Below are 57,671 nucleotides of genomic sequence, written 5' to 3'. Positions count from 1 at the left end.
CTAGCAGTCGAATTTTTAAGTCGATTTTACCTTCAAGAATGGCAGCAACCAATTGATTTACCAGCTCAATTGGTCCAGTTTCATTGCCGTGAATACCAACAGACAACACCAGACTTATTGCACTTTCATTCTTCGGCTCAAGGCGCAAAATACCAGTCTCTTCAACAAAAGCGTCACCGCTTGAAAAGGTGAAATGAAACGGATCAATAGCATCTGGATTTGCGAGCGTTAAGGCCAAAAAATCATTGTTCAATATAGACATCTTTCCTACCTTTCAAAGCTCAAAATCACACATTAATAACATTACTCAGCTAAAAATAGTGCCAATCCATTCATAATACGCAAGAACAGGTCGCTTTTTCGACATCCAACTCTATCTTATGGCTCTATTATCTTCAGTCATCCTGCCTTCATTAATGACTAAGAAGGCTTTTCTTTCAAGACAAATGCCGATACCCTTTTGCCTTCCACAGCTTCACTATCAGATTGAGTAATTTATGCCCGAAAATGACGAAGTCATTATCTTAGTCGACAAAAATAATAAGATAATTGGCGATGTGCCACGACGCTTAATGAATTTTGGCAGAGACTACCATCGTGTCACTTATATTTTGGTATTTAACACCGCAGGCAATTTACTCATTCAAAAAAGAACCGATGATAAAGCCTTTTGCCCTGGCTTCTATGGCGTAACCACTGGTGGAGTGGTTGAAAAAGGCGAAACCTATATAGATTCGGCGCACCGAGAGCTGCAAGAAGAACTCGGATTTGATGCTCCCCTTGAAAGCCAAGGCGTATTTTTCACTGAAGGTGAAGGCTTTAAAATCTGGGGGAAAATTTATACCTGCCACTACAACGAATCCATACACGGCAAATTAACACTACAACCAAAAGAAGTCGCTTCCATCCATGACATGAGCGTCGATAGCATACTCAATAATGTTGATAACCTTGCCTTTACACCAGACTCACTCAGTGCGTTACAGCATTATGCTAACAAACTTACACGACCTCAGCCTGATGATCCGCTTTAGTATTTTTTATTTGCTAAGCTTTCTTATTTCCTCATTCGCCTTGAGTGAGGAACGCTGGCAAAACGACGCTTACATACAAGACAGCTTCATAAAAATTGCCTTAGAACGTGAATACAAAGAAACCAAATACCCTAAATTAATCCGCTGGAACAAACCCATAAAATTGTTCTTTGAAAGTGATAGTGGTGATGCCAACCTGCAAAAAGAATTGCTGAGTGTCCATGCCCAACATTTGGCTCATATTACTGGACTATCCATCGACTTTACCCAGGATCCTAAACAAGCCAATATTTTTGTCATCTTCACCACTTACAACAACATCGAAAACAAAGTCAGACAATATATTGGCAATCCAGACAAGATTCGAGCCGCTCTGAACGAAGCGATCTGCTTAGGGAATTTTAGTCGTAATAAAAAATATGAAATCACCAAAGGGAGCATCATTATCCCAGTTGATTATGCTCGTAGAAAAGCGCGCTTCTTAGATTGTATTGTTGAGGAAATCACCCAGCTACTAGGGCTCCCTAACGATTCGAACGATGTTTTCCCCTCGGTATTTAATGATGTCAGCATAGACACTTATCTTAGTCCGTTGGACTATTTGCTGCTTAAAGCCCTCTATTCTTCTCATCTCAAATCTGGCATGGATGTCACTCAAACTAAAGCAGCATTCCCAAAAGTGTTAGCCGAGCTTCATGCCAATAAAGACATAGAAAACGCCGCTCAACGAGTACAGAAATATAGCCTAAAAACCTATCTAGGCGATTGACCTTAAAGACAAAAACCTGAAACCAAACGTTTGGATAAAAACCACTCAATAACAATATCTTCGCTTTTGACACAAAAATAGCCTGCGACAAACCCTGCCACAGATCAATAATATTCGCCTTTTCAAAATCCTACTCATAAATTGTGCTTATTCTCTCTGCTTTTCCTGTCCAACTTAGGTAAAATGCGCCAACTGAAAATTTATATCGGAGAGTCCTAATGTTTCCAGAGCTCAAAAATGATCGCCTCTTGCGCGCATTACTCAAACAACCAGTCGATACAACACCTGTATGGATGATGAGACAAGCCGGACGCTACTTACCTGAGTATCGTGCTAGCCGCGCCACTGCTGGGGACTTTTTGAGTCTTTGCAAAAACGATGCATTTGCTTGCGAAGTAACCCTTCAACCTCTTAAAAGATACGACTTGGACGCTGCTATCTTATTCTCAGATATCTTAACCATTCCAGATGCAATGGGTTTGGGTTTATATTTTGAAGCAGGAGAAGGCCCAAAATTCAAACACACGATCCGCAGCAAAGCCGATGTCGATGCCATTCCCGTTACCAAAGCAAATGATCTCGATTATGTCATGAAAGCCGTAACCACCATTCGACACGCTTTAAATGGAGAAGTACCGCTAATAGGTTTTTCCGGTAGCCCTTGGACTTTAGCCACCTACATGGTTGAAGGCGGCTCAAGTAAAGACTTCCGCCATATAAAAGCCATGATGTACAGCGCTCCAAAAACCCTACATGCCTTGTTAGATAAATTAGCGAAGTCTGTTACTGAGTATTTAAATGGGCAAATTTTAGCCGGAGCACAAGCCCTGCAAATCTTTGATACTTGGGGTGGTGTGTTAAGTGGCCCAATGTACCAACAATTCTCTTTGCTTTATATGAAACAGATTCTTGATGGTCTTATTCGCGAACACGAAGGCAAAAAAATTCCTGTTATCTTATTCACTAAAAATGGCGGCCAATGGCTAGAAAACATGGCAGCAACAGGACCCGATGCTCTTGGCCTAGATTGGACAACAGATATTGCAGAGGCTCGTGCTCGTGTTGGAGATAAAGTAGCTTTACAAGGCAATATAGACCCTTGCGTACTTTATGCTGGTAAAGAAGTGATTGAGCGTGAAGTTGAAAGCGTCTTATCTGGCTTTGGATCAGGCAGTGGACATGTGTTTAACCTTGGTCACGGCATTCATCAATTCGTAAACCCAGACCACCCAAAATACTTAATCGATGCGGTTCACGAACTTGGTAAAAAGTATCACGAGCCAAAATACGATGATCTAGATGAGTTAAATGGCCTTTAAGATCAAACATCAATTAGTATAGAGCTTGGTCACTGAGACCTTTGAACCTACAAAGGTCTCAGTGACATTATTTTTGCAAAGCCTCAAACTCCTGTAAACACAAGACTTCAGCACTTTTATTTTGTTTTTTCCACATACCATCCGATGTTAAAGCCAACACATCAAACATCTCATTCACGTAACAACACACGTGATCAACACCGCACCAATCTAGCCAAGACAAACGCCCTAGTAAATTCCCATTGGTAAGCGGTATCAACACAAGCCTTAACTGCAAATTATTCCCCGCCCCCTTTACCTGATAACAAGCGATACTTTGGGGGGATAAAACATAGGACAACTGCACACCATCTCGATCGAAAAGCAAGTTGGCGACCTCATTAAAAAAAGGCTCAGCTTTTGTGATAAATTGCTCGCTTGAAGTTATTTTTCTCATATCAAGCTCTCTAATTTTATGAAGATATATTCGCTAAATGTAGATCATAATCGACTAGCATGTAGAGACTTTTACAATAGAGTGGTATTTTTAGAGCAAATGATGCTTTATTTGTATGGAGAAAAGAAATGAAACTAATTACGGCCATTGTTAAGCCTTTTAAACTTGATGAGGTGCGTGAAGCACTTTCGGAAATTGGTATTAACGGCATTACCGTCACAGAAGTGAAAGGTTTTGGGCGCCAAAGAGGCCATACAGAACTTTATCGTGGTGCTGAATACGTTGTCGACTTCTTACCTAAAGTCAAATTGGAGCTTGCTGTGGAAGCTGATCAAGTTGAACGTGCCATTGAAGCCATCCAACATAGCGCCAACACAGGCAAAATCGGTGACGGAAAGATATTCGTTACAGCATTAGAACAAATCATCCGTATCCGTACTGGTGAGACAGGTGCCGAAGCCATTTAAGCCATTACACCGAATAAAATTGCTATTAAACAAACAAAGAGGCCTTGGCCTCTTTGTTTGTTTAAGTCAGATTTATAAACTAAAACCTCAGCCTTTATCTGGGACCTTAATCGACAAGGTACCCAAGTAACGGTTTTGACGGCGCTCAATTTGACGAAAAATGGCAATAATGACAATACTAATCGCCAAATAGATAACACCGGCGGCAATGAAAATCTCCATCGGAGTATAGGTTCTTGCAATAATAGTTCGCGCCATGCCAGTCAAATCCAAAATAGTGATGGTACTTGCCAATGCACTCCCCTTCAGCATCAAAATAATTTCGTTACCATACGCTGGCAATACAATACCAAATGCTCGTGGCAACAAGATGCGTCGATACATTTGAAACTTCGTCATACCAATGACTTTACAGGCTTCGACTTCCCCAGGAGGAATCGCTTGAATCGCGCCACGAAAAATCTCAGCGGTATAGGCTGAGGTATTCAGCGTAAAGGCTATAATAGCGCACCAAAACGGCTCCCTTAGTATTGGCCATAAGACACTTTCTCGTACGACATCAAATTGCGACGCACCGTAGTATACTAAAAAGATCTGCACCAAAAGGGGCGTACCACGAAAGAAAAAGATATAGGCAAAAGGAACAGCCCGAATCCAGCCAATAGGAGAAATTCGTGCCAAAGCAATCGGTAAAGCAAAAACACCACCTAACACAATAGAGATAAGTACCAACTGGATACTAACCCAAGCCCCTTCAAGCAAACGAGGGAAGTACTCAACAACAACTGAAAAATCCATACATTATCCCCTAGTTAAACCACGGCTTGCTCGCTTTTCCATGTAGGAAACGAACACCATAGAGATAATGGTTAAAGCCAAATACATGAATGCAGCAACTAAATAAAAAAGAAACGCTTCTTTTGTACTACTGACAGCAATATTTGCCTTGCGCATAATATCTTCTAGACCAACAACAGACACCAAAGCAGTATCTTTTAGCAAAACCAGAAATAAATTCCCTAACCCAGGCAAAGCAATTCGCCATACCTGTGGCAAAACAATGCGATAAAACTTTCGAATGGGCCCCATTCCTAAAGCGGTTGCCGCTTCATGCTGCCCCTTAGGAATAGATTGTAAAGCACCTCGAAACACTTCAGTCGCATAGGCGCCAAAAGTCAAACCAAGTGCCGTCACACCGGCTGCAAATGCGCCAACCTCAATATATTCATCGTAACCAAATAAACTGGCTATCGACATTAAAACACTGGTGGCACCAAAATAGATGATAAGTACAGTTAGTAATTCAGGAATACCACGGATAATAGTGGTGTAACCATTGGCGATCCAGCGAAAAACCGCGATGGAAGATAATTTAGCAGAGGCGCCCAATAATCCTAGAATCAAACCAACAAACAGTGAAGACAGCGCTAGCTCTAAGGTAACAACAGCACCTTGCAGCAGCTGATCACCGAATCCATGAAGATCAATCATAGTTTTTTTCTCAGAGTAAGCTTGAAGAGTTTCTCGGTGCTATTACACCGAGAAACTCTAAGAACTATCTACACTTAGTAGATAGAGAACGGGAAGTACTTAGCATTGATTTTCTGATAGATACCATCAGCTAAAATCTCATCTAGTGCTTTGTTCAATTTTGCTTTTAGCTTGTTATCACCCTTACGAACGGCAATACCAATGTTATCGGTTTTCATGAAAGCTTCGCCTTTAAATTCAAACTTAGAACCACTTTCTGATGTTTTTAACCAGTTATATGTAGGAAGCTCATCTGACAGCACAATGTCCAATCGACCAGCAACAAGGTCTAAATACACATTGTCTTGGTTATCATAAAACTTCAAATTAGCTTTGCCTGTGAAATTATCTTCAAGGTATTGCGCGCCTAATGTCGCACGCTGTGCTCCAATCGTTTTGCCTTCAAGATTATTAAGGTCAAATTTGTCACCCACGCGGCCCATGAAACGCAACCCACCTGAGTAATATTTATTAGTAAAATCAACTACTTTAAGACGGTCTTCAGTAATAGACATAGACGCAATAATCGCATCAAATTTTCGTACTTTAAGACCTGGAATCAAACCATCCCAATCCTGAGTTACAATCTCACAGTCCGCTTCCATTTTTGCACATAAAGCACGAGCAATATCAACATCAAAGCCCTGTGGCTTACCATTCGAATCAATAAAGTTAAATGGTGCCCAAGCGCCTTCTGTTGCAAAACGAATTTTATCTGCCGCTTGAACGGATACAGATGACAACGCAGCGGTTAACAACAACGTAGACCCGAAAACGATTTTTTTAAGATTCATTTTAATCCCCTTAATATATTATTTAGTTTTTTTAGCTTTTATGTTGTATTACTTTTAGCTTGAACTCACACTTTTGTACTTAAAACACACTTGAAATAAACGCCTTACAACGTTCAGATTTTGGCGCACCAAATACTTGATCGGGAGTCCCTTTTTCCTCTACCACACCTTGGTGCAGAAAAACGACTTCACTGGAAACTTCACGAGCAAAGTTCATTTCATGTGTCACTATAAGCATGGTACGACCTTCTTCCGCAAGTTTACGCATCACTCCTAATACTTCACCAACCAATTCCGGATCAAGCGCAGAGGTAGGTTCATCAAATAAGATAACCTGAGGGTCCATTGCTAAGGTTCTAGCAATAGCGACTCGCTGCTGTTGGCCACCGGATAACTGGTTTGGATACATATCTTTTTTCTCAGCAATGCCCACTTTATGCAACAAATGCTCAGCGTATTCCTTAACTTCATGCTTAGGACGTTTTAGAACGTGTAAAGGTCCTTCCATCACATTCTGTAGAATGGTCATATGAGGCCATAAATTGAAACTCTGAAAGACAAACCCTATTTGCTGGCGCATTTGAGTCAATTGCTTCATATTCCCAGCGATCAAATCCGGCTCACCTTGAATCAAATCAAGCTTATTACCATTAAAGATAATCTCGCCTCGAGTAGGGTTCTCTAGTAGATTTACACAACGTAAAAAAGTACTTTTACCAGAGCCGCTTGATCCTAAAATGGAAATAACATCGCCATCATAGGCCTTTAGAGAAATGCCTTTTAACACCTCAATATCGCCAAACGTCTTGTGAATATCTACGAGCTCTAACGCCGGGACTTTCGACATGCTTCAATACCTTCTTTATTTTATGAACTTATTATATTTAGCGAAAATAAACATCCGATGCTTAATCAACACAAAGCAGATAAACAATCTGTTTTCTGCCACCATACTTATCATCCTAATAAATACAAGAATCACGCCAAGAATAATGTAACCCGTATTTTAAGTTACTTTTTCCAAAGCCGCCTCTTTTTCTTGTCTATCTGGACAACTTCTTTGCTTTTATTTTGAATTTTATGACGCTCTTCCCTTGGAGTAATTCCAAAAAAGCCCTTGTAGGTGGTACTAAAATGGGGCGCCGAACCAAATCCACACGCCACCCCCACCTCGGTAATCGCTTTATCAGTTTGGATAATCAATTGCTTAGCATGTTGCAAACGTAATTCTAAATAGTAACGTGAAGGAACAATCCCTAAGTTACCTTTAAACAGTCGCTCTAGGTGTCGTCTAGAAACACCAACATGATAGGCAATATCATCCGATGACAAAGGCTCTTGAATATTCGCTTCCATGAGCTGAACAGCTTCGACAAGCTTAGGTTGACCTGTCCCTATACGAGCTTGAAGAGGAATTCTTTGTGGATCTTCATGAGTACGAATTCGTTCACAAACGAATTGCTCAGAAATACTACTGGCCAATGTCATACCATGCTGTTTACCAATCAAGAAAAGCATCATATCCATAGCCGCTGTCCCACCACTGCAGGTAAACCTATCTCGATCTACTTCAAAAAGATGGTCAGACACTATTGTCTGCAAAAACTCATCTCGTAAATTCGCCAAACTGCGCCAATGAATAGTCGCTCGATAGCCATCTAATAACCCAGCCTTGGCTAATAAATAACTTCCTGTGCAGACACCGCCAAGTGCAACCTGCTTTTTGGCCTGTTTCTTGATCCAATTTTCTAAATTTTGACTTTCGTTTTTTATCGCTGGCGATGCACCGCAGACAAAAATGGCGTCTAAATCGCTTGGAGCATCACCAGTAAGATAGTCTGATACGGTTGTAACCCCCGTACTTGAAGGGATTTCTTTTTCTTCATGACTAATAGTACAAAAAGAATATAGCTCTTTTCCTGCCACCCAGTTCGCCATATGCAATGTTTCAATGGCAGAAGAAAAACCCAACATAGAATAGTGTGGCAACAGCAAAAAACCGTATTTTTGAGGCTTTTTACTCGCCTGCATGATTTCTCTTGATGCGAATTCAGTCTTGTACAAAATATTATCCTGCGAACTATAGGCAAAAAAGGAGTTTATTTCGTTTAAAATGGATAACAAAGGTTTTTTTCGTATTGAGCAAGACTTTTTTAGACCAATTAACCAGACATCACAATAATATGTCGCTATTTGATAATTTCACAACTACCAAAGGAGTCGTTTTTCATAATATCCTAAAGCAGAGTCCAAAACCGATACTTTCGTAAAATTGCATTTACAACTAGTTTTATTAAGAACACCACTCATGAGGGATGAGTTCTAATGACTGATTACAAAAAAAACGAATTAATCGAACGCATTGAAGTTGAGATCAACGAACACTTTAAAGCGGAAGAAGCAAATAACCTTATTCAACTAACGCATCTTTATTTCCAGGACTCTTTAACAGAAGATTTGGTCAACGAATCGATTGAGAACCTGTATGGCACCATTCTTTGTCTATGGGATTTCTTACAACAGCGCCCTATTAACCAGCCAAAAGTGCGTGTATACAACCCGAACCACGAGGAGCACAGCTGGCAATCTACTCATACTGTTATCGAAATTTTAACGGATGACATGCCCTTCCTTGTATCATCTTTTAATATGGCACTGGTTCGCCTTGGCCACACTATCCACTTAACAGCACACCCAGTCGTTCCTGTTAACCGTAATAAAAAAGGTGAACTACAAGGCATTAATCCATCTTCCAAATCTTATGAAGCTTTAATGCGCTTTGAAATTGATCGCCTATCAGACATCAACTTATTAGATAAAATAAAAGAAGAACTGCTTAACAGTTTAGTTGATGTAAAGAAAACAGTTGCTGATTGGCCAACCATGAAGGCTAAATTGAGTGATGCCATCAATGAGTCAGAACAACTCGCACATTTAAAAAACAATGAAGAACACCAAGAAACCCTTGATTTCTTACGCTGGGTCGTCAACGACCACTTCACCTTTATCGGTTTCCGTGCCTATGACCTTTCTGTTGAAGGCAATGAAACACATCTTAAATTGGTTGAAGGCTCTGGACTTGGCACCTTCCGTGACATCAACGATAAAAAGGTTAAACGTGACATCGTTCTACAAGATAACTTAGCCAAGTTAGCGGTAGACCCAAGCAACATTCTTGTTTTAACCAAATCTACAGCAGTTTCCACTGTTCATAGACCCGTTCACCTTGATTACCTTGGCGTAAAACGTTTTGACAAAAAAGGTAACGTCATTGGTGAGTGGCGCTTCTTTGGTTTGTACTCATCTGCGGCTTACATTGCTCGTTTACAAGACATTCCTTTACTGCGAAAAAAACTGAACATCATTGTTGAAAAAGCCAATGTGGATCCAAATAGTCACAAAGGCAAAAATCTTAAGCACATTCTCAACAGCTATCCACGTGATGAAATGCTGCAGGCCCCAGCTGAAGAACTCTTCACAACTATCGAAAGCATTCTCGCAATTCAAGAGCGCCGCCAATTACGAGTTTTTCTGCGTAAAGATATTTATGGCCGTTTTTTAAATGCCTTAGTTTACGTACCAAGAGACCGTTACAACACTGAATTACGTATGAAGATGCAAGACATCTTAATGAATGCTTGCAATGGCACCAGTGCTGAATTCAATGTGCAATTCTCGCAACTCGTTTTGGCACGCGTAAATTTCACCATTCAAATCGCAGACCCTAAGCAAAGTCCAACCATCGACGCTGAAGATGTTCAACGTAAAATGCAAGATGCGATGAGCTCATGGGAAGACAAGTTATTATCAGCGCTGCATAAAAGTAATGGTGAAGAAAGCGGTAATCTTTTATTTAACGACTATGTGCCTTATTTACCCGCCGCTTACCGTGAAGACTTTTCGCCAAATGCCGCCGTCTTAGACATTGAACGTTTAGGCCAATTAGCTGGTGAGGGGGATATTTCAACTCATATCTATCGACAAGTTGGCCAAACCAAAAACAATTACTTCTTCAAAGTCTATGGGGCAGGCACAACTCTCGTTCTATCTGACGTTTTACCTATTTTAGAATATATGGGGCTGCGAGTATTAGAAGCTCGTCCATACGAATTAGATCAAAATGGGGATGGTGAAACGAACACTTGGGTCGTCGAGTTTGCCATCAGTGTGGATGCAGACATAAATCTTGATAAAAATTCTCAGCGTGAAGCTTTCCAAGATGCATTCAACCAAGTATTCAGCCGCCGCGTAGAAAACGATCGCTTCAACGCATTAGTACTAAGCGCCTCCTTAACTTGGCGCCAAGTCACTATGCTACGCGCATTGACTAAATACTTGATGCAATTGCAAGTACCTTTCTCATTGCAGTACATGCAACAAACACTTGAGAAAAATGCCCCCATTGCTCGCTTATTGGTTCAATTGTTCGAACAACGCTTTAACCCTAACCAAGAAACAAAGCGTGATGAAAAAATACAAAAACTGCTTGAAAAGATTGATCTTGAGTTGGATCAAGTCGCTAACTTGGATGAAGACCGCATCTTGAAACACTACTTATCTGTGATTCAAGCCATGTTACGAACTAACTTCTACCAAACTGATGCGGACGGTGAAGTCAAAGACTATGTCTCTTTTAAACTAGACCCAACCTTGATACCAGCAGTACCACTACCAAGACCAAAATTCGAAATATTCGTCTATGCACCTTGGGTTGAAGGTGTGCATATGCGTGGCGGCAAAGTAGCCCGTGGTGGTTTGCGCTGGTCAGACCGCATGGAAGATTTCCGTACCGAAGTACTCGGTCTTGTTAAAGCACAAATGGTGAAAAACGCCGTTATTGTACCCTCTGGTGCAAAAGGCGGCTTTGTTGCTAAACAACTGAAAAAGAATGCTTCCCGTGAAGAAGTGCAAGCCGAAGTTATCCATTGCTATACCACTTTCATCAGTGGCTTGTTGGACATTACAGATAACCTAGTACAAAACGAAATTGTTCCGCCATTATCTGTACTTCGATATGATGAAGATGACCCATACTTAGTAGTAGCAGCCGATAAAGGAACCGCCACTTTCTCCGACTTAGCCAACAGTATTTCTGCCAAATATGGTTTCTGGTTAGGCGACGCCTTTGCTTCTGGTGGCTCTAACGGCTATGACCACAAAAAAATGGGGATCACGGCACGAGGAGCTTGGGAGTCAGTTAAACGTCAATTCAAAGAAATTGGCATTAACTGCCAAACAACCGATTTTACAGCCGTCGGCGTTGGCGATATGGCAGGTGACGTATTTGGTAACGGCATGCTTCTTTCCGAGCATACTCGACTCATTGCGGCATTTAACCACATGCATATCTTTATTGACCCAACCCCAGATGCAGCCACATCATTCGCTGAACGTGAACGCATGTTCAAATTACCTCGCTCATCTTGGGAGGATTACAATAAAGAGCTTATTTCCAAAGGTGGCGGCATCTTCAACCGCTCTGCGAAATCCATTCCGATCAATGCAGATATTCGCAAAGCCTTAGGTATCGAAGGCAACATCAAGTCCATGGCACCAACAGATTTGATTAACGCCATCTTAAAAGCACCAGTAGACCTACTTTGGAACGGTGGAATCGGCACCTATGTTAAATCCGAAGGCGAATCCCATGCCGATGCAGGTGACAGTGCCAACAATGGATTACGTGTCAACGGCAAAGAACTACGCTGCAAAATCGTCGGTGAAGGCGGAAACCTTGGCTTAACACAGCTAGGTCGTATTGAATTCGCTCAGAAAGGCGGTTTAATCAGCACCGATGCCATTGATAACTCGGCCGGTGTAGACAGCTCCGACCATGAGGTCAACATTAAGATTTTGCTTAACCGCGTGGTTGAAAATGGCGACCTTACAGAGAAACAGCGCAACAACTTGCTTGCAGAAATGACGGACGAAGTGGGTAGCCTTGTCTTGCGCCATAACCGCGGTCAAAGTCATGTCTTGTCTTTGGCAAATGCGCAAGCTCAAGAACGCTTAACTGACCATTGGCGCTTAATTCAATCTCTTGTAAGAGAAGGTCGTTTGAATCGCGAAATCGAATACTTGCCAAGTGATTCACAAATTAAAAAGCGTCTTAACAAAGGTTTAGGTCTAACGCGCCCTGAAATTTCAGTGCTACTGGCTTATTCTAAGATCAAACTGTCTGAACAACTCGTTGAAGATGGCATTGGTGAAGATGCAGACTTAACGACGCAAATCAATGAATACTTCCCGACTCAGTTAACCAAACATTTTGGCAGCCAGATGGCGTCACACCCTTTGATTCAAGAAATCATCGCAGGACATGTGACGAATAACGTCGGCAACCGAATGGGGCCAACATTCAGCACATACATGCAAGAAGAAACGGGCGCATCTTCTTTAAACGTCGTTCGTGCTTACATGGCAGCAGAAGACATTTTTGATATCCCGACACTTTGGGATGCCATCAATGGACTAGACTTTGCCGTTGAAAACTCAGTATTAAATAGTTTACTAATCCGCATCCAAGGATTACTAGAACGTGCGACACTTTGGTTATTGCGCAATACCCGTGAAAGCTTGTCTATTCAAAAGCTGAAAGACACCTACAAACCGGGAGTGGAAGTCATTAGAGCCAATATGCAGGCTATTTTGACAGAATCGAGTCAAGCGCATTTAGCCGATATTGCCACCGGCCTAGAAGAGCAAAATATCCCTGCCGACATTGCGGAAAGACTATCGTCTCTTCATTATCTCTTCTTCGGATTAGATATTATTCGTGTTGCGGCAAACACAGAAACAGAAGTATTGGATGTAGCTCAAACCTACTTTGCTCTTGAAATGGACTTAGAGTTGCACTGGTTACGCCATAAAGTAAGCGAATTATCCGCGGACGATATGTGGCAACGCCGAGCAAAAACGGGTCTAGGTGACGAGGTAGATAATAGTTTAAGAACCCTCACCCAAGAGGTCATTCAGTCCAGTTCCGACATTAAGAAACTGGAACAACGTTTGACTCATTGGCGCGAATTAAATAATGACAGCATCAAGCATTACCGCGCGACTTTTAGTGAAATAAAAGCCGAAAGCGAATTAACACTTGCTATGGTAACTGTCGCTATTCGCGAGTTGAGAAATCTGATATAAAACCACTGGTGGCCGCCATTGCGGCCACCTATTTTTAAGAGGCCTTTTTTCGAGATGGATAGAGAAGTGACACAACAAGTAACGAGAGCAACCTTTGACGAAGTAATGGTTCCCAACTACGCACCTTCTGCGGTTATTCCAGTGCGTGGCGAAGGCTCTCGCGTATGGGACAAAGAAGGCAAAGAATACGTCGATTTTGCAGGTGGCATTGCCGTCACTGCATTGGGGCATTCTAATCCTACTCTAGTCAACGTCATGCGTGAGCAAGCTGGGCAAATTTGGCATTTATCAAATACTATGACCAACGAACCCGCTCTACGATTAGCTAAAAAGTTAACTGAGAAGACTTTTGCCGATCGAGTATTTTTTGCAAACAGTGGTGCAGAAGCTAATGAGGCCGCTTTCAAACTTGCTCGCCGTTACGCGTTTGATCATTTTGGTCCAGAAAAACACGAAATTATCGCTTTCTATAAGTCCTTCCACGGGCGTACTTTGTTTACCGTTTCTGTCGGCGGACAAGCAAAATACAAAGAAGGTTTCGAGCCAACACCAGGTGGGATCAAACATTGCGATTACAACGACATTGAGCAGCTTAAAGCCATTATTAGCGATAAAACCTGCGCTGTTGTCATGGAGCCAATTCAAGGCGAAGGCGGAATTATTCCGGCGGATATTGAATTTGCTAAGCAAGTACGTGAACTCTGCGATCAATACAACGCGCTGTTAGTGTATGACGAAGTGCAATCCGGTGTTGGTCGTACTGGTACTCTGTATGCCTATGAACAGCTTGGCGTAAAACCTGATGTGTTAACGACAGCCAAAGCGTTAGGTAATGGATTTCCTGTTAGTGCCATGTTAGCAACAGAAAAAGCGGCTAAGAGCCTGGCTTTTGGTACTCACGGCAGTACTTATGGCGGCAACCCAATGGCCTGTGCTATTGCTGAAGCCGTGATCGATATCATTGACACACCTGAAGTATTGAATGGTGTTAATAAACGCCATGATTTATTTGTTGAAGGTCTAAAAGCCATTAACGATAAGTACCATGTATTCAAAGATATCCGCGGCATGGGTCTTTTAATCGGTGCAGAAGTTATTGATGACTTAGCAGGTAAAGCGGGTGAAATCGTCAAAGCCGCCGCAGAAGAAGGTTTATTTGTGCTTGTTGCAGGTCCAAACGTATTACGTTTAGCACCATCCCTGATTATTACTGAACAAGACATTGCTGATGGTCTTGCTCGTCTGGATAAAGCTGTTGCAAAAGTGGTAGCAAATAACAAAGCAAATTAAGTTTTATTAATTGCTAATAACAGATTAAAAATCGGACTTAGGTCCGATTTTTTTATGGGCTAAACTTCAATGAAAACTTTTTTAACCAACGCACCCTCTCCACCTACTTTTACTTCAGTTACTTCTCCATTTTGCAGCCTTAATTCTGCTGTTATTTGTGATGTCATTTTCATTGCCCTCCCTTGCTGAAAAACCATCTTCTCATAACCAAAAAAACGATTTAAATAACATGCAAGCGCGCCGCTAGAACTACCCGTTGCAGACTCTTCTGGTATATCCACAGCAGGTGCAAAGTTTCGACAGCTTGCTGTGTACCCTGCTCCCACAGGAGCTAATTCAAAGACGTGAAAGCCTACGAACTCATGCTGCTTACAAAACGTACTTATCGCATCACTATCTACCACTAAGTCATCCAGCATACCAAAAGGAACAGGAACCATCACATCCACCAACCCTGTGGATAAGGCTTGAATCGGCAAACCTAATTGAATAATAAAGTCAGGCTGAATACCCAACATAGGTGCTATTTCGTCTGCGCTAAACTTTGTAGACCAAAGAGGTAAACTTTGATTCATTATAATGCGCCCATTCGATAACACTTCCACACCTAATACACCCGCTTTGGTTTCTTGCTGATAGAAACCTACAGATATATGCCCAAGGTGATGCAACAACCAAAACGCCCCTAGCGTTGCATGACCACAAAAATCCACTTCAATTGAAGGCGTGAAAAAAGATAACTGGAAGTCAGCTTTATCACTTCTACTGATAAATGCGGTTTCTGATACACCAACTTGTTTAGCAATAGATTGTTTTTGAGTATCCGTTAAACTATCCGCATGCAAAACCACACCTGCTAGATTTCCTCCTTGTTCTGATAACGAAAACGCGCTGATCAAATACACCTCAACCTGATCCATGGAGACTCCATCAATTTATCTAGATTATATAGGCCGCAATCATAGCAAAAGTAACTTTACTTGAATAAATTGTCGCCTTATTTGCTGATTCCTTAATCGCTTATTAATTGTGCTTATGACCTGAGTGGTTTAAGCTCCAATACAGCGCCATTCCCTTCTAGAACCGATGGCTATTGATGTATCCAACTAATAGAGAAACTAAACCGTGTTTCATTCTTTCTTTCCAAAACCCAAACTCTTCTTTCTAAGTTTCGCCCTCTGGGCTCTAATTTGCGTCATTGGTTGGTATAGCGTTATACAGGACTTAGGCTCCGCTTTAAGCCTTGGATCTTGGTTTGGCGTTCATTTTCCTGACGCCCTCGCAAGTGATGCCGACACTGCTGCACAAGCTGCTTTCCAAAGTGCACAAAGTACGGCATTAGATGTATGGTTATACCAATATATGTCACTTTGTTACGGCTTATTTGTTGGTTTCTGGATGATATATGGTGGGCAAAAATGGTCTAAATGGTCTGTACTTGGGTCGGCAGGAATTGTCTTCATTACATGGTTTCAAGTACAAGTAAGTGTAATGCTTAACGAATGGTATGGAAAATTTTATGACCTCATTCAAAATGCCTTAGCATCGCCAAACAGTATTCCTATTGCCACCTATTACTCAGAGCTATCTTCTGTCGCGATTATCATAATGGTAGCGATTACAGTTGCAGTCTTAAGTAATTTCTTTGTTAGCCACTTCGTTTTTCGTTGGCGAACGGCAATGACAAGTTATTACACTTCTAAATGGAGCCAAGTTCGCCATATTGAAGGTGCATCACAACGTATTCAAGAAGATACAATGCGTTTCGCATCTATTGTTGAAGGGCTTGGGGTGAGTCTTTTAAGATCCATTATGACTTTAATTGCTTTTTTGCCTATTTTATGGAGTCTGTCTGGATACGTTAAAACGCTCCCACTTATCGGCGAAGTCCCTCAAGCCTTGGTATTCACAGCAATTATGTGGTCAATTTTTGGAACGCTCTTGCTAGCATTGGCAGGTATAAAACTTCCTGGATTAGAGTTCAAAAATCAACGTGTAGAAGCTGCTTATCGAAAAGAATTAGTCTATGGTGAAGACCATCCTGAAAGAGCAACACCAATCAGCCTTGAGGAACTTTTTGCCAATGTACGAAAAAACTACTTCCGCCTCTATAAGAACTACTTATACTTTAACATTGTTCGCTTTGGTTATATAAACGTGGGGCAATTTGTACCACTGATAGTCCTAGCCCCTTCAATTATCGCTGGAGCCTTCACATTAGGTATCATGCAGCGTGTGTTAAATGCTTTCAATCAGGTGGAAAATTCTTTCCAATACCTAATCAATTCTTGGACAACCATCGTAGAATTGCTATCAATCTACAAACGTCTTAAGGCATTTGAAGCCGTAATAAATGACGGTAATTTACCCAAAGAAGACCAAACTTATATGGAAAAGTAAGTCTAGTTAAAAGGCTCTTACTTTGCTTCTCTCATAACAAAAAAAACCCAGCCGAATCACTTCACACGGCTGGGGATTTCTAATTGTTAAACCTATTTCAAGGGCAACCAAACACAATCATCAAACATTGATGTTAATATTCTGTCCAAGGTTATCCGTTGTTGTTTGCGGACCGTTACTTGCTACGGGTGTGACACTTTTAGCCGCTTCTTGCAACAACTCAAGATTTTGCTTCCCTTCTTGTTCCTGAGCTGCTTTGGCTAACTTGGCTCCATAAACTTCACTGGCATAATCCATTGCGGGATTACTTAAACCATTAATGCTTGGCATTTTGCCCCCTTAATTATCTTTCTTGGGTTCGTAATAATGATTTTAGACTAACACTTTCGAAACACTGCTGTCTAAAAAAACATCAATAAATAAAGTATAGTCGGCCTTTACTGAATTTACGAACATCTTTTTATTAAAAAACTGCACATCAAATACCAGTATCACTCACAAAATTTTCCCAATATTGACTCACCAAGTTTTGATTCTCAATTAACCCATCATTTTGAACAACACGACCTTGCTGCTGTAAACTCAACCGATGAGTAAGAGATCGATAAAGCGTATAAGTATCCGTCATTTTTTCTGCCTGTTCGGCACCAATAAGACCAACTTTTGCGGCGGCTTCAAGCTGACGTACATTATCAGAAAATCGCATCAACTCGGGGTACTTTCCTGACCAAGCTAAAACCAGATATTGCACCATAAATTCAATATCAATGATGCCACCAGCCCCCTGTTTCAGGTCAAAGCCTTTTTCTTTGCCACCCGTATCTAAATGAGCACGCATTTTTTCGCGCATCTTGATCACTTCTGCTTTCAGCTCATTACGATCTCGTACCGATGAAATAATGTCTTTTCGACAATTTTCAAATTTTGCGAGCAAATTCGATTCGCCAGCTAAGCCACGAGAACGAGTCAAAGCTTGGTGCTCCCAGACCCAAGCTTCTTTTTGCTGATAATCTCTAAAGGCGTCTAAACTTGAAACCAATAAGCCAGAGTTACCAGAAGGACGTAAGCGCATATCTACTTCGTACAAACGACCTGCCGCAGTAAAGCTAGTGATCACGTGAATTAAGCGCTGCCCAAGGCGGGTATAGAAAGTAAGGTTATCAATACTACGGTCACCGTCTGTATTGCCGTTTGATTGCGCATCGTGAATAAAGACAAGGTCCAAGTCTGAGTCGTAGCCTAATTCCCAACCGCCTGACTTACCGTAGCCAATAATGGCTAATTGCGGAGCAAAAGCCGTTTCTCCCTGACTAACGGGAAAGCCGTGTTTTTTGGTTAAATACTGCCAAGACTGCTGTAATACCTGTTCTAGCAGCACTTCTGCCAACCAAGTTAAGTGATCACTCACTTTCATTACAGGGAGTATACCGGTTATATCGCAGGCGGCGATACGCAAAATAATAGAACGCCTGAAGCGACGCAGAGCGTCCATTTGAGCTTCTTCATCGTCTTCAGGTAAACGCAATAATATCTGCTGCAACTCTTCTGCTAACATGGCTTTATCTGGTGGAGAAAATAAAGTGTTAGCATCAAGCAATTCATCCAGCAATGCTGGTGTGGTCGAAATGGCCTCAGTAAACCATACACTTTCTCGACATAACTGGATTAAATGCGTCAGTGCCGTTTGATTTTCACATAACAAAACCAAATAAGCCGTACGACGTAAAACTGCCTCTAGAATAGGAAAAACGCGCTCTAGCACTAAGTCTGGATTAGCTTCATCAATTAACTTTGACATCAAAGCCGCTAAAAATACCGCAAGCCTTTCATGCCCAATAGGTTGCATGAAGACAACCGTGCGTGAGCTAAGCAGCTGAGAAATACGCAAGATACTTGCTTCATGGTCTCGCCAAGCAATTAACTCAATGGCATCCTTTATAGCTTCTTTGTCTTCTGGATGTTTGATCAATAAACGCCATGTTTCTTGATTTTTTACCTCCTCACTACTTTCGTTGCCATCATCAATTAGTGCCACAAAAGAGCGGTGTACATTTTTACGCACCTCCCAAAGCCTTTCATCCAATGCTTCCCATGAAGCAAACCCCACCATCAAAGCGATACGGGTACGTGCACGACTATCTTCTGGTAATAATTGTGTTTGCTCATCATTCACAGCTTGTAAGGCATGTTCGGTACGACGTAAAAGCAAATATGCTTCACGCAATTGGTCCATTTCTTCTACAGGCAGATAATCCTGTTGGGCAAGGTAAGGCAATACTTTTAACAAGGCCGGTGTTTGCAAACCTTGATCACGCCCACCATGCAATATTTGCAAGGCTTGGGCGATAAACTCAACTTCTCGAATACCACCTTCACCTAATTTAATATTATGCTCAATTCCTTTACGGCGGACTTCTTTGGCAATCATTTGCTTAAGATCGCGCAATGCTCCGATTGCTCCAAAATCAAGATACTTGCGATACACAAAAGGCTTTCGCAAAGCCTCGAACTCACGCACATCCAATTCACTACCTGACATGACTCGGGCTTTAATCATGGCATAACGTTCCCAGTCTCGTCCCTGATCTTGGTAATAGTTTTCTAACGAGTCCATGTTGAGTACTAAGGCGCCAGATTGCCCAAAAGGACGCAAGCGCATGTCGACGCGAAACACAAAACCATCCGCGGTCACTTGGTCTAAATGTTGAATGAGTTTTTGCCCTAGCTTAGTGAAGTATTCTTGATGAGAAAGGCTTTTTTTACCGCCTTGGGTGTCTCCGTGTTCACGAAAAGCAAAAATCAAATCGATATCCGAAGATAAGTTAAGCTCGTTGCCGCCCAGTTTCCCCATACCAATCACAATCATCGATTGAAGCTCATGATTACTGTCAAAGGCCTGACCGTACAAAGCAAGGTAATGCTGTGTCGTCCATTGTAAGCTGGCATTAACGCACGCATCAGCCAAAGCACTTAAACGCGATGTTAACTCTGTTAGAGAAAGACGCTGCTGAATATCTAAAGAAATAAGCCGTACCATCCACCATTGACGATACAATCGTAAGCGCTTAAGAAAACTCGCTTCATCTAATGTGTCAGTGGGCTCTGATGGACAGGCATTCGCCTCTAATGGAAAAAATGCTTCACCTGTCATCAATGCTTCTTTAGAAGGGCGTTGCGGCAATTTTTCTAACTCCAATACATCATCAAGCCAGTGAGGAAAACGAATAAACTGTTGATGTAAATAATCGCTCAAAATCCACAATGGCTCTAGTTTAGCTATTTGCTTTTCGCTTAACGCCTCTAGACTATGCCTTTCTCGTGCTTCTTGAACTTGTTCTAACAACAACTGAGAAGGTAACTGCTTACAATAAATTTCATAGCTAGGGTTTAAATCCGGTGGAGTCAAAAGGTCTTCCTTACATTTTTATTTTTTAGAGATAAATAGACACTATATTTTCATGCCATAATCGCAACACATAAATTAAGCAGAACGTTGGTTTAACCACTGCCCAACCAACAGCATCGTAGTGCCAATTTGAGTCATTCCAGCTAAATTTTTCAACAATAAATCTTCTTCAGTTATTAACTGCTGTTCTAATTCTCTATCCAATTGTGCCAATGCTTGTGCTAGCTCGCTTGGTAAACATGCTCTTAATTGAGACATGGAGTGACGAAGAGGCTGCATAAGAGCTTCGTCTTTCATAAAATACATAGCCTCCCAATATACCAACCAGACTTCATACCAATAGCCGGCAAGTTCTAATAAGTTCGACGTATTCAGAGGTTTATCTGGAAATTCAATTTGACCATATTTTAATCGGACGCCTTTTTGTGCTTTAGAAACCGTACTTACTTGAACAGGCACTTGCTCAGCCAATTGCTTCGCAAATTGATATAAACCTACTTCATCACCGCCTTTCAACTCCAGCTCTAACTCACAAATGCTATCTTTACCATAGGGAGAAGTTACCAAACCTTGATCACAAACCACTTCCATTTTTGTAGTAGAAGTTTCTACATTCCATACTTGACGTTCAAAATCCGTGCGATACACCTCAATAAGCTCATCACTCCATGACATATTTTGCAACGCTTCAGGCAAAGGAACCTCTTTTAAAAGCGACAAATCTAAGTTATCACTTGGTATAAACCATTCCCACTCGCCACGGGCATGCATACCAATACGATTGCTACCACGAGTTTTCACCGTCTGAATAAACTTATCATTTACCGCTCGAATACGCAGAGCCATTCCCGCTTGCATTAAGCTTGCGTCCTCTGTATCAAAATAAGCATTCATTAAATTCAATGTTGGCTGACGTGATTGTTGAACGCTTGCAGATTGGCGGCAAATGCCATCAAGAAAATCACTTACTGATTGTAAGTAATCAGGCTGAATCATTAACTTAAGCTCTAGCTCGGTAGCCATAATATAAAGACCTCTACAACCTTTGCTGTTGAGCAAACAACAAAGAAAAAAGAATGTTTGTTCAAGTGTACCAGATGGCTAGCTTCCAGTAGTAATATATGAGGATAACTTGGCCCTAGGAACATTTTTATGCCCGCACTTCCTTCTCTTATTAATATGATGTCGCAACTTATTGCGTCACCTTCTATCAGTTGTAGTCAAGCCCACTGGGATCAGTCAAATAAAGGCGTGATTCAATTGTTAGAAAGCTGGTTGAGCTCTCAAGGCTTTCAATGTGAAGTCATGCCTATTCCCGACCACCCAGGTAAGTTCAACTTAATAGCGACACTTGGAAGCGGTGACGGTGGTTTGGTCTTATCTGGCCACACAGATACAGTGCCATTTGATAAAGGACGCTGGCAGTCAGATCCATTTAAGCTAGAGGAAAGAAATCAAAAGCTCTATGGTCTTGGAAGCTGCGATATGAAAGGCTTTTTTGCCATTGTGATCGACACGGTTCGCCAAATGCAGCTGTCTAATTTAAAGCAGCCCCTTATAATCTTGGCTACGGCGGACGAAGAAAGCTCTATGTCCGGTGCTCGTGTACTAGTCGAAAAAGGCTCACTCAAAGCTCGTTACGCCTTGATAGGAGAGCCAACATCGCTAACCCCTATTTATGCCCACAAAGGCATTATGATGGAACGGATTCAAGTAACAGGCCAAGCAGGACACTCCTCTAACCCATTGCTAGGTAACAATGCATTAGATGCAATGCACGATGTCATGTCAGAATTAATGCAATTCCGTCAGCAGCTTAAAGCAAACTACCGTGACGCAAGCTTTGTCATTGACTATCCTACAATGAACTTTGGTTGCATCCACGGCGGCGATAACCCCAACCGCATCTGCGGTCGTTGTGAGTTGGAATTTGATTTAAGAGCGTTACCCGGCATGAGTAATAAGGCTCTGATGGAAGAAATCGCGCAGATATTGCCACGTATTGAAGAAAAAACCGGCACTATTATTCAGTTAAATAGCCTATTTCCCGACATTCCGTCTTTTTATACACCAATTGAATCAGATATCATTAAAGCGTGTGAATCGCTAACTAAGCGAGAAGCCAGTACAGTCGCCTTTGCGACTGAAGGCTCTTTCCTAAATCAAATGGGAATGGAAACCTTAATACTCGGGCCGGGCTCTATTGATCAAGCCCACCAGCCAAATGAATTTATGGCATTGGATCAAATAAAGCCAATGCAAAAGGTAATTCGCGGTTTAATCGAGCGTTTTTGCCTTCAATTAACTGAACCAAAAAATGAGGAATAGCGTGCCTGAAGAATTTAATTATGTAGACTGGTTCCGCCATTCTTCTCCCTATATTAATGCTCATAGAGGAAAAACCTTTGTCATCTTGATTCCAGGTGAAGCGGTCGAATGCGCTCACTTTTCAAGTATCATCCATGATCTTGCACTATTAGATTCACTGGGAATACGCTTAGTTTTAGTGCAGGGAGCTCGTCCACAGATCAATCGTATTTTAGAAAACCGACGTTTAACTAGCCGTGTCGAAGAGGATTGTCGCGTTACACCGCAAGATCAGCTTCTGGACATTATTCAGGCCTCGGCGGCCGTTCGAGTACAGTTAGAAGCGCAACTTTCCATGGGTCTATCTAATACACCAATGGACGGCGCTCGTCTAAAAGTATGCAGCGGGAATTATGTTATTGCTCGCCCTCTGGGTGTTGTTGATGGAATCGACTATGGGCACACTGGCGAAGTGCGTAGAATTGACACCGAAGCAATCTTTCGCCTCCTAGAAGACGACAACATGGTGCTTTTACCACATCTTGGCTTTTCCCCTACAGGCGAAGTTTTTAACTTAAAAAGCGAAGATGTTGCCATTCAGGCCGCCATTCAACTAAAAGCCGATAAGTTGGTCATTTTTGCTGAGGAAGAAGGCGTATTTAAGAGCGATGGTGAACTTTACTCAGAGTTATTAACCAAAGACGCTGAAGCCATTTTAAAAGAAAAGTCTCTCTCTACCATTACACATGCCGCCTTAAGCGCATGTGTACAAGCGGTTCGTCGTGGCGTCCCCAGAGCACATTTGATTTCTTACAATGTCAATGGTGGCTTACTACAAGAACTCTTCACTCGTGAAGGCTCTGGCACCATGATAGACGAGGACAGCTATGAGCAATTGCGCCCTGCTCAAATTGATGATGTTGGCGGAATGATGGCATTATTGGCGCCTTTAGAAGAAAAAGGCATCTTGGTAAGACGGTCACGGGAGCTTTTAGAGAATGAAATCGACCGATTCATTGTCATTGAGCGAGATGGGGCCATAGTTGCTTGCGCTGCGCTTTACCCATTTGAACAAGAATATTCTGGCGAATTAGCCTGTTTGGCCGTATCACCGGATTATCGAGGTTCAAATCGTGGTGAACGTTTATTAAAAGGCATAGAGCAAGCCGCTAAGCGTCAGAATTTGACTATGTTATTCTTACTGACCACTCGAACAGCTCATTGGTTTATCGAACGTGGCTTTACTGAAACAACTTTGGCAAGTTTACCAACACAAAAGCAAGCGCTGTATAACTACCAACGTAACTCCAAGATTTTTTCTAAGCAGCTGTAATATCCGTATTTATGCGGCCTAAAAAGACGGCCCAGTGACATAACTATTCACTAGGCCGTCAAAAACACTTAATCGAGAGTCGAACAATAGTCATTAAATTCCACTAATATATAAAGTTCATTGTTATCCTGTATGGTTCCTTGGACACAGTCATTGTCTCTGTATTCTAATCCATTAGTTTCATTCTTTTCAGGTAAGCTCATAACCCGCTCAACACCTTCTACTCGAATACCAAAGTAGCCAGTAGGTAAATCCAGTACAATAATATGTCCTTCCTCTTCGCACTCAGCCGGATCTAAATTCAGTAAATGACTGCCATACAATACTGTTACCATATTTCCGCGAACATCAATCATTCCTTCTACGCCTTCTCTGGCGCCCGGAACAGGAGCTGGTGATTGATAGCTAAGAACTTCTTTCACATTAGAAATAGAGTGAACATAACGTTCTCCACCTAATCGAAAACAGATACCCTTATCTATTACTTGCTCCACACCCGACCTCCGAATTAATTTGTTATCTAACTAAATATCACCATAAACACTGATTTATCAGCAAAAAAATAGTTACATGTCTAATCTTTTTATTCAAGTTTTAAGCAAAAAAAAGCGACCCAAAGGCCGCTTAGAAAAATATATAAAGTATTATTCCATTATTTTAAATGGAATAAACATTGGATAACCCTGTCTAATCACACGCATTGGAACAGATCGTCCATTAGGAATATCTTTTGCAATCTTAGTAAAGTCAGCCACATCATTGATACGCTTACCATTTAGCATGGTAATGACATCACCTTGTTGCAAGCCATTACGTGCAGCTGTACCACCAAGAACTTGCTCGATAATGACACCATGATCGATATCAAAATTCTTCGCGACATCGGCTGGTAACGCACCAACAATCATACCTAAGCGATTCTGATCCTGCTGGGATTGAGCCACTACTTTCGGATCGTTTGGACGGGCATCCAAGGTCACTGAAATCGTTTGCTCTTTACCATCCCGGTACACTTTTGCTTTCACTTTCTCGCCAGCTTTTAGTTGCCCAACAATGTATGGCAACTCTCCAGAATGCGCAATGGATTCACCATTAAACTCAAGGATAATATCACCAGATTTAAGACCTGCTTTTTCAGCTGGTGAATCTGGTAATACTCGACTTATCAACGCTCCATTTGATCTGTCTAGGCCAAATGACTCCGCTAGTTCGTTATTCACATCTTGAATCAATACACCTAACCAAGCGCGAGAGACTTTACCATTACTCTTAAGCTGATCGACAACGGACATAGCAACTTTAGAAGGAATCGCAAATGACACCCCCATAAACCCACCAGAACGCGTGTAAATTTGTGAATTAATGCCTACAACCTCACCATCGAGATTAAATAGCGGGCCACCAGAATTACCTGGATTGATGGCTACATCGGTTTGAATAAATGGCACATAGTTATCTGAAGGAAGGTTTCGCCCAGTTGCACTCACAATACCTGCCGTGACTGTGTAATCAAAGCCAAAGGGGGAACCAATCGCTAAGACCCACTGGCCTGCCTTCAGCTTATCGGAGTCTCCCATTTTTACGATAGGTAAATTGTCAGCATCAATTTTGAGCAATGCTAAATCCGTACGAGGATCCGTTCCAATTAATTTCGCTAAATATTCACGTCTATCATTGAGACGCACATGAATTACATCTGCCCCATCAATAACGTGATTATTCGTCAACACATAACCATCATGAGAAATAATAAAGCCGGATCCCAATGAGCTCCGCGGTCCCTGCTGAGGTGGCGCTTGTTGACCAAAAGGCTGCTGACCAAAGAAGTGTTTGAAGAACTCATTAAGTTCCTCACTATTAGGGCCTAATTGCTGCCCTCCTTCATTAGCCGTTTTTGTGGTAACAGTTTGTTCCGTACTGATATTCACAACAGCGGGAGAGGCTTTTTCCACTAACTCTGTGAAGTCAGGGAGTGAAGCCGCATGAGAAAGCATCGATATCATCATAAAACTACTGACGACAATCATGCTAACTTGTTTAAGCAATCTGTTCATTGATTGGTCTCCTTAAGACGTACCAAATTCATTACAGTGCCAGGTGAAGACGATTAGAAGCTCACGATGTCACAACCATAGGAATACGATCATCATGAAGCGATTCAATTCTTAAAATTTTAGGATAATAGTCAAGGTTGTTCATTTCTTGGTTTGACTTGCTACGCGCTAATAAAAGTCCAGCGGCAAAACCAATAATAGAAAAAATAACAGCAATACCAGAGCCACCGCCCCATAAAGAAGGAATAACCGCTCCGCCAACCAAACCGAGTAAAGGTATCATATACATCCAAATAGATGCTTGTAACAAAGTATCCTCAGGAATCCCAACAACCACATTCTGTCCGATTTCAACTGATAAAGGATCTATTGCCCGCATACGCATTCGATTAGAAGAAGAAACTTGGGCAATAGCATGATGCCCACAACCGTGGCGAGCACGACAAGAAGTACAGCTACTAGTTCGAATAGTTTCGACTTCAGCAAAACCTTCTTCTGTTGATAATACTCTGCCTATTTCTTCAATCATGATCAGGCCTTGGCATAAATACAGTCATTAATTTTTCTATAGTCGACTCTGGCACTTCCCCAACCATAGTCAACAAATACAGCTGATTTTTAACTTTAATACTACGCTCACCTGCAATGGTGGCTCCCATACTAAAAATAGACATGGCTTTAGGTTTCATCGTCGGTTCAATAAAGACCGATACCGTTGTCATTCCATCAGATAATAAAAGCATGCTAGTGCCATGATTTAAAGATCTTGCTTCAGGCCAAACCAAAGAAAAGCCATCCGGTAACCAATCAAACTGCCAGAGATTTTTTATACGTCTTGGCTGGATTTCGACAACAGGTTCTGCGTAACTACCCTCTTTGGGGACAAAATCTTTATCTTTCAAGTCAGGCGAAAAATTCACAGAAGTAAATTGAATTCTTTCCAACAATTTGCCATCCGTTTTCATCATGTCATGCTTTAAAAGAAAGTGGTTCTCTTCGTCTAACCAAAAGATGTGGCCATAACGATACTGGTCTTTTGGCACTAATTTTACAACCTCTACTTTTCGACCTGCAATTCTGCTGGTATGCGGTCCAACTATTAGGTCATAACCTTTAATAAGGCGATCACTATCAACATCTTTAAAGCGCTTGAATGGGGGAATTAATGGAGCGCGCATGTTAGCAACCATAGCGTTTGGGTAGACCGAAATTATTTTGTCATCAACACGCAAGACTTCAACCTTATCACCATCTAAATCCACCAAACTTTCATATTCCACTCCATTCATCAAATCATGACGAACGCGCATACTGTTCATATTGGTATCTTCTGAAAGGACAAAAACCCCTTCATAACTCAAGGTTGAAAAAGATTGAGTCATACTCTGTAAAAGGTGTAATGCGGTGTTCGTAGTATTACTCGCCAAACTCAAACTAGACGAGACTAAACACAGGGATAATAAAAAAAACCGCAATGGCAAAAACAATCTCATAAATTACTCTTTTATTGGGTAACTAACGACTCGAGCCATGGGCATCATACCTTGACCGACTGTCATAGCGGCTTGCTCGGCATGTTGTCTGAGATAGTGCTGTAATCGAACGTTATCGACTTGCAGACTATCCTTATCCAATTCGGCCAGTGGTGTGATGACTCTATTTTCGACAGGGGAACGTACTTCAGTGACTAAGTTCGCATTGGAAGCGCCTGATTCTAATAACGGACTCCCACCAAGGACAATCACAAAAGCAACACTTGCGGCGACAGCAACGCCTGAAAACATTACACGCCAACTAAATCCAGAAGACTTCTTTTCTTGCGGTGTAACAAACGGAAGTAGGTTATTAGACAACTCTTCAGCTTGGGTATCTAAGCTATCTTCATCATCAAGCTGCGCACGAATACGAAGCAGTAAACTGTCCTCAAGCCCTACATCAACCTGCTCATCTTTATGCAGAACCTGTCGAATTAGATGAAAACCTTCTAGCTGCTTACTAATTTCAGAACTATCCTCACTTAATAGGCACTCAATGTCTTGCTTAGTCGCTTCACCATCAAACATGGCAGACAAACTTGGAAGAAACTCTTGATTACCATCATTGTCGATGGTGCAACTTTTTCCTGAAAAAGTATCTTGTATAGCAGCCATTTCTATTCTCCTGCGTCCAACAATGGACGAATGTGCTTTTCTACCGCCTCACGAGCACGAAAAATACGCGATCGAACCGTTCCTACAGGACAGTCCATAATCAATGCAATATCTTCATAGCTCAGACCATCGAATTCACGTAATGTTAACGCGCTACGCAATTCTTCCGGCAAATGTTGAATTGCATAATGAATCGCTTTTTCAAGACGATCGCTATTTAGTTTTGCTTCAGGTGTATCAATATCTGATAACGATTCATAAACACCAAAAACCTCTTCATTATCCAATTCAACATCAGACTCAGGGGGACGACGTGAACGACTTACAAGGTAGTTTTTCGCGGTATTAACAGCAATACGATACAACCAAGTATAAAAGGCACTTTCTCCACGAAAGCTACCGATAGCTCGATACGCTTTAATAAAGCTCTCTTGAGCGACATCCAGTACTTCGCTTCTATCTTGTACATAACGTCCAATTAGACCAATCACTTTATATTGATATTTGGCAACAAGCATATCGAAAGCCCGCTTATCACCCTGCTGTACTTTCTCAACTAACGCCTGATCGGAAGACGTTTCGTGCTGCATAGGCACCTCATATAAAAACCTTATTCATTCGCGCCCCTGCTTATTACAAGAGAAGACCACATTTTATACAACGAGTTCCCATATCGTATTGCAAATTCATCAATTTAATGAAGCAACACACACTAAAAAAATAATTAATAATATTAAATATTTAAAATGCAACATGAGAAAGTGTTCACTATTTGTTAGCAACAATAGTAACATTAATTTTTTATTCATAATTAGATCAATACAATGAGCCGACACTATAAACACGATATTGTAATTATTGGCGCAGGAGCAGCCGGGTTGACGCTAGCACTTGAATTGGCAGACCAGCATCATGTTGCCATCTTAACCAAAGCAGATATTCGCGAAGGGTCCACATTATACGCTCAAGGCGGTGTCGCTGCTGTATTATCGGATAAAGACACAATCGATTCGCACATTAACGACACCATAAACGCTGGCGTTGAGCTAGGTGATCCTGAGGCGATTCGCTTTACCGTCGAACATTCCAAGGAAAGTATTGATTGGCTAATCGATCAAGGCGTACCTTTCACCCGATATGGAGAAAGTGAGGAATACCACCTAACAAAAGAAGGTGGTCATAGTCATAGACGCATTATTCATAGTGCCGACGCGACGGGATTAGCCATCTCCAAAACTCTGATTAAAAATGCCAGCAATCACCCAAACATTGAATTTTTCCCTGACCGTGTGGCTATTGATGTCGTGACCACTAAAAAGCTTGGTATTTCGGGCCAAAATAGAGCGGTTGGCGTTTATGCATTAAACCTTAATGATGACTCTATCGATGTGTTCCATGGACGATTTGTTTCCTTGGCCTGTGGTGGCAGTAGCAAAGTGTACCTTTACACCAGTAACCCAGATACGGCATCAGGTGACGGAATTGCCATGGCTTGGCGAGCGGGCTGTCGTGTCGCCAATATGGAATTTAATCAATTCCACCCCACCTGCCTTTATGATGCTAAAGCGAAAACATTTCTGATATCAGAGGCAGTACGTGGAGAAGGCGGAAGACTCTTACTACCAGACGGTACACGTTTTATGGCACAGTTTGATGAGCGAGAAGAACTGGCTCCACGCGACATTGTTGCTCGCGCCATAGACCATGAGATGAAACGCCTTGGGGTAAACCATGTATTATTGGATATTTCGCATAAAGATCCAGTTTTCATCAAAGAACACTTTCCAACCATCTATAAACGTTGCTTAGAGTATGGTCACGATATGACCAAGGGACCAATTCCCGTTGTGCCGGCGGCCCATTACACCTGTGGAGGAGTAGTTGTAAATCGTCATAGTGCAACGGACATTGAGAATCTTTATGCCGTTGGTGAAACCGCTTACACCGGTCTTCATGGCGCCAACCGTCTGGCCAGTAATTCGCTTTTAGAATGTATTGTGTTTGCTCGCTCTGCTGCGCGTCAAATTGCTGAAAACCATAAACTAACCAATGATGTGATGATTCCTGATTGGGATGAAAGTCAGGTAACAAACTCAGATGAAGACGTCGTAATTACCCATAACTGGCAAGAGCTAAGGCGCTTTATGTGGGATTATGTAGGCATAGTGAGAACCGACAAACGTCTTTTGAGAGCAAAACACCGTGTTGATTTATTATTGTCTGAAATTCAGGAATTTTATACTAACTACAAAGTGTCCAGTGATTTACTAGAGCTCAGAAATTTGGCTGTTGTCGCCGATTTAATTATACGCTCTGCCATGTCTCGCAAAGAGAGCCGAGGGTTACACTTCACACTAGACTACCCTAATAAACTCCCTTCGAGCTTACCAACGATACTGGCGCCTAAAAAAGCAGATTAAGCACCCAATCTAATGGTTTTTCGCTTCTTCACTGCGGCGCAACAAAATTTGTTGCGCCGCATAAGAACGCAATATTTTATATTCTCTACTCGACAAACTATCTCGATATATCACACGGTATTTAGGCCAAACTCGACGAAATAAACTTTTTTCCTTATCTACCTTAGCAATCAACTGAAGGCTATTAGCACGGATAAAAAGCAACCTTTCATAAACACCTAAATCAAAAATGAATCCCCCTTGATCATCAATACCGATTTTTCGTAAAGGCTGCCGAAACCGTTGAACCATAAGCACCAACCCGCCAAGCCCAACACTTAAATACAACAATGCCCGCCAAAAGGCAGGCATCCAAAAGATTTGCAGCAGAGCGACATAAGCCAAAGCTAAAACTAGCCAAAGCATTATGCCAATCCAAGAGCATTTAAGCTCGGTAGTTTTCAGGCTGAACACGGGTCAAAATAATATCAACAATGCGCGCATGATCCGCATCTTCAGGTACAGCACTTTGCATAAACCAAGGGAAAAGATCTTGATCTTCAAGCGCGAGCAAATTAACGAAACGCTGTTTATCTTCTTCTTCCAACGTTAAATACACTTCCGCCAAAAAAGGCTCGAGTAAAACATCAAGCTCCAACATGCCACGGCGACACTGCATTTTAAGGCGTTTAAAACTCAATGAATCTTTAGTTTCAGTCATGATATTTCCCTTGATTTAGAATGCCGCCATTATAGCCATTTATACAAAAAAAACGAAAATGCCATTCTTTCATTCACTGATATTTATCACATAAAAGCTTATTCGACAAAAAGATAGCGTCGGTTAGCAGACAACAAAAGAGTATTAATTTGACTCAATTTCTATCAATCCCTTAAAAATGAAACAAAATAGTACATGTATTAGCGTTTTATGTATTAACGGGTCAATTATCACATGCCCTATATTAATGATCACTTGATGAGCAATTATCGAGAATTAGGTACGACTATAAAAACAAAGAAACTCCAAACCGGGGGAAACCTATGAAACGCCTTACCAAGAATACCCTAGCTTATGCGGTATCTATTTCAGCTGCGATGGCAGCAAGCAGCGCCTTCTCAGCAACTCAAATCACAGTGGCTACTGTAAACAATGGCCATATGATCGAAATGCAAAAACTCACACCCGAATTTGAAAAAGCCAACCCTGACATCAAAGTGAAATGGGTAACTTTAGAAGAAGGCGTTTTGCGCCAAAACGTGACTCAAGATATTGCCAATAAAAGCGGTCTTTATGACGTCATGACCATCGGCATGTACGAAGCGCCAATTTGGGGTGAACGTGGTTGGTTGCAAGCCATCGACACCAGCGGCAATTATGATGCAAAAGACATTTTGCCTTCTATTCGTGGCGGCCTGTCTTACAAAGGCACTATGTACGCTGCGCCATTCTACGGCGAAAGCTCTATGGTCATGTACCGCAAAGATCTCGCAAAAAAGGCTGGCATTACTATTAAAGACCGCGATAGCTGGGAACATATACGTGAAGCGGCCGCCGCTATGAATGACCCTGATAACGGTGTTTACGGAATCTGCTTGCGCGGCAAAGCTGGCTGGGGTGACAACATGGCCTTTATGACAGCCATGGCTAACTCTTTTGGTGCTCGCTGGTTTGATGAAAATTGGAAGCCTCAGCTAGAAACGGCTGAATGGAAAAACGCCGTTAACTTCTACGTGGATCTATTGAACAAATACGGACCACCGGGAGCCAGCAGTAACAGTTTCAATGAAAACCTAGCACTATTCAACGAAGGCAAATGTGGTATGTGGATTGATGCCACCATCGCGGCGTCTTTTGTTACGGATCCTAAGCAAAGTAAAGTCGCTGACAAAGTGGGCTTTGCTCAATCGCCTTACGCCGTGACAGAAAAAGGCGCGAACTGGTTATGGTCTTGGGCACTTGGCATTCCTGTGGCAACCAAAAATGCGGATGCGGCACAAAAATTCGTACGCTGGGCTACTTCTAAAGAATACATCAAGCTAGTGGGTGAGAAAAATGGCTGGGCAGCGGTCCCAACGGGCACAAGAGCCAGCACGTATGCCAACCCTAAATTCCAGAAAGCGGCTGTTTTTGCTGATGCTGAACTGAAAGCCATCAACTCAGCCGATCCAAATGACAGTACGTTAAAACCCTCTCCTTACGTAGGTGTTCAGTTTGCGGCCATTCCTGAATTCCAAGCAATTGGCACCACGACTGGACAAATGATTTCCGGCGCACTTTCTGGGTCTATGTCAGTCGATCAAGCATTGCAGTCTGCAAACACTTCCGCGGATCGTCAAATGCGTCAAGCTGGGTATTACTAAACACCTACAGGCTCGACAAAGAAATAGGGCTTTGCCCTATTTCTTACTTTGATACGTTCTACTCAAGAACAGACTCCCCTGCTTATAATAAGAGAAACACAACATGAAGCGCTCAATCACTCGCTTATTAATGGCACCATCTGTCATCATGCTTTTGGTTTGGATGATCATTCCACTCTCCATGACCATCTATTTTTCCACTATCCGCTACAACTTATTGTACCCAGGTCAGAATAACTTTGTTGGGTGGATGAACTTTGAATTCTTTATTACCGATCCTGGCTTTATTCCAGCGGTATCAAACACGCTCATTTTACTGCTTTCCGTTTTGGTCATTACCGTAGTGCTAGGCGTCATGCTGTCCGCTTTAATTGATAAGCCATTTTTCGGTCAAGGCATCGTCCGTGTCCTGCTGATTTCTCCATTTTTCATCATGCCAACAGTCAACGCTTTGATATGGAAAAATATGATGATGAATCCGGTGTACGGTATTTTTGCTTGGATATCAGAATCATTGGGATTCGAACCGATAGATTGGCTGTCTAACTACCCCTTAGTATCCATCATCATGATGGTCAGCTGGCAATGGTTACCTTTCGCCATTTTAGTCTTTGTTACTGCGCTGCAATCCCAAGACACAGAACAAAAAGAAGCGGCTCAAATGGACGGCGCAACAGGCTGGCATATTTTCCGCTATCTCACCATCCCTCATCTAGCCCGTCCCATTGCTGTGGTTGTGATGATAGAAACCATTTTTCTACTCGCCGTGTTTGCAGAGATTTTTGTATCTACTGGCGGTGGCCCAGGTTACGACAGTACCAATTTGGCTTACCTAATCTACAACCAAGCCCTTCTGCAATATGACGTTGGTGTCGCTTCAGCTGGTGGTTTGTTTGCTGTATTGCTTGCCAATATCGTGGCCTTTTTCTTAATTCGTGCCGTTGGCAAAAACTTAACGGTGTGAGGTAACTACCATGACGCTTAATCAACAACGTAAACTCAAAACCATTTTGACTGGCTTATTCGCTTGGACAGTCGCATTGGTATTATTTTTCCCGATTTTTTGGATGTTTATCACCTCCTTTAAAACCGAGCTACAGGCAATATCAGTACCGCCTTCTCTGTTCTTTGAGCCAACACTGGATAACTTCAGAATTGTCCAAGAACGCAGTGATTACATTCACCATGCGTGGAACTCAGTCGTAACCTCATTTGGCTCCACAATTATTGCCTTGGTGATTGCCATTCCCGCGGCGTATTCCATGGCGTTTTTCCCAGGGAAACGCACAAAAGACATTTTGCTTTGGATGCTCTCTACCAAAATGCTGCCAGCGGTCGGGGTGTTAGTGCCTATTTATATCCTATGCCGAGACTATGGTTTATTGGATTCCAAAACGGCACTGGTGATTATTTTCACTCTGATGAACTTGCCCATTATTGTGTGGATGCTGTTTTCCTACTTCAAAGATTTACCAAAAGAAATCCTAGAAGCGGCGCGGATGGACGGCGCTACTCCTTGGGATGAAGTGGTCAAAGTTGTATTACCCCTTTCTGTTGGCGCCATTTCGTCAACGGCTCTTTTGTCTATCGTACTGTGCTGGAACGAGGCATTTTGGTCTCTCAACTTAACCGCCTCCGATGCGGCACCTTTAACCGCCATGATTGCCTCTTACTCCAGTCCTGAGGGTCTGTTCTGGGCAAAATTATCCGCTGCCTCCACGCTCGCTTGCGCACCAATCGTCATCTTCGGTTGGTTCTGTCAAAAACAATTGGTCCAAGGCTTAACGTTCGGCGCCGTAAAATAATTATTAGGAAGTTTTTTTATGACTTACTTAGCGATCACTGATTTACAAAAACATTATGACAGCTACCATGCCTTGCGCGGCATCAACCTAAGCATTAGCGAAGGCGAATTCGTCGTCTTCGTTGGGCCATCAGGCTGTGGCAAATCCACACTATTACGCACCATTGCTGGCCTTGAATCCAGCACAGGCGGCAGTATCGAGCTAGACGGCAGAGACATCACTGAAGTGGCATCGTCAAAGCGCGACCTTGCTATGGTATTCCAGTCCTATGCTTTGTACCCGCATATGACAGTGGCCGATAACTTATCCTTTGCATTGCGTCTTGCCAAAGTATCGGACGCCGAAATCAAAGAAAAAGTTCGCGCTGTGTCGGCGTCTTTACAGCTAGACGCGCTATTAGAACGCAAGCCCAAGGAGCTGTCTGGCGGTCAACGCCAACGTGTTGCCATTGGTCGTGCCATTGTTCGCCAACCTAAAGTCTTTTTGTTTGACGAACCCTTGTCGAACCTTGATGCGGCACTGCGTGTACAAATGCGTTTAGAGCTCGCTCGCCTTCACAAAAAACTCGGCACAACCATGATTTACGTAACCCACGATCAGGTTGAAGCCATGACCTTGGCGGATCGCGTGGTGATTTTGAATGCTGGTCAGATTGAACAAGTAGGCACGCCACTGGAACTTTATCGTCAACCAAACAGCCGTTTTGTTGCCGAGTTTATTGGCACGCCAAAAATGAATTTAATTGCGGGAAATAAAATTATTCGCCAAGAAGAGACTCTCGCCATTGAATTACTTGGTCAACAAATTCACTTCCCTGCCAATCGTTTAAAAGGGCCATTGCCAGACTCTGTTGTCGTCGGTATTCGCCCAGAGCACATGTCCTTAGTCGAAAGTGGTGGTGACTTATCTGGACGCATCGAGCTAGTTGAACACCTAGGCTCCGAAGCTTACGCGCATCTGCAATTGTCTAGCGACCAAACCATTATCGTCAAAGCACCGGCACGAACAGAACTCAAAGACGGGCAAGAAGTCAGTCTAAAAATTGATATGTCTGAAATGATTTTGTTCAACGAAAATGATCGCGTCATCTCGGTGATTCCAGAGGAAGTGTAATATGGCTAATTACTTACAAGCTTCCTCAAATAGGGAGCAATTATCTGTTCAAAATTACTCAAAAGAAACGATCGAAGCTGGCATTGTCCATTTGGGGGTGGGCGCTTTTCATCGCGCTCACCAAGCTGTGTATATTGACCGTTTGCTTGCTCATGATGGACAACAAAACTGGGGCATCACTGGCGTCAATATTCGCCCACAAGACAGTCAAGCCTTTGCGCGTTTTGTAGAACAAAAAGGCGAGTATGTTTTAAAAACCATGGCCGCCGATGGGGAGACAAAATACGAGCATATTCGTTCTATCGTTCAACAAATTGATGGCGCACAAGAACCAGAAAAGGTGGATTCCACCCTCGCCGACGCTAAAACACAGTTGGTGACATCCACCGTAACGGAAGGCGGTTATTACCTAGATGAAAACCGCCGTTTGATGCTAGAACATCCAGCCATCAAAGCGGATATCGCAGGGGCTCGCAATACGCTTTACGCTTTTTTGTACGCTGGACTTAAATTGCGCAGTGAAACATCCAAAGCCAAAATCACCTTATTATGCTGTGATAACTTGCGTCATAACGGTGAACTACTTGAAACGGGCCTCATGCAGTTTTTAGAGGCTAAACAAGATTCCGTTCTAGCGCAGTGGGTAAGACACAACGTGTCCTTCCCTTGCTCTATGGTAGACAGAATTACGCCCAAACCCAGTCAGAAACATGTGGACGACGTTCGCTCACGGTTTGGTGTTGATGACCATATGACGGTCATGGGCGAAGACTTCATTCAATGGGTAGTCGAAGACAAATTTGCCGGTAAAAAACCGTCTCTTGATCTGGTTGGCGTGCAATTCGTACAGGATGTTGTGCCTTTTGAAGAAGCGAAAATTCGCATCCTAAACGCTGGTCATACCTGTGTTACCTACCAAGCGGCATTGAAAGGTCTCACCTACTTTGATGAAGCCATGCGTGACGAGGAATTAAAGCAGTATTTCACCGACTTTATTCTGCAAGATTCGATACCTGCCATTGGGGATTCTGTGGTTGATCTGCCAGCCTATTTTGACATTATTGCCCAGCGCTTTAGCAACGCCAACATTGGCGATACGGTGGAGCGTATATGCACCGATGGCTATGCGAAGTTTCCGATCTTTGTTTTCCCGACATTGGAAGGTGCTTACCGTAACGGACGCATACCAAACAAAACGATACAAGGTATTGCTGGCTGGTTTGTCTTTATCCAACTGTCGAATCAAGGCAAACTAAAGACACCTTATCATGAGCCCAATAAAGCGTCGTTAACGGCTTTTAGTGATGATGAGGCTGGCATTCAGGCTTTTGCGACCGATCGTTTTTTATGGGGCAATGTGCCAACAGAACACCCCGACTTTGTGACCGAGCTAACCAAAGCCATTCAAACGACTATGGCAACCTATGCTTAGATGGTGATCCCTCAATAAGAGGGCTAAACTCAAGGAAGTAAGGGGAAGAAAGCGGTCTCTTCCTTGGTTTCTTGAGTATATTTTATTAACAATAATAACAAGCAGTGAGTGATACTGTTATCTGCTGAGCGAGAAGATTATGCAAAACACAGCCAAACGCATCACGCCAGAATATGAAATTGTTGAAGACAACGAAACCATTCGTTATCTAGAACACGGATACCCTTGCGATCTCATACGTTGGCACGCTCATGATGACTATGAACTGCACTTCATCGTTGCCACTTCAGGAAAAGTCTTTGTGGGAGATTACATAGGCAATTACTCACCTGGCCAACTCATTTTAACTGGCCCTCGTCTCCCCCATAATTGGATATGCCAAAAAGATCAGGAAGAGGTTCAACTACGAGACATGGTCATTCGTTTTGATCACGAATCCTTTTCCAATGGCATGAAAATAATTCCTGAGCTCGCCGAGATTCTACCTATGCTAGCAAGGGCAAAGTCTGGCATTGAATTTTATGATCAGGATCATGAGTACCTGAAAGACGTCTTTCAAAAAGTTCGTGATTCCACTGGTTTATCAAGGCTCATCCTAGCACTTCCTTTATTGCAAAAACTGGCCCAGAGCAGGAGTTATCGCTTACTTTCTACGGTACAAATTGACTTAAAATCCAGCGAAACCTTGCAACGCAAAATCAATACCGTGGTCGATTACGTGTCTCAGAATTACAGCCAAGACATTACGCTATCAAGCGTGGCAAGTTTAATCGGCATGTCAGACAGCCATTTTTCACGCTTCTTTAAAAAAGCAACAGGTAACCGTTTTATCGAATTTGTGAATCGAGTGCGTGTGAGTCGCGCGTGCAGCCTGCTGACGGAGACAGATCAACAAATCGCCACCATTTGTTTTCAGGTTGGTTTCAATAATGTCGCTAACTTTAACCGCCGATTTCATGAGCTGAAAGGGGTAACACCAAGAGACTTCCGCACCCAAAGCAATGTCCATATTGAAGGAATGGCGCCCGTTTCATAAAGCCAACACCTTCACTATAAAAAACGCCGCCAGTTTATCTCGCGGCGTTTTTTATGACGTTTAAAAGAGTTGCATCAGCTTTTGATTCAAGGCTTTTGTCGATTGATAGAAAGATTGGTACACATCGTACTTATTCTGATAATAAGATTTTAACCTGTCGTCTGGTTCGTGCACGGCCAATACCTCTGGCATGGTGCAACATTCTTCAATTAGTGACTCAATGTTTCGGCCTTGGCTTTGTTGCTCTCCTAATAGCGCCAAACGTGCCGCCCCCAAACCCGGCCCAACATCTCCACCGTCACGATAAATCAAACGCTTATTCAAAACGTTGGCAATGATCTGACGCCACAGAGCAGAACGAGCACCACCGCCAATCAGTGACAACTCGTCGACTCGACTCTTCGCACTGTCTAAGGCGTTTTGGCAATCCAGCATAGAGAACGCCACACCTTCTAATATTGCCAAGGTCATGGCTTCAACGTTCGTCGTATTGCTTAAACCAACAAATTGTCCGTTGGCGAATGGGTCATTATGCGGGGTTCTCTCGCCACTAAGGTAGGGCAAAAACAAGACAGTCGTTTGCTCGATCTCGCTGTCCTCAAGGGCATCCAATAATTCGGCAACGGATTTATCCACCAGCTTGGCAAACCAAGCTAAAGAATTCGCGGCGCTCAAAGTCACGCCCATTTGATGCCAGCGATTCGGCAAGGCATGACAAAAAGCATGCACGGTATTCTGTGGGTTCGCCTTGTGAGATTCACTCACAGTAAAGTACACCCCAGATGTACCTAACGAAATAAAGCCTTGGCCTGGGTTGGTGACTCCCATTCCCACAGCCCCCGCCGCATTGTCACCGGCGCCCGCCACCACTGGCAGCTTAGAAAGCCCTAATTCCAGAGCAATCTCTTCTGATAAAACACCAACCACATCACAGCCTTCATGCACTTTCGGCATATTGGCCTGTGTTAACCCCGTTGCGGCTAATAATGCCTCATCCCATTGACGGGTTTCAGGATTTAACCAAAGGGTTCCTGCTGCATCTGAGCAATCGGTCGACATACTTCCCGTAAGCCGATAAGCCAAATAATCTTTTGGCAATAAAACATAAGCTAATTGAGCAAATATCTCTGGCTCATTCTCTTCTATCCAACGGATTTTAGGAGCGGTAAAACCTGGCATAAATAGGTTTCCAGAACGTTCGATCAAGTCAGGACACTGCGTCATCATGGCTTCGCATTGTGCTTGGCTCCGGCCATCATTCCATAAGATACAAGGTCGTAATACTTGACCTTTCGCATCCAGTAGCGTTGCTCCATGCATTTGTCCAGAAAGCCCCAGTGCTTTTAATTTGCTTAGATCCAAACGCTGCTGCAATTGCTCAACGACATCTTTACAAGCCTGCCACCATGACAAGGGGTCCTGTTCCGACCAAGTAGCATGCGGACTATCAACCGTTAACGGAACCGACTCCTGCGCCAGTACATTTCCTTGATCGTCTATAACGACGCCTTTCAAACCAGATGTGCCAAGATCAAGACCTAAATACATGCTTTTACTCTTCTATAAATCGTGTTTTATTTTATGTTTTTAATATGGCATGCCGACCATCACTTCATACTCAAAAGAATGGGTAAAAGTGTCAACATAATTGTCGTAATTGGCCATTTTCGTACCACTACAGCATAAAAATGGTTGGCTTTGATTAGTCACCCCTCCCTTAACTTACTCTCTCGATATAAAAATTCCTTATCTATTAGCCATTGAAATGTAAAATTAAGGCATTACTGATAGGCTATTCATGCAGAGCCGCTGCAACCTATTTTGTCTGATCTATTTTTTGGAACCTTCTATGACTTCGCTTCACGATATTATTGACTCAAAATTGCAAAACAACGACGTTGTAAAGAGACAGCAAGATATCGGCGTACTGCGTGTTTCTGGCCCCGATGCCAAGAAACTTCTACAAGGCCAAACAACTTGCGATATAAACAAGCTGTCACAAGAAACCGGTTTGTACGGGGCCATTTGCAGCATTAAAGGCCGCATCATCAGCAGCTTTTATATCGTTCAGAATAATGAAGATGTACTCATGTTGATGGCAAAAGATCTGGTTGAAAAAACCTTAATACACCTGAAAAAGTATGCGGTTTTCTTCAAAACGGAACTGGTCGATGAGCAAGATAATTTTGCGGTGTATGCAAAGTTAGCGGCAAGCCAGTCAGATGCATCCGACCAGTTCGCCACCAGCCACAATAGCGACGTTATTAGCCTAACCGTTAGCCAAGAGCCTTTAGACATTCAATGGCTTATTTGCCCAGCTAGCAACCACGAAATAGAAGAACAAAATCCTGAGCTAGCCGCCTTAGCGATTCTCGCCGCTCGCCCACTGATTAGCCTTGAACAGAGCGAAAACATTTTGCCTCAATGGCTTAACATGCAGAGCACAGGCGGCATCAGTTTTACAAAAGGCTGTTACACAGGACAGGAAATCGTTGCTCGTATGCAATACAAAGGAAAATCGAAGAAGCAACTGGCGTTAGTGACTTGGCAAGGCCATTTAGATACCACACAAGACATCCTTGATGGACAAGGCAAGAATGTGGGACAAATATTCTCATCGGCTCATATTCAAGACCATCATTATGCTCAGATTATCTTGAACATTGATCCTAGCGAAGCAGATCAACTGCTGATGGATGGAAGTGAATTAACCCTACTCCCCCTGCCCTACTCACTTGAAGCTAAAAAGTAATCACTACATCAAAAACACCGACTAGCGCCGGATAGGTGCTAGTCGGTGTTTTTAAAAAGGCAAACCAAACTGTTGAGTTTGCTTTACGTCTTCTGTCCCTTCCAATGGCTTTAGTTGCCATTCTATCGACTGCTTACCCAACGACTCTAAATACCCATTGGCTTTAGAGAAATGCTGACACCCGAAAAAACCACGGTACGCTGACAACGGCGATGGGTGAACACTCTCTAAAACACAATGTTTTGTGCGATCAATGTGTTGGCCTTTCTTTTGGGCATAAGAGCCCCACAACATAAAGACAACGCCTTGATGCTCGTTATTGATTAGTTCAATAATTTTATCTGTAAAAATTTCCCAACCTTTATTTTGATGGGAACCCGCTTTGCTTGCTTCAACCGTCAGCACACTATTAAGCAATAAGACGCCTTGCTGCGCCCATTGTGCTAAAAAACCATGCTGTGCCGGTGAAATTCCTAAATCCATCTCAAGCTCTTTATAGATGTTGACCAAGGACGGTGGCACTTTAACATTGGGCTTAACCGAAAAAGATAAACCATGAGCTTGGCCTTCGCCGTGATAAGGGTCTTGCCCAAGAATCACCACTTTCACCTGCTCAAATGGCGTTTTATTCAATGCCGTAAAACGCTCCGCTTCAGCGGGGTAGATAACTTTGCCCTGTTTCTGTTCCCCATCAAGAAACTGCTGCAAGGAACGCATATAGTCTTTATCAAATTCGTCAGCCAAACGGGTTTGCCAACTTGGAATTAACATCATTTTTTACTCTTAGCTTTTAATAGCCTATTTGCTGATTTCAAGAAAAGGATTGAGCGTTGGCATCGCTTTAAAATCCACATAGAAAGGCCAAGCATCAGGGTCCTCGGGGCTGGTGACATGTTTTAGCAACAACCATGTCATCTCTCGCAACGAATAGGCCAAACTGTATTTAGCCACTTTTTGAAGGGTTTCTTCCAGCGCAAGAGAATCATCATAGCTTTGGATCAAGGTGATTTGCTGATCACGAGTTAAATTATGTGAGCGAGCCACCACGGCCAAATCAAATAAAGGATCCCCCATTCCAGTGTATTCCCAATCGATCAGCCAAATCTCATCCTCATCTATTAGGACATTTTTCGGATTCAAGTCGTTATGACAAACGACTTGAGAAGCACTTTGCTTTACACGTGGCAGATTTGAAAACAACCCACGCAAATAACTAAGTTCACCTTGAATATCTGCACGAGAAGCTGAATGCAATTCTATCGACTGAAGATAATGTTCAATCAAATCATAAATACAAAATGAGTGGGTTATGGCCGGCAAACGATGTGCTTGGGCCAAAGCGTTCGCCACTCTTTTTACACTCACGTCTGAGTGCTCAACATCCCACCCTAATGAAGGCTGAGTAACGTATTGGCACGCAAAAGCACCTAGATCATCGTGCCATAATACCGGCGGGGAGATTTCCGCTTTTGCGGCCGCAAGTAATACAAGCATTTCACTTTGCCTATCAATACCAAAAGCCTCTTCGTTTAAAGCCGGTACGCGCAAGACTAATTGAGGAACCTTGTTCCAACTCAAACGATATACTTTATTGGAGAAGCCTTCTTCAAGAAGCATTACTTGGATTTCATTAAATTCAGGCAAAATCCTCGCCATTTTATCGAAATAGGCTGTTAAGTTAGTCATTTTAAATCCTTTTTTATTGCCAGAATTGTAAGTCGCTGTCAGAATGAACAACTGAACAATCCGAGTCAATAGACAATTTTGAAGCAGATAGATGAATAAACACGAAGACATTATTCGTAAGATCCAAGAACGACTGAGCACTTTAAGCAAATCTGAACGCAAAGTAGCTGAGGCAATTCTTGCAGACCCCAAGACGACTATCCATTCTAGTATTGCAAAATTAGCAGCTAGGGCAGAAGTAAGTGAACCTACCGTTAACCGATTTTGTCGTAGTTTAATTGGTAGTGGCTTCCCAGACTTTAAAGTGTCTCTAGCGCAGAGCCTAGCTACTGGCACGCCTTATGTGAACCTGAACGTTGAACCTGATGATGCTCCCGGTGCCGTTACTGCCAAAATATTTGAAGCCGCGAAAAATAACCTAACTCGTGCTCAAGAAATTTTGCCAGAAAGCCTTATCAGTCGCGCTGTTGATGTGCTTGCTCAGGCACGCCGTATAGAATTTTATGGCCTTGGAGCCTCAGGTCCTGTGGCAAAAGATGCCCACCATAAGTTCTTTCGATTAAACATGCCGGTTGTTGCCTATACCGATATTTTAGTTCAACGAATGGCCGCCGCTGGGGCACACTCAGGCGATGCCATTGTGGTGATTTCTTATACAGGTCGAACCTTACCTTTGATCGAAACAGCGCGTGTTGCTAGAGCAACAGGCGCTTCAGTGATAGGTATTACTAACCCAGATTCACCTTTAACCGAGCATTGCTCTATCGTTCTTCCCATCGAAGAAACGGAAGATACCGATATTTATACCCCAATGAGTTCTCGCATTGTCTATCTAACCTTGATTGACGCTCTTGCGACTGGCGTACTTTTGAAACGTGGCCCTGAGTTCAATGCACACCTTAAAAAGCTAAAACAAAGTGTACAAGATACTCGATTACCAAAAGTTGAGAAAAAGTAATCTTCATGAAGAAGGCGCAGTCCATGCGCCTTCTAATATAATCCTTAAGCCTTCCCGCTCACAATATTCTGCTAATCCACTGATTTGATAATCAAATACTATTTTTTTACAATTTTCACAGAGAAATTTGAAAGATTCTCCTTCTTGACCCACATAGAATCACCCTAGTTTTTGAAAAGTGTCAAAATGTTATCCATACTCTTTACGATCATGTGATTATTTTTAGATCAAATATCAATAACTATTACAATAAAAAATTTAACGACAATAACTCATTTGGATGTGATTTAGATGAAGCTGTATAAAGCATCATCTAGTTAGTCAGAAAGTCATGCAAAGCTTTGCAATACAAGGATAGAACCTATCCATACTGACATATAACCGTATTTATTAAAGGTTATTTCATCCAGAAATTATTCAACTCGGGGACAATAATAATGATAGAAAGCAGCTATGCGATCAGCTTTACATTCCTAGCCTACTTAGTAGTAATGCTAGGAATTGGGCTTTACGCTTACAAACTAACATCCAGCTCTGAAGACTACTTCTTAGGTGGACGCTCTCTAGGCCCTTGGCCTACTGCCTTATCGGCAGGCGCTTCAGACATGAGTGGCTGGTTATTACTAGGTTTACCTGGTTATGCCTTCGCCTCAGGTTTAGAAGCTGTGTGGATTGCAGGAGGCCTGTTTGTTGGTACTTGGCTTAACTGGCTAATCTGTGCAAAACGCTTGCGAACGTACAGTATCAAAGCAAATAACGCACTGACACTTCCAGACTTCCTGTCTATTCGCTTCAACGATAAATCCAAGTTGATTCAATCTATTTCCGCTCTATTCATCTTGCTGTTCTTCTTGTTTTATACAAGCTCCGGTTTGGTTGCTGGCGGTAAACTATTCGAAACCGTATTTGGACTAGATTACACTTATGCCGTGATTATCGGCACAGTATGTGTTGTTTCCTACACGTTATTTGGTGGCTTCCTAGCCGTTGCTTGGACAGACCTTGTGCAAGGCTTGATGATGAGTGCGGCGCTAGTCATCGTACCTCTTGTCGCTCTTGACGGCGGTTGGTCAGAACTTTCCAGCACGCTAATGGCTAAGAACCCAGAGCTACTAGACATCTGGACAAGCGTGAGCGGCGAACCTCTAACGGCAATTGGCATCATTTCTCTTGTAGCTTGGGGTCTAGGCTATTTCGGTCAACCGCATATCCTAGCGCGCTTTAAAGCATCTCGCTCCAATAAAGACATCAAAACAGCTCGTCGTATCGCTGTCATCTGGACGTTTATCTCTATGGCGGGTGCATTACTGATCGGTCTAGTCGGTATCGGTTTTATTGACACAAACCTAACGGGCGATCTAGCGGACCCTGAAAAAATCTTCATGATTCTTGTAAATGCCGTTTTCCACCCTGTGGTTGCTGGTATTCTTCTTGCTGCTATCTTAGCGGCTATCATGAGTACAGCGGATTCCCAACTATTGGTGTCTTCTTCCGCTCTAGCTGAAGATTTTTACAAGCAGCTCTTTAATAAAAATGCGACACAAAAACAAATCGTTAACGTTGGGCGTTTTGCGGTTGTAGCCATTTCTATTATTGCATTAATACTGGCATTGAACCCAGAGAGCTCAGTTCTTGGCCTAGTATCTTATGCTTGGGCTGGCTTTGGTGCGGCTTTCGGTCCTGCGATTCTACTCAGCCTATTCTGGCGTAACATGAACCGCAACGGCGCCCTAGCAGGCATCATCATTGGTGGTGTGACTGTTGTAGTATGGAAACAATTAACTGGCGGCATTTTCGACCTTTATGAAATTGTTCCAGGCTTCTTGTTCTCAGCTATCGCTATTTTTGTGGTGAGCCTAGCGACTGGCGCTCCTGAAGAGTCTGTTACAGAGTCTTTTGACGAATACGAAAAAGCACTCGATACCATGGAATAAGTTATCTGCTCTTGAGCTGATAACATGAAAAGGCCCGAACCTGATATCAGGTTCGGGCCTTTTTGATTCAAATTGATATAAAAATAGATTTCCAATAGAAGCTATCGGGTAAATAGCAAATTAAGCGGCCGCCAAGTTCGAAGAAAAGAAAGAAGATAAGTTACAGATAAAAAAATGGGGCTTGAAACAAGCCCCCAAACACCATTTACTAACAAACGTTAGTAGTCAGAGGAACCGTTTAATCATTAAACAAGCTGCAAGCACCTTGTTCCGCACCACTCACCAAAATGCGCTGGGCACTAAATAATTCACGCCCCATTCCTTGATGAGAGTCGGTTAAGTCTTGATGAGCCGCTTCTCGTTTATTCAACTCATCTTCTGGAATCAGCACCGACAGAGTCCCCTCTACGGCATCCAAACGAATCATGTCACCATCCTGAATCTTAGCGATCAAACCGCCTGACAATGCTTCAGGGGTCAAGTGGATCGCGGCAGGCACCTTACCAGAGGCACCAGACATACGTCCGTCAGTGACTAATGCCACTCGATAGCCTTGATCTTGTAGATTACCGAGATATGGGGTTAATTTATGCAGCTCAGGCATGCCTAGCGCTTTGGGGCCTTGGAAACGAACAACAGCAACACAATCGCGCTTTAATTCACCACTCGCAATGGCTTCAGCTAAGGCATTTTGGCTATGAAAGACTGCCGCAGGTGCTTCAATAATTCTATTTTCTTCTTTCACCGCGGATACTTTAATTACTGATCGACCAAGGTTACCTTTAAGAAGCGCCAACCCCCCTTCTTTACTGAAAGGGTCTTCAATAGGACGTACAACATTTAGGTCCAAACTCTCATCAGTGCCATCACGCCAAATAAGCTTATCACCATCCAAGAAAGGCTCTTTGGTGTAATGAGACAAACCTTTACCAACAATCGTGTTCACATCTTCATGCAAAAGACCGCCTTTCAGTAATTGCTTCACTAAAAAGGCCATTCCGCCCGCTGCATGGAAGTGATTGATATCAGCTTGGCCATTCGGATAAATTTTTGTTAGAGAAGGCACCACTTTAGACAAAGCAGAGAAGTCATCCCAAGTGACGATAATACCGGCCGCACGGGCATAAGCGACAATGTGCATGGTGTGGTTTGTTGAACCACCCGTTGCCAACAAACCAACAATGGCGTTAACAATGCTACGCTCGTCCACTATCTCATATAGTGGACGGTAGTCACGTCCAAGCGCTGTAATTTTCGTCGATAACTGAGAAGCATATTTCGTTAAAACTTCTCGCAAAGGGTCATCAGGGTTAATAAAAGAAGAGCCAGGCAGCTGCAAGCCCATCATTTCAACTAATAACTGATTCGAATTGGCCGTACCATAAAAAGAACACGTACCAGCACTGTGATAGGAAGCCGCCTCCGCCTCGAGCAATTCTTCTCGACTTGCTTGCCCCTGAGCAAAGCGCTGACGAACAGCCGCCTTAGCAGCATTAGTAATACCTGAACGCATTGGACCTGCAGGAATAAACAAAGCCGGTAAATGACCAAAACGTAATGCAGCAATCAACAACCCAGGGACAATTTTGTCACAAATGCCCAAATAAATAGCCGCATCAAACATATTGTGTGAAAGCGCTATTGCCGCCCCTTGTGCAATATTATCGCGACTAAACAAGCTTAGCTCCATGCCATCTTGCCCTTGCGTTACACCATCACACATGGCAGGGACACCACCAGCAAATTGAGCGACAGATCCCATCTCTTTGATCGCTGCACGAATTTGGTCTGGGTAGTTTTCATAAGGTTGATGAGCGGACAACATATCATTATAAGAAGATATGATACCAATATTCGCTTCTTCCATTAGAGACAGCTTTTGCTTATCTTGAGGTTGGCATGCTGCGAAGCCATGGGCTAAATTACCACAAGACAACTTACCTCTATGTGGTCCTTGCTCTTGCGCTTTTTTCATATCCTTTAGATATTGCTCACGCAACGCTTTGCTTCGTTCAATAATGTCGTTCGTTACTTTAGTAACAATCGGATTCATGCTTATCTCCGTTTTAGTTCAGTCATCTTAGCGAATAACCTGACGTCATAATATTTTGTAATATTACTACATTTTAATTTTATTTCACGCTTTAAAAGCCATAAAAACCAATAAAAATTTAATATTTGGTAATTTTTTTACAAAATAAATTCGAAAAAACCTCTTTATCCGCTAAAATAACCTAATATTTGTAACATAATTCTGTACAATATTAGCTCTAGATCAATATATGATCAAAAAACAGCCATATTGGCAGGAATTTGTTACTAATCCTTGCTAAAAAAATTACTTATGTAGTATTTTTACGTCAAAGAACAAAATTGAACGCGATATGTTCGAAACCGAACAATCGCAACTTCCGCACTATATTTAGAGGTGAGTATGACGATTAAGGTAGCTATCAACGGTTATGGACGCATTGGACGCAACACTCTTAGAGCTCTATACGAATCAGGTAAACGCGATCAAATCCAAATAGTAGCGATTAATGATCTTGGTGATTCAAAAACCAACGCCCATTTAACGAAATACGATACTGTCCATGGCCGCTTCAATGAAGAAGTCACTTTTGATGAAGAAGCGCTATATATCAATCAAGATAAAATCCGTACTTTCTCTGAACGTAACCCTGCAGACCTACCTTGGGCTGACCTTGGTGTTGATGTTGTCTATGAATGCACAGGCTTCTTTACTACAAAAGAAAAAGCCAGCGCTCATATTTCAGCTGGGGCAAAAAAAGTTATCATTTCTGCACCAGGTAAAGAAGTAGACGCAACGGTTGTCTACGGTGTTAACCAAGATGTTCTAACATCCGACATGACGGTTATTTCAAACGCTTCTTGTACAACCAACTGTCTGGCACCAGTCGCCAAACCGTTAAGTGATAAGCTCGGTATTGAAAGTGGCCTGATGACAACCATTCACGCTTACACTAATGATCAGCGCCTTTCTGATGTTTACCATGAAGACCTATATCGTGCCCGTGCTGCTGCACAAAACATGATTCCGAGTAAAACAGGCGCCGCGGCCGCTGTTGGCCTTGTGGTTCCAGAGTTAGTTGGTAAATTCGACGGTATGGCGGTTCGTGTTCCAACCATCAACGTGTCTCTTGTTGATCTAACGTTTTTAGCACCACGTGAAACCACGGCAGAGGAAGTGAACAAGATTATTGAAGACGCGATCAAAGCCGATCCGATTCTTGCTCAAGTATTGCACGTCAATTACGAGCCACTGGTTTCTTCAGACTTCAATCACAGCACTTACACATCAAACTTCGACGCCACACAAACTCGCGTCCAAGGCAAGCTCGTCAAAATAATGGCTTGGTATGATAATGAGTGGGGCTTCTCAAACAGAATGCTCGATAATACTATCGCTTTAATGGCGGCTAAATAGTCAAAATACACGAAGGCTGCTGACGCAGCCTTCGTCGTCTCTTATACTTCACATCCTGCTTTCTAATCTTTGGTAAATAAAATGACTCGTAGAACTAAAATTGTTGCCACTTTAGGCCCAGCTTCCAGCTCCCCAGAAATGATCGAAAAGCTCATTTTAGCGGGCGCTAACGTATTTCGTTTAAACTTTTCTCATGGTCAACCAGAAGATCATATCAACCGCGCAGAAGTTGTTCGTGAAATGGCGAAAAAAAATGGTCGTCATGTGGCTATTCTAGGCGACTTGCAAGGCCCTAAGATTCGAATCGCTCGTTTCAAAAACACCAAAGTTCAATTAGAAGACGGCGCAACCTTCATTCTTGATGTAGGCTTTGATAAAAACAATGGCGACGAAACACGCGTTGGTATCGATTACCCACAACTAGCTCAAGATTCACAGCCAGGCAACATTCTACTTCTTGATGATGGCCGCGTTGTACTAGAAGTATTGGAAGTTAAAGGCCAAGAAGTGATTACCAAAGTGATTGTTGGTGGTGACCTATCCAACAACAAAGGCATTAACCGCCAAGGTGGTGGACTTTCAGCTGCAGCACTAACAGACAAAGACCGCGAAGACATAAAAACGGCGGCCGCATTAAAAGCCGATTATCTGGCGGTTTCTTTCCCTCGCTCAGCAGAGGACCTACACGAAGCTCGCGCTTTAGCTGAAGCCGCAGGCCTAAAAGCAGGCATTGTGTCAAAAGTAGAACGTGCCGAAGCCGTTGCCGACAATGAAACCCTGGATAACATAATTTTAGCTTCTGACGCCGTAATGGTTGCCCGTGGCGACCTAGGTGTCGAAATTGGCGATGCCGAATTAATCGGCGTACAAAAGCACATGATCAAACGCTGCCGCCAATTGAACCGCCCTGTCATAACAGCCACTCAGATGATGGAAACCATGATCACCAGTGCTATGCCTACCCGTGCTGAAGTATTTGATGTGGCAAACGCGGTACTAGATGGCACAGATGCGGTTATGCTTTCTGCCGAAACAGCGGCTGGTGCTTATCCAGAAGAAGTCATTAACACCATGAACCGTGTTTGCTTAGGTGCTGAAAAACAACCTGCCATCAATCGCTCTAAGCACCGTATCGATGTTACTTTCACAAACATCGATGAAACCATTGCCATGTCGGCTATGTACGCGGCTAACCATTTAGAAGGCGTTAAAGCCATTATTAGTTTGACTGAATCAGGCACAACGCCACTGCTTATGTCTCGAATTAGCTCAGGCTTACCTATCTATGCTCTTTCTCCAAACCAAGCAACACTTAATAAAGTAAACCTTTATCGTGGTGTAACACCGGTATCATTCTCTTCACAAGAGTTTAATGTGGACACCATAATTGCAGGCTTGGTTAACCACGTTAAATCTTTGGACCTTATCAAAGATGGCGACCTTGTCATCGTAACCAAAGGTGATCATTTGGTAAGCTACGGCACCACTAACATGATGAAGATCGTCAAAGTTGGTGCTACTGAGGAATAATTCACAGTGAAGAGCAAAACGCTGCAACAAAAAGTCATCACGACACCAGAGCGCAAAAACGTCGCTCTGGTTGCTCATGATAATATGAAGCCAGCTCTCGTTGAGTGGGCTGACAAGCATTGTGATAAGTTAATCAAGCACAACTTGATGGCGACAGGAACAACTGGCAACTTAATACAGAAGCAGCTTAAGGTTCCGGTACAATCTCTGATTAGTGGCCCTCTTGGTGGCGATCAACAACTTGGAGGTCTGATTGCTGAAGGCAAAATAGATGTGCTGATATTCTTTTGGGACCCATTTGAGCCGATGCCTCATGACCCTGATATCAAAGCACTACTTCGAGTTGCCGCGGTTTGGAACATTCCTATTGCTTGCAGTGTGTCTTCCGCTAATTTTTTGGTTACGTCTCCCTTGTTCGAAAACGAGTTTGAACGACAAATACCAGATTATGAAAAATATCTACAAGAGCGACTTTAGTCGCTCTTTCAGGTTACTGATAAACCCCAGGTCTTTAACTGGGGTTTTATTTCTCTGAGTGTTTTCCTGTATTTCTTTCCAAATAGCTTAATATACCTCATTAGTGACTTGGCACTCTCTGAGAGCTTTTATTGAGGCTCTGACTATCGAGTCAGCCATTTTTTGAACAGATAAAAGCCTCTAACTCAGCATCATAGCTATCTTTTTCATATTTTGGGCCGCCGCGGTTAGCAGGCATTGAGATGTGACCTTATCTTTCCCCCTAAAACGCGCATAGCGATAACCATGAAGCTCTTTTGCATCGGCAAAACTTCGTTCCACGGTTTCCTTTCGTCTCGCATAAATAACTTTGCCTAATGGGGTTAGCCGATGGGCATTGATGCGTTCTTTACTATTCTCCAAAACATGTCGTGTAATGGTTTTGACCGATTTTTTGTTTATGGTGCAGCGGTGCTTTTCTGAGCAGTTCGCACAGATCCGGCTATCTGAGTCGTAGTGACGGTAACCTTCTCGAGAGGTGGTTTTGTAAATGAGTTTTTCACCTTGCGGACAGAGGTAGACATCGTGTTCCCTGTCGTACTTGTATTCGCGTTTATAGAAGAAGCCCTTCTTGTGATTAGGACGACGATAGCCCATCACGGCATAGATATGTCGTTCTTCTAACCCATGACAAACGGCCGAGGTAAAGTACCCCGCATCGACTCCGACCGATGTGATGAAAAACTTAAAGCGTTCTTTGATTCGGTCCAATCGTTCTAAATAAGGGACGGCATCGTGGACATTGCCTGCGGTGACGTGTACGTCAGTAATGATGTTGCAACGTGCATCAACTGTTCGGTGATCTAAATAGAAGAACCCTTTGGGCTTAGTATCCCGTACCATATAGCCACTCTCTGGATCCGTCGTACTCTGCTTGATTTCACGACTTTCCACCTTATTTTTTTCAGGTGGTAAAGGCTTTTTTCCATGAACAATCCGATCCTCCTCAATCGCCTTATCAAGCTCATCCATATAGGCCTGACGAGACTTCTCCACCATTACTTTTTTAAAATGCTTTTTGTTCGCATTGGCTTTAAGGTGTGTGGAATCGGTATAAAAGGTGTGTCCGCCAACCAATTTGTGCTTCATGGCTTGCAGTACGATTTCATCAAAGATCTTTTGATAAATGTCTGATTCCTTAAAACGACGTGTGCGGTTCGCACTCAAAGTGGAGGCATCAGGTACTTTGTCAGTCAGGCCTAAACCTAAGAACCAACGATAAGCCACATTCACTTGTACCTCTCGAATCAACTGACGTTCACTACGAATACCAAAAAGGTAGCCAATAAACAGCAGCTTAAACATGAGAGTAGGATCGAGAGCGGGACGACCGTTATCCGCGCAATAAAAGCCCTTAACAAGATCATGTAAGAATAAAAAGTCGATGGATCGATCAATCGTACGAAGAAGATGATCACTCGGAACGAGCTCGTCAATGGAAACAAACTCTAGTGAAGACTGGGTTTGGGGGCGTTCTTTAAGCATGCCGTTATTATAAAAAATCCCCGCCGAATGGCGAGGACTTTATCAGCAGTCTGCAAGAGCGACTTTAGTCGCTCTTTTCTTTTATCTCTCACCCCAGCATTTCTCCTATCAAAGCTCGCGGTTTTCCTCTAAATCGGCTATATTAGCCGCAAATTATTGCCGTGCTATGACGTGTTAGGCCATGTTATAACAAGACAAATTCATTGATTAGATTCAACGTATAAAACCCTCAGCACCACGTTGGATACAACTTACAGGAGAAGAGTTTTGCAAGCAGATGTCGCCCTAATAATGGGATCAAAAAGTGACTGGTCAACTATGGAAGGCGCCGCAGAAATAATGGACGCTCTCGGAGTGAGTTATCGCGTCGAGGTTGTCTCTGCCCATAGAACACCAGTCAAACTTGCAGAATTTTCAGAAAGTGCTGCAGAAAAAGGCTTCAAAGTGATCATTGGTGGTGCCGGTGGTGCAGCGCACTTACCTGGAATGGTGGCAGCCCATACACGTTTGCCTGTTCTAGGCGTACCAGTGCAAAGTAAAGCCTTAAACGGTATGGATAGTCTACTGTCTATCGCACAAATGCCAAAAGGTGTTGCTGTTGGCACCCTAGCCATTGGCACTGCTGGCGCTTTCAATGCTGGCTTATTAGCTTGTCAGATTTTAGCGCTTTCTAACCCAGAGCTTGCCCAAAAAATCGAACAGTTTAGAGCAAACCAAACAGAAACTGTTTTAGCTAACCCAGACCCAAGAGAGGCTTAATCTATGTCAGTTCTATGGGTATTAGGGGCAGGTCAACTAGGCGCTATGCTGAAACAGGCAGGAACACCACTGGGTATTGATGTACGTCCAGTTGACATTGAATCTACAGAAACTTTGCCATTAGCTCCAACAGATATTGTGACCGCAGAAAGGGAGGAGTGGCCTGAGACTGTCGCAACAAAACAACTCGCCACTCACAGTAACTTTGTTAACTTAGCGACCTTTCCACAACTTGCAGATCGTTTAACCCAAAAACAATGGTTGGACCGTTTAGAACTCGCCACCGCACCATGGTTTCCAGTTGAATCTGACTCTACTGCAACTCATGCATATGAGATGTTAGGTGACCGTGTTCTTATGAAGCGCCGCCGTGGTGGCTACGATGGCAAAGGCCAGTATTGGTTAAAGCAATCAGAAGGTTCTGAAATACCTGAAGATTGGAAGGGACAAGCGATAGCAGAGCAAGCGATTAACTTTGATGAAGAAGTTTCATTAGTCGGTGTACGTGGAAAAAATGGCGACACGCATTTTTATCCATTAACTCTAAACCTTCACATCAACGGTATTCTTTATGCTTCTATTTCGCCATTAGAACGCCTTCAGCCATTACAGGCTAAAGCTGAGCAAATGCTAAGCAAACTCATGGATGCCCTAGACTACGTAGGTGTTATGGCGATGGAATGTTTCCGTGTCGGTGATGATTTACTCATTAACGAGCTTGCTCCAAGGGTCCACAACAGCGGTCATTGGACACAAGCTGGAGCAAGTGTGTGCCAGTTCGAAAATCATGTACGAGCTGTTACAGGCCTTCCTTTGGCACCTGCGGAAGTGAAAAACCAAAGTATTATGGTCAACCTAATTGGTATTGACTTAGATTACAATTGGCTAAACCTACAAGGCTTGGAACTTTACTGGTATAAAAAAGAGGTTCGTCTCGGTAGAAAAGTTGGGCACCTTAACTTTTGCTCTGGAAACTCTTCGACTTTACAAAAAGCATTGGAAGAATTAAATCTACCCAATCCTTATCCAGAAGCCTTAACTTGGCTAAAAAAGAACTTACCAATTATCTAAACTTCTCAGTGAATACCGCTTTCCATATAGGTCAGCGGTATTTTTCTAGGAGAAGCACTCTCCATCAACAAATCCTCATTAGACAAAAGTGCAAATAAAATGCATTTTAACTTGTTTAGTTTATAAAACTCCTTATTCTAAATGCTTTAGAAACACCAATATAAAAATAACAACACACCTTAGATGTTGATAAGGAACCTTAAATGAACCAGATTGAACTAGACTGTTATGACTGGCGTTTATTGAGAGCTCTTCAGAGCAATGCGAGACTCACGAACGTTGCTTTATCAGAGCAAGTTAACCTATCCCCTTCCCAGTGTTCACGTCGCTTACAGAGACTAGAACAAAACAATTTGATAGAAGCTTACTTTACTCAGCTTAACGCAAGTAAACTCGGCTATCCGATAACCTCATTTGTCAGTATTATTATTGAAAAAAATCTAAAAGGCTCAGATAAAGCATTCAAAGAAGCAATCAATACCATCCCACAAATATTAGAATGCTATTCAATAAGTGGAGAAGCAGACTATTGGCTGAGAATTATTAGCGAAGACCTCCCTTCACTGTCCACATTTCTAGATGAATCACTATCCACCTTACCCTGCATTAGAGACTACACTTCTACTATTGTTTTAAATCGTATAAAACACGCTCCATCGATACCCCTACCAAACTAAAAGTACCAGATCAAAAAGCGACATAAGATAAAAGTCGCTTTTACATCTCAGGCTTCAGGTAAACGAACCGCAACAATGACACCAAATAAAGTAACTATTGAAAATACAAGAACAAGCGACTCTAGAGATAAAAAATAAGTAAGCAAACTCAAACTGCTCATTGCAAGCAAAACAATGCCTATAATTGTATTACTTACTGACACATAACTGGTACGCTTATTACCTTCACCCAAATTCACCAAATAGGTTTTTCGTCCAATTCTCACCCCTTGATGAGCAATATTTAATACAAAATATAAAATAGCGATGAGCCACGTAATAAAGTCCGTCTCAGGAAATAATCTGACGCACAAAAATAAAAACACGCCAGTGAATACACTTAGTAGAGAAGAAACTATCATCACTTTTCTACTAGAGTAATCAGAAAACAACCCCCAGAAAGGGGATGAAAACAAAGAAGCTAAACCACTCGCTAAGATAAACAGTCCAAGAATTGATGTATTATTTTCTGATTTTTGCTGAGCTATCACAACGTAAAAAGGCGCACTCAATGCCGCACATAAAAACAAAGAGCGAGCAATTACAAACTCTCGAAAAACCTTATCTTTACGTAATAAACCTAACTCTTTAAAAAGGTCTAATAACTTTGTATTTTTAGGATCAATATCGCTCTGAGGTTCGTTGATTGATGAATAAATCCAAGCAGCAAGTAACCACACCAATGTCGCGACGGCAATTCCTCCAATATAATACGAAGCCCCTCCCTCTATATCTTTGAAATAAAGCAATATACTCACAGCAACGCAGACTGTTATAAGCCCCGATGCACTAGAAGACCAACCAGTAACTCTTCCACGCTTCGCTTTATCAACTGTCTTACCTAATACATCTTTAGACGCTACTGAATTGAGGCCTCTTGCAATACTAAAGATTATTAAGCCACCTAGAATTCCCCACCCAGCAATAGCACCATCAAAAAAAAACGCACAAACTCCCATAGCCAAAACACTGATAGACTGAATGACGCTTCCCAGCACCCAAACCCATTTCCTTACTTTTAATCTATACATGAAGTGAGCGATTACTATCTGCGGCAACAAAGAGCCAGACTCGCGTATTGGTACCAGCCAACCCAAAAGATACAGAGGAGCACCAACTACCTGCATAATCCATGGTAAGGTTACTTTTGGATTAATTAACACATCACCTAAATTAATCAGAAACTGAGAAACAACTAACTTAAAAATGTTATTTCTATCCTTCTTTTTATGTTTCTCTTTGTCTGACATAGTACTAATCTACCTATATTTTGTTAATAACCTTACCATTAAGAACTAGCTAAAAAGCAAAAGAATGCTAGACACATCTCAAGAAAAATAACTGATAATAAAAAACCTCATCAAAACTATAAAAATATATATTCCCACCCCACGTCTAAAAGCTTAACTCCATAGGGCATATCTTTCCCTTAGAGAATATACAATATAAACACCAACCAGAAGCTATTCTTCTAAGAAATATAAATCCCCTATTAGTCAAAAAACGTAAAACCACGACTTAATTAGTCCATACTACAAAGACTCGATACATTAACTTAAGAACAAACAAACCATTGAGGATACAAACATGGATTTAATCAGAATATTATTCGCTATTCTTCTACCACCACTTGGCGTCTTTTTACAAGTTGGTATTGGCGGTGCTTTTTGGCTAAATATACTGCTTACTATTTTAGGCTATATTCCAGGCATTGTTCATGCAGTTTGGGTTATTGCTAAACGCTGATAAGAGCAAAAGCCCTGACAGCGTTAGCTATCAGGGCCTAATGTAAAGCTCGACGATGCTTATCCCCTTGCGGGACTCTCACATGCGTGTCTTTGATAAAGCCCCCACACGCACTTGCTTGAGAGGAAAATCCTATTTACACCGCCATACGAAAAAACCCCGCCCTGCTGAGCAGGACGGGGTTCTTTTCAATATAAAGCTTGACGACGACCTACTCTCACATGGGATCTCCCACACTACCATTGGCGATGGCGCTTTTCACTTCTGAGTTCGGGATGGGATCAGGTGGTTCAACGCCTCTATGATCGTCAAGCAATTCGTTTTGCGTTTTGTTCTGGTTGGACGTTGTCGTCTCACCAAAACACGCGAATACGTGCTTGGATCTTTAACAATTCATTTTGAAATAGGGATAACCAAGTATCAAACCGATGTTATTTTCATCGTAATTCTATGTGTCTTTGTCATTTTGATGATCTTGAGCTTTCACTC

General features: G+C 42.5%; 52 protein-coding genes and 1 rRNA gene (1 of these 53 cut by a window edge). 27 read left to right on the top strand and 26 right to left on the bottom strand.

Annotated features, from left to right (window positions below; translation table 11 throughout):
• Window positions 1–262: the beginning of a succinylglutamate desuccinylase gene (gene astE / locus C0J08_RS04815; protein WP_212654975.1), read on the bottom strand. It extends 755 nt beyond the left edge of the window; the window shows 262 of its 1,017 coding nt (coding positions 1–262); the start codon lies at window positions 260–262; its stop codon lies off the left edge, out of view.
• A gap of 235 nt (window positions 263–497) precedes the next feature.
• Here astE and C0J08_RS04810 point away from each other — a divergent pair, with 235 nt between their 5' ends.
• From C0J08_RS04810 to hemE, 3 genes are all read left to right on the top strand, one after another.
• Window positions 498–1,034 (top strand): NUDIX hydrolase, encoded by a 537-nt coding sequence (locus tag C0J08_RS04810; protein WP_212654974.1) that lies wholly within the window; start codon window positions 498–500, stop codon window positions 1,032–1,034.
• Complete coding sequence (locus C0J08_RS04805; protein WP_249344510.1) at window positions 991–1,803, top strand: DUF2927 domain-containing protein; 813 nt, start codon at window positions 991–993, stop codon at window positions 1,801–1,803. The genes C0J08_RS04810 and C0J08_RS04805 overlap by 44 nt, the downstream gene beginning before the upstream one ends.
• A 218-nt stretch (window positions 1,804–2,021) precedes the next feature.
• The gene (hemE, locus tag C0J08_RS04800) at window positions 2,022–3,122 is read left to right on the top strand and encodes a uroporphyrinogen decarboxylase (protein ID WP_212654973.1); all 1,101 of its coding nucleotides are present in this window, start codon (window positions 2,022–2,024) and stop codon (window positions 3,120–3,122) included.
• Between the two features lie 67 nt (window positions 3,123–3,189).
• On the opposite strand, the gene C0J08_RS04795 is transcribed toward hemE, so the two are convergent.
• On the bottom strand, window positions 3,190–3,558 hold the full coding sequence (locus C0J08_RS04795; RefSeq protein WP_212654972.1) for a hypothetical protein: 369 nt from the start codon (window positions 3,556–3,558) through the stop codon (window positions 3,190–3,192).
• Window positions 3,559–3,686: 128 nt separating this feature from the next.
• Here C0J08_RS04795 and C0J08_RS04790 point away from each other — a divergent pair, with 128 nt between their 5' ends.
• The gene (locus C0J08_RS04790) at window positions 3,687–4,025 is read left to right on the top strand and encodes a P-II family nitrogen regulator (protein WP_212654971.1); all 339 of its coding nucleotides are present in this window, start codon (window positions 3,687–3,689) and stop codon (window positions 4,023–4,025) included.
• Between the two features lie 87 nt (window positions 4,026–4,112).
• Here the strand turns inward: C0J08_RS04790 and C0J08_RS04785 are convergent, their stop codons facing one another.
• The 5 genes from C0J08_RS04785 to C0J08_RS04765 form a co-directional block, all read right to left on the bottom strand.
• A complete protein-coding gene (locus C0J08_RS04785; protein WP_212654970.1) occupies window positions 4,113–4,823 on the bottom strand; it encodes an ABC transporter permease in 711 nt (236 codons plus the stop codon).
• A 3-nt stretch (window positions 4,824–4,826) separates the two neighbouring features.
• Window positions 4,827–5,516: an ABC transporter permease gene (locus C0J08_RS04780; RefSeq protein ID WP_212654969.1), complete on the bottom strand. Its 690-nt coding sequence runs from the start codon at window positions 5,514–5,516 to the stop codon at window positions 4,827–4,829.
• A gap of 74 nt (window positions 5,517–5,590) precedes the next feature.
• Window positions 5,591–6,349, bottom strand: a complete 759-nt coding sequence (locus C0J08_RS04775) for a transporter substrate-binding domain-containing protein (RefSeq protein ID WP_212654968.1) — start codon at window positions 6,347–6,349, stop codon at window positions 5,591–5,593.
• Window positions 6,350–6,428: 79 nt separating this feature from the next.
• Window positions 6,429–7,196: an ABC transporter ATP-binding protein gene (locus C0J08_RS04770; protein ID WP_212654967.1), complete on the bottom strand. Its 768-nt coding sequence runs from the start codon at window positions 7,194–7,196 to the stop codon at window positions 6,429–6,431.
• 164 nt (window positions 7,197–7,360) lie between these two features.
• Window positions 7,361–8,380 (bottom strand): GlxA family transcriptional regulator, encoded by a 1,020-nt coding sequence (locus tag C0J08_RS04765; protein ID WP_212654966.1) that lies wholly within the window; start codon window positions 8,378–8,380, stop codon window positions 7,361–7,363.
• Window positions 8,381–8,674: 294 nt separating this feature from the next.
• Here C0J08_RS04765 and C0J08_RS04760 point away from each other — a divergent pair, with 294 nt between their 5' ends.
• Window positions 8,675–13,492, top strand: coding sequence for an NAD-glutamate dehydrogenase (locus tag C0J08_RS04760; RefSeq protein ID WP_212654965.1), 4,818 nt, complete (start codon window positions 8,675–8,677; stop codon window positions 13,490–13,492).
• A gap of 54 nt (window positions 13,493–13,546) precedes the next feature.
• A complete protein-coding gene (locus C0J08_RS04755; protein ID WP_212654964.1) occupies window positions 13,547–14,782 on the top strand; it encodes an aspartate aminotransferase family protein in 1,236 nt (411 codons plus the stop codon).
• Between the two features lie 59 nt (window positions 14,783–14,841).
• On the opposite strand, the gene C0J08_RS04750 is transcribed toward C0J08_RS04755, so the two are convergent.
• Window positions 14,842–15,702: a PhzF family phenazine biosynthesis protein gene (locus tag C0J08_RS04750; RefSeq protein ID WP_212654963.1), complete on the bottom strand. Its 861-nt coding sequence runs from the start codon at window positions 15,700–15,702 to the stop codon at window positions 14,842–14,844.
• A 205-nt stretch (window positions 15,703–15,907) separates the two neighbouring features.
• Here C0J08_RS04750 and sbmA point away from each other — a divergent pair, with 205 nt between their 5' ends.
• Window positions 15,908–17,182, top strand: a complete 1,275-nt coding sequence (sbmA, locus tag C0J08_RS04745; RefSeq protein WP_212654962.1) for a peptide antibiotic transporter SbmA — start codon at window positions 15,908–15,910, stop codon at window positions 17,180–17,182.
• Between the two features lie 120 nt (window positions 17,183–17,302).
• Here sbmA and C0J08_RS04740 read toward each other — a convergent pair whose 3' ends face one another.
• From C0J08_RS04740 to C0J08_RS04730, 3 genes are all read right to left on the bottom strand, one after another.
• Entirely contained in the window at window positions 17,303–17,512 is a 210-nt protein-coding gene (locus C0J08_RS04740; RefSeq protein WP_212654961.1) for a hypothetical protein, read from the bottom strand.
• Window positions 17,513–17,660: 148 nt separating this feature from the next.
• Window positions 17,661–20,588: a bifunctional [glutamate--ammonia ligase]-adenylyl-L-tyrosine phosphorylase/[glutamate--ammonia-ligase] adenylyltransferase gene (glnE, locus tag C0J08_RS04735; RefSeq protein ID WP_212654960.1), complete on the bottom strand. Its 2,928-nt coding sequence runs from the start codon at window positions 20,586–20,588 to the stop codon at window positions 17,661–17,663.
• 75 nt (window positions 20,589–20,663) lie between these two features.
• Window positions 20,664–21,611, bottom strand: coding sequence for a CYTH domain-containing protein (locus C0J08_RS04730; protein WP_212654959.1), 948 nt, complete (start codon window positions 21,609–21,611; stop codon window positions 20,664–20,666).
• 129 nt (window positions 21,612–21,740) lie between these two features.
• Here C0J08_RS04730 and argE point away from each other — a divergent pair, with 129 nt between their 5' ends.
• Both argE and argA read left to right on the top strand, forming a co-directional pair.
• Window positions 21,741–22,916, top strand: coding sequence for an acetylornithine deacetylase (argE, locus tag C0J08_RS04725; RefSeq protein WP_212654958.1), 1,176 nt, complete (start codon window positions 21,741–21,743; stop codon window positions 22,914–22,916).
• On the top strand, window positions 22,906–24,228 hold the full coding sequence (gene argA / locus C0J08_RS04720; RefSeq protein ID WP_212654957.1) for an amino-acid N-acetyltransferase: 1,323 nt from the start codon (window positions 22,906–22,908) through the stop codon (window positions 24,226–24,228). The genes argE and argA overlap by 11 nt, the downstream gene beginning before the upstream one ends.
• A gap of 68 nt (window positions 24,229–24,296) precedes the next feature.
• On the opposite strand, the gene C0J08_RS04715 is transcribed toward argA, so the two are convergent.
• The 6 genes from C0J08_RS04715 to rpoE form a co-directional block, all read right to left on the bottom strand.
• Complete coding sequence (locus C0J08_RS04715; RefSeq protein WP_212654956.1) at window positions 24,297–24,722, bottom strand: chemotaxis protein CheW; 426 nt, start codon at window positions 24,720–24,722, stop codon at window positions 24,297–24,299.
• 150 nt (window positions 24,723–24,872) lie between these two features.
• A complete protein-coding gene (locus C0J08_RS04710) occupies window positions 24,873–26,282 on the bottom strand; it encodes a DegQ family serine endoprotease (protein ID WP_212654955.1) in 1,410 nt (469 codons plus the stop codon).
• Between the two features lie 61 nt (window positions 26,283–26,343).
• Window positions 26,344–26,811, bottom strand: a complete 468-nt coding sequence (locus C0J08_RS04705; protein ID WP_212654954.1) for a SoxR reducing system RseC family protein — start codon at window positions 26,809–26,811, stop codon at window positions 26,344–26,346.
• Entirely contained in the window at window positions 26,804–27,775 is a 972-nt protein-coding gene (locus tag C0J08_RS04700; protein WP_212654953.1) for a MucB/RseB C-terminal domain-containing protein, read from the bottom strand. Before C0J08_RS04700 ends, C0J08_RS04705 begins: the two co-directional genes overlap by 8 nt.
• 3 nt (window positions 27,776–27,778) lie before the next feature.
• The gene (locus C0J08_RS04695) at window positions 27,779–28,432 is read right to left on the bottom strand and encodes an RseA family anti-sigma factor (RefSeq protein ID WP_212654952.1); all 654 of its coding nucleotides are present in this window, start codon (window positions 28,430–28,432) and stop codon (window positions 27,779–27,781) included.
• 2 nt (window positions 28,433–28,434) lie between these two features.
• Window positions 28,435–29,022: an RNA polymerase sigma factor RpoE gene (gene rpoE / locus C0J08_RS04690; RefSeq protein ID WP_212654951.1), complete on the bottom strand. Its 588-nt coding sequence runs from the start codon at window positions 29,020–29,022 to the stop codon at window positions 28,435–28,437.
• A gap of 234 nt (window positions 29,023–29,256) precedes the next feature.
• On the opposite strand from rpoE, the gene nadB reads away from it, so the two are divergent.
• Window positions 29,257–30,852: an L-aspartate oxidase gene (gene nadB, locus C0J08_RS04685; protein ID WP_212654950.1), complete on the top strand. Its 1,596-nt coding sequence runs from the start codon at window positions 29,257–29,259 to the stop codon at window positions 30,850–30,852.
• Window positions 30,853–30,861: 9 nt separating this feature from the next.
• Here nadB and C0J08_RS04680 read toward each other — a convergent pair whose 3' ends face one another.
• Window positions 30,862–31,257, bottom strand: a complete 396-nt coding sequence (locus tag C0J08_RS04680) for a hypothetical protein (RefSeq protein WP_212654949.1) — start codon at window positions 31,255–31,257, stop codon at window positions 30,862–30,864.
• Between the two features lie 19 nt (window positions 31,258–31,276).
• Complete coding sequence (locus C0J08_RS04675; RefSeq protein ID WP_212654948.1) at window positions 31,277–31,552, bottom strand: FAD assembly factor SdhE; 276 nt, start codon at window positions 31,550–31,552, stop codon at window positions 31,277–31,279.
• A 323-nt stretch (window positions 31,553–31,875) separates the two neighbouring features.
• On the opposite strand from C0J08_RS04675, the gene C0J08_RS04670 reads away from it, so the two are divergent.
• From C0J08_RS04670 to C0J08_RS04645, 6 genes are all read left to right on the top strand, one after another.
• Window positions 31,876–33,195: an ABC transporter substrate-binding protein gene (locus C0J08_RS04670; RefSeq protein ID WP_212654947.1), complete on the top strand. Its 1,320-nt coding sequence runs from the start codon at window positions 31,876–31,878 to the stop codon at window positions 33,193–33,195.
• Window positions 33,196–33,298: 103 nt separating this feature from the next.
• A complete protein-coding gene (locus tag C0J08_RS04665) occupies window positions 33,299–34,159 on the top strand; it encodes a carbohydrate ABC transporter permease (RefSeq protein WP_212654946.1) in 861 nt (286 codons plus the stop codon).
• A gap of 10 nt (window positions 34,160–34,169) precedes the next feature.
• Window positions 34,170–35,000: a carbohydrate ABC transporter permease gene (locus C0J08_RS04660; protein ID WP_012068809.1), complete on the top strand. Its 831-nt coding sequence runs from the start codon at window positions 34,170–34,172 to the stop codon at window positions 34,998–35,000.
• A gap of 18 nt (window positions 35,001–35,018) precedes the next feature.
• Entirely contained in the window at window positions 35,019–36,113 is a 1,095-nt protein-coding gene (locus C0J08_RS04655; protein WP_212654945.1) for an ABC transporter ATP-binding protein, read from the top strand.
• 1 nt (window position 36,114) lies between these two features.
• Window positions 36,115–37,545 (top strand): mannitol dehydrogenase family protein, encoded by a 1,431-nt coding sequence (locus tag C0J08_RS04650; protein ID WP_212654944.1) that lies wholly within the window; start codon window positions 36,115–36,117, stop codon window positions 37,543–37,545.
• A gap of 139 nt (window positions 37,546–37,684) precedes the next feature.
• A complete protein-coding gene (locus C0J08_RS04645) occupies window positions 37,685–38,581 on the top strand; it encodes a helix-turn-helix domain-containing protein (RefSeq protein WP_169460423.1) in 897 nt (298 codons plus the stop codon).
• Between the two features lie 60 nt (window positions 38,582–38,641).
• Here C0J08_RS04645 and xylB read toward each other — a convergent pair whose 3' ends face one another.
• Window positions 38,642–40,129 carry a xylulokinase gene (xylB, locus tag C0J08_RS04640; protein WP_212654943.1) on the bottom strand — a complete coding sequence of 496 codons (1,488 nt, stop codon included), beginning with the start codon at window positions 40,127–40,129 and terminating at the stop codon, window positions 38,642–38,644.
• A gap of 301 nt (window positions 40,130–40,430) precedes the next feature.
• Here xylB and ygfZ point away from each other — a divergent pair, with 301 nt between their 5' ends.
• Window positions 40,431–41,333 carry a CAF17-like 4Fe-4S cluster assembly/insertion protein YgfZ gene (gene ygfZ, locus C0J08_RS04635; RefSeq protein WP_212654942.1) on the top strand — a complete coding sequence of 301 codons (903 nt, stop codon included), beginning with the start codon at window positions 40,431–40,433 and terminating at the stop codon, window positions 41,331–41,333.
• Between the two features lie 51 nt (window positions 41,334–41,384).
• On the opposite strand, the gene ung is transcribed toward ygfZ, so the two are convergent.
• Together ung and C0J08_RS04625 are read right to left on the bottom strand one after the other, a co-directional pair.
• Window positions 41,385–42,107 carry a uracil-DNA glycosylase gene (gene ung / locus C0J08_RS04630; RefSeq protein ID WP_212654941.1) on the bottom strand — a complete coding sequence of 241 codons (723 nt, stop codon included), beginning with the start codon at window positions 42,105–42,107 and terminating at the stop codon, window positions 41,385–41,387.
• A 24-nt stretch (window positions 42,108–42,131) separates the two neighbouring features.
• Window positions 42,132–43,019, bottom strand: coding sequence for a choline kinase family protein (locus tag C0J08_RS04625; RefSeq protein WP_212654940.1), 888 nt, complete (start codon window positions 43,017–43,019; stop codon window positions 42,132–42,134).
• 91 nt (window positions 43,020–43,110) lie between these two features.
• Here C0J08_RS04625 and hexR point away from each other — a divergent pair, with 91 nt between their 5' ends.
• Both hexR and putP read left to right on the top strand, forming a co-directional pair.
• Window positions 43,111–43,977 (top strand): transcriptional regulator HexR, encoded by an 867-nt coding sequence (hexR, locus tag C0J08_RS04620; protein WP_110577254.1) that lies wholly within the window; start codon window positions 43,111–43,113, stop codon window positions 43,975–43,977.
• Window positions 43,978–44,414: 437 nt separating this feature from the next.
• A complete protein-coding gene (gene putP, locus C0J08_RS04615) occupies window positions 44,415–45,911 on the top strand; it encodes a sodium/proline symporter PutP (protein WP_212654939.1) in 1,497 nt (498 codons plus the stop codon).
• A gap of 238 nt (window positions 45,912–46,149) precedes the next feature.
• Here putP and edd read toward each other — a convergent pair whose 3' ends face one another.
• Entirely contained in the window at window positions 46,150–47,964 is a 1,815-nt protein-coding gene (gene edd / locus C0J08_RS04610; RefSeq protein ID WP_212654938.1) for a phosphogluconate dehydratase, read from the bottom strand.
• 381 nt (window positions 47,965–48,345) lie between these two features.
• Here edd and gap point away from each other — a divergent pair, with 381 nt between their 5' ends.
• The 3 genes from gap (at window position 48,346) to C0J08_RS04595 (ending at window position 51,366) form a co-directional block, all read left to right on the top strand.
• A complete protein-coding gene (gap, locus tag C0J08_RS04605; RefSeq protein WP_212654937.1) occupies window positions 48,346–49,359 on the top strand; it encodes a type I glyceraldehyde-3-phosphate dehydrogenase in 1,014 nt (337 codons plus the stop codon).
• A gap of 81 nt (window positions 49,360–49,440) precedes the next feature.
• On the top strand, window positions 49,441–50,889 hold the full coding sequence (gene pyk, locus C0J08_RS04600) for a pyruvate kinase (protein WP_212654936.1): 1,449 nt from the start codon (window positions 49,441–49,443) through the stop codon (window positions 50,887–50,889).
• Window positions 50,890–50,895: 6 nt separating this feature from the next.
• Window positions 50,896–51,366: a methylglyoxal synthase gene (locus C0J08_RS04595; protein ID WP_212654935.1), complete on the top strand. Its 471-nt coding sequence runs from the start codon at window positions 50,896–50,898 to the stop codon at window positions 51,364–51,366.
• A gap of 180 nt (window positions 51,367–51,546) precedes the next feature.
• Here C0J08_RS04595 and C0J08_RS04590 read toward each other — a convergent pair whose 3' ends face one another.
• A complete protein-coding gene (locus C0J08_RS04590; RefSeq protein ID WP_212654934.1) occupies window positions 51,547–52,890 on the bottom strand; it encodes an IS1182 family transposase in 1,344 nt (447 codons plus the stop codon).
• A gap of 267 nt (window positions 52,891–53,157) precedes the next feature.
• Here C0J08_RS04590 and purE point away from each other — a divergent pair, with 267 nt between their 5' ends.
• From purE to C0J08_RS04575, 3 genes are all read left to right on the top strand, one after another.
• Window positions 53,158–53,649, top strand: coding sequence for a 5-(carboxyamino)imidazole ribonucleotide mutase (gene purE, locus C0J08_RS04585; RefSeq protein ID WP_212654933.1), 492 nt, complete (start codon window positions 53,158–53,160; stop codon window positions 53,647–53,649).
• Window positions 53,650–53,652: 3 nt separating this feature from the next.
• Window positions 53,653–54,720, top strand: coding sequence for a 5-(carboxyamino)imidazole ribonucleotide synthase (gene purK / locus C0J08_RS04580; protein WP_212654932.1), 1,068 nt, complete (start codon window positions 53,653–53,655; stop codon window positions 54,718–54,720).
• A gap of 203 nt (window positions 54,721–54,923) precedes the next feature.
• Entirely contained in the window at window positions 54,924–55,397 is a 474-nt protein-coding gene (locus C0J08_RS04575) for an Lrp/AsnC family transcriptional regulator (RefSeq protein WP_212654931.1), read from the top strand.
• A 47-nt stretch (window positions 55,398–55,444) separates the two neighbouring features.
• On the opposite strand, the gene C0J08_RS04570 is transcribed toward C0J08_RS04575, so the two are convergent.
• A complete protein-coding gene (locus C0J08_RS04570) occupies window positions 55,445–56,686 on the bottom strand; it encodes an MFS transporter (RefSeq protein WP_212654930.1) in 1,242 nt (413 codons plus the stop codon).
• Between the two features lie 337 nt (window positions 56,687–57,023).
• On the opposite strand from C0J08_RS04570, the gene C0J08_RS04565 reads away from it, so the two are divergent.
• Window positions 57,024–57,182 (top strand): YqaE/Pmp3 family membrane protein, encoded by a 159-nt coding sequence (locus C0J08_RS04565; protein ID WP_212654929.1) that lies wholly within the window; start codon window positions 57,024–57,026, stop codon window positions 57,180–57,182.
• Window positions 57,183–57,380: 198 nt separating this feature from the next.
• Here C0J08_RS04565 and rrf read toward each other — a convergent pair.
• Window positions 57,381–57,495, bottom strand: a 5S ribosomal RNA gene (gene rrf / locus C0J08_RS04560).
• Between rrf and C0J08_RS04555 the strand changes: the two genes are divergently transcribed.
• A partial coding sequence (locus C0J08_RS04555; RefSeq protein ID WP_212652125.1) for a hypothetical protein occupies window positions 57,484–57,671 on the top strand: 188 nt, incomplete at its 3' end. The genes rrf and C0J08_RS04555 overlap by 12 nt on opposite strands.

This window comes from Marinomonas sp. CT5 (genome assembly GCF_018336975.1).
Taxonomy (GTDB): domain Bacteria; phylum Pseudomonadota; class Gammaproteobacteria; order Pseudomonadales; family Marinomonadaceae; genus Marinomonas.
The sequence above is the reverse complement of the archived record's forward strand: the minus strand, read 5'-3'. Positions and strand labels throughout refer to the sequence as shown.

Bases quoted from the DNA above. Each gene is read 5' to 3' on its own strand.
- C0J08_RS04700 (WP_212654953.1), bottom strand. From the start codon at position 27,775: ATGAGATTGTTTTTGCCATTGCGGTTTTTTTTATTATCCCTGTGTTTA.
- C0J08_RS04770 (WP_212654967.1), bottom strand. From the start codon at position 7,196: ATGTCGAAAGTCCCGGCGTTAGAGCTCGTAGATATTCACAAGACGTTT.
- C0J08_RS04740 (WP_212654961.1), bottom strand. From the start codon at position 17,512: ATGCCAAGCATTAATGGTTTAAGTAATCCCGCAATGGATTATGCCAGT.
- C0J08_RS04565 (WP_212654929.1), top strand. From the start codon at position 57,024: ATGGATTTAATCAGAATATTATTCGCTATTCTTCTACCACCACTTGGC.
- C0J08_RS04695 (WP_212654952.1), bottom strand. From the start codon at position 28,432: ATGGCTGCTATACAAGATACTTTTTCAGGAAAAAGTTGCACCATCGAC.
- C0J08_RS04645 (WP_169460423.1), top strand. From the start codon at position 37,685: ATGCAAAACACAGCCAAACGCATCACGCCAGAATATGAAATTGTTGAA.
- C0J08_RS04795 (WP_212654972.1), bottom strand. From the start codon at position 3,558: ATGAGAAAAATAACTTCAAGCGAGCAATTTATCACAAAAGCTGAGCCT.
- C0J08_RS04805 (WP_249344510.1), top strand. From the start codon at position 991: ATGCTAACAAACTTACACGACCTCAGCCTGATGATCCGCTTTAGTATT.
- C0J08_RS04625 (WP_212654940.1), bottom strand. From the start codon at position 43,019: ATGACTAACTTAACAGCCTATTTCGATAAAATGGCGAGGATTTTGCCT.
- C0J08_RS04705 (WP_212654954.1), bottom strand. From the start codon at position 26,811: ATGATTGAAGAAATAGGCAGAGTATTATCAACAGAAGAAGGTTTTGCT.
- C0J08_RS04760 (WP_212654965.1), top strand. From the start codon at position 8,675: ATGACTGATTACAAAAAAAACGAATTAATCGAACGCATTGAAGTTGAG.
- C0J08_RS04655 (WP_212654945.1), top strand. From the start codon at position 35,019: ATGACTTACTTAGCGATCACTGATTTACAAAAACATTATGACAGCTAC.
- C0J08_RS04590 (WP_212654934.1), bottom strand. From the start codon at position 52,890: ATGCTTAAAGAACGCCCCCAAACCCAGTCTTCACTAGAGTTTGTTTCC.
- argA (WP_212654957.1), top strand. From the start codon at position 22,906: ATGAGGAATAGCGTGCCTGAAGAATTTAATTATGTAGACTGGTTCCGC.
- C0J08_RS04755 (WP_212654964.1), top strand. From the start codon at position 13,547: ATGGATAGAGAAGTGACACAACAAGTAACGAGAGCAACCTTTGACGAA.
- ung (WP_212654941.1), bottom strand. From the start codon at position 42,107: ATGATGTTAATTCCAAGTTGGCAAACCCGTTTGGCTGACGAATTTGAT.
- purK (WP_212654932.1), top strand. From the start codon at position 53,653: ATGTCAGTTCTATGGGTATTAGGGGCAGGTCAACTAGGCGCTATGCTG.
- putP (WP_212654939.1), top strand. From the start codon at position 44,415: ATGATAGAAAGCAGCTATGCGATCAGCTTTACATTCCTAGCCTACTTA.
- C0J08_RS04775 (WP_212654968.1), bottom strand. From the start codon at position 6,349: ATGAATCTTAAAAAAATCGTTTTCGGGTCTACGTTGTTGTTAACCGCT.
- ygfZ (WP_212654942.1), top strand. From the start codon at position 40,431: ATGACTTCGCTTCACGATATTATTGACTCAAAATTGCAAAACAACGAC.
- C0J08_RS04710 (WP_212654955.1), bottom strand. From the start codon at position 26,282: ATGAACAGATTGCTTAAACAAGTTAGCATGATTGTCGTCAGTAGTTTT.
- gap (WP_212654937.1), top strand. From the start codon at position 48,346: ATGACGATTAAGGTAGCTATCAACGGTTATGGACGCATTGGACGCAAC.
- pyk (WP_212654936.1), top strand. From the start codon at position 49,441: ATGACTCGTAGAACTAAAATTGTTGCCACTTTAGGCCCAGCTTCCAGC.
- C0J08_RS04790 (WP_212654971.1), top strand. From the start codon at position 3,687: ATGAAACTAATTACGGCCATTGTTAAGCCTTTTAAACTTGATGAGGTG.
- hexR (WP_110577254.1), top strand. From the start codon at position 43,111: ATGAATAAACACGAAGACATTATTCGTAAGATCCAAGAACGACTGAGC.
- C0J08_RS04575 (WP_212654931.1), top strand. From the start codon at position 54,924: ATGAACCAGATTGAACTAGACTGTTATGACTGGCGTTTATTGAGAGCT.
- C0J08_RS04750 (WP_212654963.1), bottom strand. From the start codon at position 15,702: ATGGATCAGGTTGAGGTGTATTTGATCAGCGCGTTTTCGTTATCAGAA.
- xylB (WP_212654943.1), bottom strand. From the start codon at position 40,129: ATGTATTTAGGTCTTGATCTTGGCACATCTGGTTTGAAAGGCGTCGTT.
- C0J08_RS04785 (WP_212654970.1), bottom strand. From the start codon at position 4,823: ATGGATTTTTCAGTTGTTGTTGAGTACTTCCCTCGTTTGCTTGAAGGG.
- C0J08_RS04680 (WP_212654949.1), bottom strand. From the start codon at position 31,257: ATGCTTTGGCTAGTTTTAGCTTTGGCTTATGTCGCTCTGCTGCAAATC.
- hemE (WP_212654973.1), top strand. From the start codon at position 2,022: ATGTTTCCAGAGCTCAAAAATGATCGCCTCTTGCGCGCATTACTCAAA.
- argE (WP_212654958.1), top strand. From the start codon at position 21,741: ATGCCCGCACTTCCTTCTCTTATTAATATGATGTCGCAACTTATTGCG.
- C0J08_RS04765 (WP_212654966.1), bottom strand. From the start codon at position 8,380: ATGCAGGCGAGTAAAAAGCCTCAAAAATACGGTTTTTTGCTGTTGCCA.
- C0J08_RS04675 (WP_212654948.1), bottom strand. From the start codon at position 31,552: ATGACTGAAACTAAAGATTCATTGAGTTTTAAACGCCTTAAAATGCAG.
- rpoE (WP_212654951.1), bottom strand. From the start codon at position 29,022: ATGCAGCACGAAACGTCTTCCGATCAGGCGTTAGTTGAGAAAGTACAG.
- C0J08_RS04570 (WP_212654930.1), bottom strand. From the start codon at position 56,686: ATGTCAGACAAAGAGAAACATAAAAAGAAGGATAGAAATAACATTTTT.
- nadB (WP_212654950.1), top strand. From the start codon at position 29,257: ATGAGCCGACACTATAAACACGATATTGTAATTATTGGCGCAGGAGCA.
- C0J08_RS04650 (WP_212654944.1), top strand. From the start codon at position 36,115: ATGGCTAATTACTTACAAGCTTCCTCAAATAGGGAGCAATTATCTGTT.
- C0J08_RS04810 (WP_212654974.1), top strand. From the start codon at position 498: ATGCCCGAAAATGACGAAGTCATTATCTTAGTCGACAAAAATAATAAG.
- C0J08_RS04730 (WP_212654959.1), bottom strand. From the start codon at position 21,611: ATGGCTACCGAGCTAGAGCTTAAGTTAATGATTCAGCCTGATTACTTA.
- C0J08_RS04780 (WP_212654969.1), bottom strand. From the start codon at position 5,516: ATGATTGATCTTCATGGATTCGGTGATCAGCTGCTGCAAGGTGCTGTT.
- edd (WP_212654938.1), bottom strand. From the start codon at position 47,964: ATGAATCCGATTGTTACTAAAGTAACGAACGACATTATTGAACGAAGC.
- C0J08_RS04660 (WP_012068809.1), top strand. From the start codon at position 34,170: ATGACGCTTAATCAACAACGTAAACTCAAAACCATTTTGACTGGCTTA.
- C0J08_RS04670 (WP_212654947.1), top strand. From the start codon at position 31,876: ATGAAACGCCTTACCAAGAATACCCTAGCTTATGCGGTATCTATTTCA.
- C0J08_RS04665 (WP_212654946.1), top strand. From the start codon at position 33,299: ATGAAGCGCTCAATCACTCGCTTATTAATGGCACCATCTGTCATCATG.